General features: G+C 56.9%; 56 protein-coding genes and 2 pseudogenes (1 of these 58 cut by a window edge). 23 read left to right on the top strand and 35 right to left on the bottom strand.

The features are described from left to right. Positions 1–2,340, bottom strand: partial view of a type I restriction-modification enzyme R subunit C-terminal domain-containing protein gene (locus B9Z45_RS10035; RefSeq protein WP_108407088.1) — the 5' portion only. 492 nt of this gene lie to the left of the window's left edge; the window shows 2,340 of its 2,832 coding nt (coding positions 1–2,340); it begins with the start codon at positions 2,338–2,340; its stop codon lies beyond the left edge, outside the window. A gap of 113 nt (positions 2,341–2,453) precedes the next feature. After that, entirely contained in the window at positions 2,454–3,452 is a 999-nt protein-coding gene (locus B9Z45_RS10030; RefSeq protein ID WP_108407087.1) for a tripartite tricarboxylate transporter substrate binding protein, read from the bottom strand. 375 nt (positions 3,453–3,827) lie between these two features. On the opposite strand from B9Z45_RS10030, the gene B9Z45_RS10025 reads away from it, so the two are divergent. Beyond that, positions 3,828–5,696 carry a DEAD/DEAH box helicase gene (locus tag B9Z45_RS10025; protein ID WP_108407086.1) on the top strand — a complete coding sequence of 623 codons (1,869 nt, stop codon included), beginning with the start codon at positions 3,828–3,830 and terminating at the stop codon, positions 5,694–5,696. A 74-nt stretch (positions 5,697–5,770) separates the two neighbouring features. Here B9Z45_RS10025 and B9Z45_RS10020 read toward each other — a convergent pair whose 3' ends face one another. Further along, a complete protein-coding gene (locus B9Z45_RS10020; RefSeq protein WP_108407085.1) occupies positions 5,771–6,154 on the bottom strand; it encodes a hypothetical protein in 384 nt (127 codons plus the stop codon). Between the two features lie 136 nt (positions 6,155–6,290). Here B9Z45_RS10020 and B9Z45_RS10015 point away from each other — a divergent pair, with 136 nt between their 5' ends. After that, positions 6,291–7,280, top strand: coding sequence for a 2-hydroxyacid dehydrogenase (locus B9Z45_RS10015; RefSeq protein ID WP_108407084.1), 990 nt, complete (start codon positions 6,291–6,293; stop codon positions 7,278–7,280). A 24-nt stretch (positions 7,281–7,304) separates the two neighbouring features. Here the strand turns inward: B9Z45_RS10015 and B9Z45_RS10010 are convergent, their stop codons facing one another. After that, positions 7,305–8,360, bottom strand: coding sequence for a LacI family DNA-binding transcriptional regulator (locus B9Z45_RS10010; protein WP_233252158.1), 1,056 nt, complete (start codon positions 8,358–8,360; stop codon positions 7,305–7,307). Between the two features lie 191 nt (positions 8,361–8,551). On the opposite strand from B9Z45_RS10010, the gene B9Z45_RS10005 reads away from it, so the two are divergent. The 10 genes from B9Z45_RS10005 to gndA are packed head-to-tail and all read left to right on the top strand — an operon-like array spanning position 8,552 to position 17,356. Then, complete coding sequence (locus B9Z45_RS10005; protein WP_108407083.1) at positions 8,552–9,514, top strand: 2-hydroxyacid dehydrogenase; 963 nt, start codon at positions 8,552–8,554, stop codon at positions 9,512–9,514. Positions 9,515–9,528: 14 nt separating this feature from the next. Further along, complete coding sequence (locus tag B9Z45_RS10000) at positions 9,529–10,074, top strand: gluconokinase (protein ID WP_108407082.1); 546 nt, start codon at positions 9,529–9,531, stop codon at positions 10,072–10,074. Between the two features lie 18 nt (positions 10,075–10,092). Continuing rightward, positions 10,093–10,431 carry a hypothetical protein gene (locus B9Z45_RS09995; RefSeq protein ID WP_108407081.1) on the top strand — a complete coding sequence of 113 codons (339 nt, stop codon included), beginning with the start codon at positions 10,093–10,095 and terminating at the stop codon, positions 10,429–10,431. Positions 10,432–10,470: 39 nt separating this feature from the next. After that, positions 10,471–11,445 carry a TRAP transporter substrate-binding protein gene (locus B9Z45_RS09990; RefSeq protein WP_108407080.1) on the top strand — a complete coding sequence of 325 codons (975 nt, stop codon included), beginning with the start codon at positions 10,471–10,473 and terminating at the stop codon, positions 11,443–11,445. A gap of 54 nt (positions 11,446–11,499) precedes the next feature. Then, positions 11,500–12,039 carry a TRAP transporter small permease gene (locus B9Z45_RS09985; RefSeq protein ID WP_108407079.1) on the top strand — a complete coding sequence of 180 codons (540 nt, stop codon included), beginning with the start codon at positions 11,500–11,502 and terminating at the stop codon, positions 12,037–12,039. After that, the gene (locus B9Z45_RS09980; RefSeq protein WP_108407078.1) at positions 12,036–13,319 is read left to right on the top strand and encodes a TRAP transporter large permease; all 1,284 of its coding nucleotides are present in this window, start codon (positions 12,036–12,038) and stop codon (positions 13,317–13,319) included. The genes B9Z45_RS09985 and B9Z45_RS09980 overlap by 4 nt, the downstream gene beginning before the upstream one ends. Continuing rightward, positions 13,316–14,083, top strand: a complete 768-nt coding sequence (locus B9Z45_RS09975; RefSeq protein ID WP_199221881.1) for an SDR family oxidoreductase — start codon at positions 13,316–13,318, stop codon at positions 14,081–14,083. Before B9Z45_RS09980 ends, B9Z45_RS09975 begins: the two co-directional genes overlap by 4 nt. 24 nt (positions 14,084–14,107) lie before the next feature. Continuing rightward, positions 14,108–15,148 carry an L-idonate 5-dehydrogenase gene (locus B9Z45_RS09970; RefSeq protein WP_108407076.1) on the top strand — a complete coding sequence of 347 codons (1,041 nt, stop codon included), beginning with the start codon at positions 14,108–14,110 and terminating at the stop codon, positions 15,146–15,148. 39 nt (positions 15,149–15,187) lie between these two features. Next, positions 15,188–15,937, top strand: coding sequence for an SDR family oxidoreductase (locus tag B9Z45_RS09965; protein WP_108407075.1), 750 nt, complete (start codon positions 15,188–15,190; stop codon positions 15,935–15,937). A 9-nt stretch (positions 15,938–15,946) separates the two neighbouring features. Beyond that, the gene (gene gndA, locus B9Z45_RS09960; protein WP_108407074.1) at positions 15,947–17,356 is read left to right on the top strand and encodes an NADP-dependent phosphogluconate dehydrogenase; all 1,410 of its coding nucleotides are present in this window, start codon (positions 15,947–15,949) and stop codon (positions 17,354–17,356) included. Positions 17,357–17,442: 86 nt separating this feature from the next. Here the strand turns inward: gndA and B9Z45_RS09955 are convergent, their stop codons facing one another. The 5 genes from B9Z45_RS09955 to B9Z45_RS09935 all read right to left on the bottom strand — a co-directional run bounded on the left by B9Z45_RS09955 (position 17,443) and on the right by B9Z45_RS09935 (position 22,418). After that, positions 17,443–18,636 (bottom strand): mandelate racemase/muconate lactonizing enzyme family protein, encoded by a 1,194-nt coding sequence (locus B9Z45_RS09955; protein WP_108407073.1) that lies wholly within the window; start codon positions 18,634–18,636, stop codon positions 17,443–17,445. A 66-nt stretch (positions 18,637–18,702) separates the two neighbouring features. Then, a complete protein-coding gene (locus tag B9Z45_RS09950) occupies positions 18,703–19,710 on the bottom strand; it encodes a TRAP transporter substrate-binding protein (RefSeq protein WP_108407072.1) in 1,008 nt (335 codons plus the stop codon). A 38-nt stretch (positions 19,711–19,748) separates the two neighbouring features. Next, on the bottom strand, positions 19,749–21,047 hold the full coding sequence (locus B9Z45_RS09945) for a TRAP transporter large permease subunit (RefSeq protein ID WP_108407071.1): 1,299 nt from the start codon (positions 21,045–21,047) through the stop codon (positions 19,749–19,751). Further along, positions 21,044–21,625: a TRAP transporter small permease gene (locus B9Z45_RS09940; RefSeq protein WP_108407070.1), complete on the bottom strand. Its 582-nt coding sequence runs from the start codon at positions 21,623–21,625 to the stop codon at positions 21,044–21,046. The genes B9Z45_RS09945 and B9Z45_RS09940 overlap by 4 nt, the downstream gene beginning before the upstream one ends. Next, positions 21,609–22,418: a FadR/GntR family transcriptional regulator gene (locus B9Z45_RS09935; RefSeq protein ID WP_108407069.1), complete on the bottom strand. Its 810-nt coding sequence runs from the start codon at positions 22,416–22,418 to the stop codon at positions 21,609–21,611. The genes B9Z45_RS09940 and B9Z45_RS09935 overlap by 17 nt, the downstream gene beginning before the upstream one ends. Positions 22,419–22,612: 194 nt before the next feature. On the opposite strand from B9Z45_RS09935, the gene B9Z45_RS09930 reads away from it, so the two are divergent. Together B9Z45_RS09930 and denD are read left to right on the top strand one after the other, a co-directional pair. Beyond that, positions 22,613–24,349 (top strand): IlvD/Edd family dehydratase, encoded by a 1,737-nt coding sequence (locus B9Z45_RS09930; RefSeq protein WP_108407068.1) that lies wholly within the window; start codon positions 22,613–22,615, stop codon positions 24,347–24,349. A 15-nt stretch (positions 24,350–24,364) separates the two neighbouring features. Next, on the top strand, positions 24,365–25,369 hold the full coding sequence (gene denD, locus B9Z45_RS09925) for a D-erythronate dehydrogenase (RefSeq protein WP_108407067.1): 1,005 nt from the start codon (positions 24,365–24,367) through the stop codon (positions 25,367–25,369). Positions 25,370–25,422: 53 nt separating this feature from the next. Here the strand turns inward: denD and B9Z45_RS09920 are convergent, their stop codons facing one another. After that, positions 25,423–26,703: an amino acid deaminase gene (locus B9Z45_RS09920; RefSeq protein WP_108407066.1), complete on the bottom strand. Its 1,281-nt coding sequence runs from the start codon at positions 26,701–26,703 to the stop codon at positions 25,423–25,425. A gap of 92 nt (positions 26,704–26,795) precedes the next feature. Here B9Z45_RS09920 and B9Z45_RS09915 point away from each other — a divergent pair, with 92 nt between their 5' ends. The 4 genes from B9Z45_RS09915 to B9Z45_RS09900 all read left to right on the top strand — a co-directional run bounded on the left by B9Z45_RS09915 (position 26,796) and on the right by B9Z45_RS09900 (position 30,374). Then, positions 26,796–27,770, top strand: a complete 975-nt coding sequence (locus B9Z45_RS09915; protein ID WP_108407065.1) for a sugar kinase — start codon at positions 26,796–26,798, stop codon at positions 27,768–27,770. Beyond that, a complete protein-coding gene (locus tag B9Z45_RS09910) occupies positions 27,767–28,672 on the top strand; it encodes a 2-dehydro-3-deoxygalactonokinase (protein WP_108407064.1) in 906 nt (301 codons plus the stop codon). Before B9Z45_RS09915 ends, B9Z45_RS09910 begins: the two co-directional genes overlap by 4 nt. An 8-nt stretch (positions 28,673–28,680) precedes the next feature. Further along, entirely contained in the window at positions 28,681–29,340 is a 660-nt protein-coding gene (locus tag B9Z45_RS09905) for a 2-dehydro-3-deoxy-6-phosphogalactonate aldolase (RefSeq protein WP_108407063.1), read from the top strand. A 344-nt stretch (positions 29,341–29,684) separates the two neighbouring features. Next, positions 29,685–30,374 (top strand): helix-turn-helix domain-containing protein, encoded by a 690-nt coding sequence (locus tag B9Z45_RS09900; RefSeq protein WP_233252157.1) that lies wholly within the window; start codon positions 29,685–29,687, stop codon positions 30,372–30,374. Between the two features lie 34 nt (positions 30,375–30,408). On the opposite strand, the gene B9Z45_RS09895 is transcribed toward B9Z45_RS09900, so the two are convergent. The 23 genes and pseudogenes from B9Z45_RS09895 to B9Z45_RS09785 all read right to left on the bottom strand — a co-directional run bounded on the left by B9Z45_RS09895 (position 30,409) and on the right by B9Z45_RS09785 (position 51,490). After that, the gene (locus B9Z45_RS09895) at positions 30,409–31,590 is read right to left on the bottom strand and encodes an amidase (RefSeq protein WP_158270403.1); all 1,182 of its coding nucleotides are present in this window, start codon (positions 31,588–31,590) and stop codon (positions 30,409–30,411) included. A 38-nt stretch (positions 31,591–31,628) separates the two neighbouring features. Next, entirely contained in the window at positions 31,629–32,762 is a 1,134-nt protein-coding gene (locus tag B9Z45_RS09890) for an amidohydrolase family protein (protein WP_158270402.1), read from the bottom strand. A gap of 144 nt (positions 32,763–32,906) precedes the next feature. Next, complete coding sequence (locus tag B9Z45_RS17395) at positions 32,907–33,359, bottom strand: molybdopterin cofactor-binding domain-containing protein (RefSeq protein WP_233252163.1); 453 nt, start codon at positions 33,357–33,359, stop codon at positions 32,907–32,909. Between the two features lie 102 nt (positions 33,360–33,461). After that, positions 33,462–34,997, bottom strand: a pseudogene (locus B9Z45_RS09880) (molybdopterin cofactor-binding domain-containing protein); the annotation flags it as partial. Between the two features lie 58 nt (positions 34,998–35,055). Further along, positions 35,056–35,547, bottom strand: coding sequence for a (2Fe-2S)-binding protein (locus tag B9Z45_RS09875; RefSeq protein ID WP_158270400.1), 492 nt, complete (start codon positions 35,545–35,547; stop codon positions 35,056–35,058). Then, positions 35,541–36,461 (bottom strand): NAD(P)-dependent oxidoreductase, encoded by a 921-nt coding sequence (locus B9Z45_RS09870; RefSeq protein ID WP_108407056.1) that lies wholly within the window; start codon positions 36,459–36,461, stop codon positions 35,541–35,543. Before B9Z45_RS09870 ends, B9Z45_RS09875 begins: the two co-directional genes overlap by 7 nt. Positions 36,462–36,508: 47 nt before the next feature. After that, positions 36,509–37,918, bottom strand: coding sequence for an amidase (locus B9Z45_RS09865; RefSeq protein ID WP_108407055.1), 1,410 nt, complete (start codon positions 37,916–37,918; stop codon positions 36,509–36,511). Between the two features lie 18 nt (positions 37,919–37,936). Then, the gene (locus tag B9Z45_RS09860; protein WP_108407054.1) at positions 37,937–38,641 is read right to left on the bottom strand and encodes an ABC transporter ATP-binding protein; all 705 of its coding nucleotides are present in this window, start codon (positions 38,639–38,641) and stop codon (positions 37,937–37,939) included. Next, positions 38,634–39,389, bottom strand: a complete 756-nt coding sequence (locus B9Z45_RS09855; RefSeq protein WP_158270399.1) for an ABC transporter ATP-binding protein — start codon at positions 39,387–39,389, stop codon at positions 38,634–38,636. The genes B9Z45_RS09860 and B9Z45_RS09855 overlap by 8 nt, the downstream gene beginning before the upstream one ends. A gap of 84 nt (positions 39,390–39,473) precedes the next feature. Further along, the gene (locus B9Z45_RS09850; protein ID WP_108407052.1) at positions 39,474–40,730 is read right to left on the bottom strand and encodes an ABC transporter substrate-binding protein; all 1,257 of its coding nucleotides are present in this window, start codon (positions 40,728–40,730) and stop codon (positions 39,474–39,476) included. A gap of 77 nt (positions 40,731–40,807) precedes the next feature. Beyond that, the gene (locus tag B9Z45_RS09845; RefSeq protein WP_108407051.1) at positions 40,808–41,740 is read right to left on the bottom strand and encodes a branched-chain amino acid ABC transporter permease; all 933 of its coding nucleotides are present in this window, start codon (positions 41,738–41,740) and stop codon (positions 40,808–40,810) included. Beyond that, a complete protein-coding gene (locus B9Z45_RS09840) occupies positions 41,741–42,592 on the bottom strand; it encodes a branched-chain amino acid ABC transporter permease (protein WP_108407050.1) in 852 nt (283 codons plus the stop codon). A gap of 109 nt (positions 42,593–42,701) precedes the next feature. Then, positions 42,702–43,577 (bottom strand): polysaccharide deacetylase family protein, encoded by an 876-nt coding sequence (locus B9Z45_RS09835; RefSeq protein ID WP_108407049.1) that lies wholly within the window; start codon positions 43,575–43,577, stop codon positions 42,702–42,704. Positions 43,578–43,581: 4 nt separating this feature from the next. Next, entirely contained in the window at positions 43,582–44,277 is a 696-nt protein-coding gene (locus tag B9Z45_RS09830; RefSeq protein WP_108407048.1) for a fumarylacetoacetate hydrolase family protein, read from the bottom strand. Further along, positions 44,277–45,161, bottom strand: a complete 885-nt coding sequence (locus tag B9Z45_RS09825; RefSeq protein ID WP_108407047.1) for a polysaccharide deacetylase family protein — start codon at positions 45,159–45,161, stop codon at positions 44,277–44,279. Before B9Z45_RS09825 ends, B9Z45_RS09830 begins: the two co-directional genes overlap by 1 nt. A 12-nt stretch (positions 45,162–45,173) precedes the next feature. After that, positions 45,174–45,644, bottom strand: a complete 471-nt coding sequence (locus tag B9Z45_RS09820) for an OsmC family protein (protein WP_108407046.1) — start codon at positions 45,642–45,644, stop codon at positions 45,174–45,176. Beyond that, on the bottom strand, positions 45,638–46,327 hold the full coding sequence (locus B9Z45_RS09815) for an HpcH/HpaI aldolase/citrate lyase family protein (protein ID WP_108407045.1): 690 nt from the start codon (positions 46,325–46,327) through the stop codon (positions 45,638–45,640). Before B9Z45_RS09815 ends, B9Z45_RS09820 begins: the two co-directional genes overlap by 7 nt. Continuing rightward, positions 46,324–46,968, bottom strand: coding sequence for a cysteine hydrolase family protein (locus tag B9Z45_RS09810; RefSeq protein WP_108407044.1), 645 nt, complete (start codon positions 46,966–46,968; stop codon positions 46,324–46,326). Before B9Z45_RS09810 ends, B9Z45_RS09815 begins: the two co-directional genes overlap by 4 nt. Before the next feature lie 7 nt (positions 46,969–46,975). Continuing rightward, entirely contained in the window at positions 46,976–48,202 is a 1,227-nt protein-coding gene (locus B9Z45_RS09805) for a S9 family peptidase (RefSeq protein WP_108407043.1), read from the bottom strand. A gap of 357 nt (positions 48,203–48,559) precedes the next feature. Beyond that, on the bottom strand, positions 48,560–49,438 hold the full coding sequence (locus tag B9Z45_RS09800; protein WP_108407042.1) for a pirin family protein: 879 nt from the start codon (positions 49,436–49,438) through the stop codon (positions 48,560–48,562). A gap of 30 nt (positions 49,439–49,468) precedes the next feature. Next, positions 49,469–50,221 (bottom strand): tRNA-uridine aminocarboxypropyltransferase, encoded by a 753-nt coding sequence (locus B9Z45_RS09795; protein ID WP_233252156.1) that lies wholly within the window; start codon positions 50,219–50,221, stop codon positions 49,469–49,471. Between the two features lie 16 nt (positions 50,222–50,237). Beyond that, complete coding sequence (locus B9Z45_RS09790; protein WP_108407040.1) at positions 50,238–51,116, bottom strand: PA4780 family RIO1-like protein kinase; 879 nt, start codon at positions 51,114–51,116, stop codon at positions 50,238–50,240. Beyond that, the gene (locus tag B9Z45_RS09785; RefSeq protein ID WP_108407039.1) at positions 51,113–51,490 is read right to left on the bottom strand and encodes a VOC family protein; all 378 of its coding nucleotides are present in this window, start codon (positions 51,488–51,490) and stop codon (positions 51,113–51,115) included. Before B9Z45_RS09785 ends, B9Z45_RS09790 begins: the two co-directional genes overlap by 4 nt. A gap of 202 nt (positions 51,491–51,692) precedes the next feature. On the opposite strand from B9Z45_RS09785, the gene B9Z45_RS09780 reads away from it, so the two are divergent. Next, the gene (locus tag B9Z45_RS09780; RefSeq protein WP_108407038.1) at positions 51,693–52,487 is read left to right on the top strand and encodes an SDR family NAD(P)-dependent oxidoreductase; all 795 of its coding nucleotides are present in this window, start codon (positions 51,693–51,695) and stop codon (positions 52,485–52,487) included. A 66-nt stretch (positions 52,488–52,553) separates the two neighbouring features. After that, positions 52,554–52,964, top strand: coding sequence for a lactoylglutathione lyase (gene gloA, locus B9Z45_RS09775; RefSeq protein ID WP_108407037.1), 411 nt, complete (start codon positions 52,554–52,556; stop codon positions 52,962–52,964). On the opposite strand, the pseudogene B9Z45_RS09770 reads toward gloA, so the two are convergent. Next, a pseudogene (locus tag B9Z45_RS09770) lies at positions 52,949–53,130 on the bottom strand (keto-deoxy-phosphogluconate aldolase); the annotation flags it as partial. The gene gloA and the pseudogene B9Z45_RS09770 overlap by 16 nt on opposite strands. 29 nt (positions 53,131–53,159) lie before the next feature. After that, entirely contained in the window at positions 53,160–53,447 is a 288-nt protein-coding gene (locus B9Z45_RS09765) for a helix-turn-helix domain-containing protein (RefSeq protein ID WP_108407036.1), read from the bottom strand. Between the two features lie 140 nt (positions 53,448–53,587). Between B9Z45_RS09765 and B9Z45_RS09760 the strand changes: the two genes are divergently transcribed. From B9Z45_RS09760 to B9Z45_RS09750, 3 genes are all read left to right on the top strand, one after another. Next, positions 53,588–53,857 carry a hypothetical protein gene (locus B9Z45_RS09760; RefSeq protein ID WP_146180907.1) on the top strand — a complete coding sequence of 90 codons (270 nt, stop codon included), beginning with the start codon at positions 53,588–53,590 and terminating at the stop codon, positions 53,855–53,857. Between the two features lie 4 nt (positions 53,858–53,861). Beyond that, positions 53,862–55,970, top strand: a complete 2,109-nt coding sequence (locus B9Z45_RS09755) for a beta-ketoacyl synthase N-terminal-like domain-containing protein (protein WP_158270398.1) — start codon at positions 53,862–53,864, stop codon at positions 55,968–55,970. A 117-nt stretch (positions 55,971–56,087) separates the two neighbouring features. After that, positions 56,088–56,525, top strand: coding sequence for a CPBP family intramembrane glutamic endopeptidase (locus tag B9Z45_RS09750; RefSeq protein ID WP_108407033.1), 438 nt, complete (start codon positions 56,088–56,090; stop codon positions 56,523–56,525). Positions 56,526–56,704: the final 179 nt, after the last annotated feature.

Raw genomic sequence — 56,704 nt, 5'->3', positions numbered from 1 at the left:
AATTTGCAGCGCGGTAATTTCGTCCTTGTGCTGTGCAATGAAGGCTTCAAAGCTTTGCACCAGGCCTTTGGCGCGTTCGCTGGCGTCTTCGCTAAAGCCGGCGTGCAGCAGTTCGTCTTGGGTGACGATGTCCACCACTTGGTCGGCCTTTTGGCGCAGTTGCAAGATCAAGGCACGCAGCGCGGGGTTGGCAAAGGGTTTGGCGGCCTCCACCTTTTTGGCCTCAGCCTCAAAGGGCGATGTGTCGTCATCCACATTCAGCGCTTGCACAATGCCGCTGGCCAGGTCGCGCAGGCTTTTGCCGCCGCTTATCTCCACCACTTTGGCGTGGTCGGCCGGGCTCAGGTCTTTATCCAGCCGGGCCAACCTGGCGGCCACGCTGCTCAGCACTTCGTCTTCTACGTTGCCCAAGCTCACGGCTTGCAGCAGTTTGTCCAGGGGCACGGTTTTCTTCGTGTCCATGGGGCGGCTGTCGGTTTTGTCGCGCTCGCACACGCCCACGGCGTCAACGATGACAAAGTGGTCTTTCACTTTGGCGTCGGGCGTCACGGCTTGCAGGTCGGCGCTGTTGCACACGCGCACGCCACGGCCTTTCATTTGCTCAAAGAAGCTGCGGCTTTTGACGCTGCGCATGAACATGACAATTTCCACAGGCTTGATGTCGGTGCCGGTGGCGATCATGTCCACCGTCACGGCCACGCGCGGAAAGTAGCTGTTTCTAAAGGCGCTGATCAAGTCTTCGGGCTTGGTGCCACTGGTGTGGGTACTGCGGTAGGTGATCTTTTGCGCAAACTCGTTGCCTTTGCCAAATTCTTCACGCAGGATTTCCACAATCTTTTCAGCGTGGTTGTCGTCTTTGGCAAAGATCAGCGTCTTGGGCACTTCGGTGCGGCCGGGGAATATCTCGGTGGGCAACTTGTCGCGAAAGGTGGTGATGACTTTGCGAATTTGGTCCGGCGTTTGCACGCTGCGGTCGAGCTCGTTGGGGTCGTATTCAAAGTCTTCGTCCAGCTGCCAAGCGCTTTTGCGGCGGGTGGCTTTGTCCACGGTTTCCAGCCAAAAGCCTTTTTCCACCTTGGCACCGCGTTCGGTCACTTCGGTTTGGATGCGGTACACGTCGTAATTCACGTTCACCCCATCGGCCACGGCCTGGGTGTGGCCGTATTCCATCACCAGGTTTTGGTTGAAGAAGCCAAAGGTTTGTTTGTTAGGCGTGGCGGTCAGGCCCACCAAGTAGGCGTCGTAATACTCCAGCACTTGGCGCCACAGGTTGTAGATGCTGCGGTGCGCTTCGTCGGTGACCACAATGTCAAACAGCTCGATGGGAAAGGCCGGGTTGTAGCGCAGGGGCTCGGGGTCTTTGAACAGGCTCTCCAGCCCCTCGGTGCTTTCTTCGTCGGCCTCGGGCGGCAGCTCTTTGCCTTTGAGCAAACTGAACATGCGCTGGATGGTGCAAATGACCACGCGGGCGCTGGTGTCCACCTGGCTGCCTTGCAGGTGCTGCACGATGAACTCTTCACCAAACTTGTAGCTGTTGTAGGGACTGGCGTATTGGTCAAACTCTTTTTTGGTTTGACGGCCCAGGTTGCCACGGTCCACCAAAAACAGCACCCGCCGCGCACCACCAAACTTGATGAGACGGTAAATGAAGCTGATGGCGGTAAAGGTTTTGCCGCTGCCCGTGGCCATTTGGATCAGGGCTTTGGGTTTGTTGGCGGCCAAGCTTTTTTCGAGGTTTTGCACTGCAGTGATTTGCGCCGGCCACAGCTGGTAGTTGGCGCCGCCCTGGCCCCATTGGGTGACCAGCTGCGGCAGGTGCTGCATGCGGGCCAAAAAGGTACCGGTGGGTGTGTAGGCCGGTGGGCTTTCTTCGTTGGCAGGCCAGGTGCCCACGGCCACCAAGTTGGGCGAGGCAGGCGCTGCGCTGCTGAGCCACTGCGCCAACAGCTCGGGCCTGAAAAAAGCGAACACCCGGCGCGAGCGGGGTTGCGGGTCCAGCCCATTGGTGAATTGGGTTTCTACCCCGGTGGACTCAAACAAAAACGGCAAGGGCCTGCGCCAAGCGGGCAAGCTAGCGGGCAGGCCCTGGGCATAACGCTCTGACTGCGCCTCAACGCCTTTGAGGGTAACGCCTTCTTTTTTGGCCTCGATCACGCCGCAGGCCTTGCCGTTCACATACAGCAGGTAATCGGCAAAGCCGTGGCCAGTGTTGAGCGGAAACTCCCGAATGGCCACGCCCTGCGCCGCATGCAGGTTGACTTGGTCAACATTGCAAACGTGCCAACCTGCGGCTTGCAATAGCTGGTCAATCTGAACTCGGGCTTTGGTTTCGGGGGTCATTGCGCTGCGGGCATTTTTTTAGAACTTAGTCGTCCATTCTAGGGTTCAAATGGACGAAAGCCCCGGCAGTTCAATCAATGCCGGGGCTTTGAGTGGGTGCGCCCCCAGCAGGCTCAGTCCAGCTTGATCCCCAGATCCACCGCCAGTTTGATCCAGACGGGCACTTCAGTCTCCCAGTCCTTTCGCGTGGCCACCAGGTTTTTGGGCTTATTGGGGATGGCAAAGGTTTCGCGCAGCTTGGCGGCCTTGTCGGTGTTGGACCAGGCCACGGCTTCGTCGGCCAGCAGTTTCAGCACCGCTTCGGGCGTCCCGCCGGGCGCCATCAATGGCAGACCGCCTTCGAGGGTGACCAGTTTGGCCGTGTCGCCTTGCTCCATGAGGGTGGGCACATTGGGCAGCTTGGGCGAGCGGTAGCTGCCGGTCACGCCAATTGGCCGCACACCGCGAGAGGCCACGGCATTGAAGGCCAGGAAACTGCCCACCGCGATTTGCGACTGGCCCGAGGCCACATCGAGCCACATGGGGGCTTCGCCCCGGTAGTGCACCGACTGGATTTGGGTGCCATGGACGCGGTTGGTCTGGTCGGCCACCATGTGCGGGTAAGAGCCTGGCGCATAAGTGCCCATGGAGGTGGGGTTCTTTTTGGCCCATGCCACAAATTCGGCCATGTTGGTAGCCGGGATTTTCTCGTTGATGCCGACCACCAGCGGCCCCGATGGGAACACGGTGACGGGCGTCAAATCTTTGTCGAGGTTGTAGGGCAGCTTGGAATACAAAATACGGTTTTGCCAGAAAGTGCCCGAGGTGCTCATGACCAGCGTGTAGCCGTCTGCGGGCGATTTGGCGGCCGCGTCGATACCGATGATGGCCCCTGCCCCGGGTTTGTTCTCGATCACCACGGGCACGCCCAGTTTGCTGGACAAGTGTTCACCATAACTGCGTGCCAAGGCATCGGTCAGGCCCCCGGGCGGAAAGGCCACGATGATCCTGATGGGTTTGGCAGGCCACTTTGTCTGGGCCCAGGCTTGGCTCAAGGGGCTGCTGGCAGCCACAGTGGCGGCAGCCCAAGCGGTGGCTTGCAAAAAGGAACGGCGGTCTGGACGGTAGGTCATGTTGAAAGCTCAATAAAGAAGTGACACCCAGTCTAAGAGGGGCGTGCCCGGGTTTGAATTGGGGTTTGAACCCATGCCTTGGTTTGGCAGCGCGGAGGCTTTGTCAGGCTGTTTGCAACAAGCCCTGTTGCTGGTGGGAAAAGGCCGATCTTCTGGCCCATGATCCACAAAGCAAGACTTGTGAGACAATCCATCGCGTTGCAGCCTCCAGTTGCCGCAACATCAGCACTCCTGCTGGGGCCTGACCCAGGCAATGCTCAAAACAAGCGCCTGCGGTTTCCATGCCCACCCTGTAAGACATATCGGCCAACACTGGTAACTGCCACCCGCAGTTGAATGAGCCGATGCCTGCGCCGGACTTGGCGCTCTGAAAAAATGAACTTTGAAGAATTGAATCTGGCCCCGGCCCTCATGCAAGCTGTGCGCGAGCTCGGCTACGAAACCCCCACACCTATCCAGGCACAAGCCATTCCAGCCGTTCTGGCTGGAAAAGACTTGCTGGCGGGTGCACAAACAGGCACAGGCAAAACCGCTGCCTTCACCCTGCCGATGCTGCACAAGCTGAGCCTGAGTGAGCCCGGGAAAAACCGCTTCGGCGGCAAAGCCATCCGCGCTTTGGTTTTGACCCCCACCCGAGAACTGGCAGCCCAGGTCGAAGAGTCGGTGCGTGAGTACGGCAAATACCTGCAACTCGATTCCACCGTGATCTTTGGTGGTGTGGGCATGAACCCGCAAATCAGCAAAATCAAACGTGGCGTGGACATTCTGGTGGCCACCCCCGGTCGCTTGCTCGACCTGCAGGGTCAGGGCTTCCTCGACCTGTCCAGCGTCGAAATGCTGGTCCTTGACGAAGCTGATCGCATGCTGGACATGGGCTTCATCCACGATGTGAAGAAGGTGTTGGCCCTGGTGCCAAAAGACAAGCAAAGCTTGTTGTTCTCGGCCACCTTCAGCGATGAAATCCGCGAATTGGCCAGCAACCTGCTCAAGAACCCCCAGAGCATCCAGGTCACGCCCAGCAACACCACGGTGCAACGCATCACACAGGTGATCCACCCGGTCGGCCGCAACAAGAAAAAAGACGTGCTGCTGCACATCATCCAAAAGCACGACTGGAGCCAGGTGCTGGTCTTCACCCGTACCAAATTCGGCGCCAACAACGTGGCCGACTTCCTGACCAAAAACGGCGTCAAGGCCATGGCCTTGCACGGCAACAAGAGCCAGACTGCCCGTACACAGGCTTTGGCCGGTTTCAAACTGGGCGACATCCGCGCCCTGGTGGCCACAGACATTGCTGCGCGCGGCATCGATATCGAAGACTTGCCACACGTGGTGAACTTCGAAATTCCCAACGTCTCTGAAGACTATGTGCACCGCATTGGCCGTACCGGCCGAGCAGGCGCCAGCGGCGAAGCTGTGAGCCTGGTCTGTCTGGACGAAGAAGGCTTCATGATGGACATCGAACGCTTCACCAAGCAAGAAATTCCGGTGCAGTTGCTCGAAGGCTTTGGCCCCGACTCAGGTGAAATTGCAGAGCCCATCGCCATGGGTCGCCAAACCCTTTGGGGTGGCGCAGGCAAGCCACCAGGCCGCGATGTGATGGCTGCAGCGGCCAAGGCCGCGCGCCAGGACATGATGCAACGCATCCGCGACAACAAGGTCGCAGTGGGTGGTGGCGCAGGCGGTCAAGGCCCGCGTCAGCCGCGTGGCGAGGGCCAAGGCCCTGCCCGCCCATCGCGCAATGGCCCTGCGCCGTCGCGCCGCAATGGCCCGGCAGGTCCGCGTTTTGAAGGCCAGGGCGATGGACGCCGCGAAGGCGGTCGCGAAGGCGGCGGTCGCGGTCAAGAACAACGGGGCGACCCGCGTTTTGACAACCGTGGTGATGGGCAAGGTCGTCCAGCTCCCCGCCACAACGGCCCGCGCCCCGAAGGACGTGGCCAAAATCAGGCACGCGGAGGTCAGGGCGGCGGTCAAGACAGCCGCCACGGTGATGGCGACGAGTTGCCACGCCACATTGATCCCTTGAAAACCACCCAATTTGCACGCCTGGATTTGCCCAACCGCAATCCAGTTCGCTCCAGCGGCCAACCCGACCCCACTCGTACCAGCATCGACAGTCTGGCCAGTGGCAACCGCCGCCGTGGTGGCGGTGGTGGCGGTGGTGGCGGTGGTGGCGGCGGTGGTGGCGGTGGTGGAAACCGCGGCTATGGTGGCGGTGGCGGTGGCCGAGGTTTCGGTCGCTGAACAGCACTTGCCCGTGAATAGCAAAAGAGCCCGCACATGCGGGCTCTTTTTTTAACCGCTGCCCGCCCTGCCGTTCAGTCGCGCACGAACAAGGTCACCAGCGGATCTGAGCCCAGCTGACGGCTCCAGTGGCCATGGAGCGTGGCATCGAACGTCGCACCCTCGGGCAAGGTGTCGGCCGAATAGAAAAACTCACCTGGCCCAAAAATGCGTGAACTGCCGTCTTGCAGAAAAATCTCCATTTGACCGCCCAGTACAAAAAGCCATTGCGGATGACCCGAGCAGTGAAAGTTGCTGCGAAAGCCCACCGGGCTTTGTCGCAACTGGCAAGCCGATGCAGCCATCAGCGCCGACAACTGGCTCTGGGGCGTTCCTTCGTTGAGGGCGACAGAGTCATCGCGAAAACGGGCGCGGCCATCGGTGTCGGTGAAGAGTACGACTTTTTTAAGCTGGGTCATGGCCTTGAATCTCGCAACAAATATGAAGGCCTGATTGTCGCTGAGCAGTCACCAAACTCAGAGAACTGAAAATTGCTTCTGGCATAGTGGCGCGCAGTGCAAGTGCGCAGACACACCACAACGGACCTGAGACAACATGAACGCCTCTCCTTTGAAAATTGTTTTTCACGGCCAGAACGCGGCCAACTTCCGCACAGGCTTTGAGCAGCTCATCGACCCTGTGCACCAGATCCTCGACCTCTCTGACGCCCTGGAGCAAGCCCATGAAAGGTCGCATTACGAAAGCGCCGACGTGGTGATCGGCATCAAACTGAGCGACGGCATGCCGCGGCCCATGAATGCTCGGCTATTCCATGCCCCTGCTGCAGGCACAGATGCCATCCACACCGCGCTGCTGCCTTCGCAGTGCGCACTGGCCAACTGCTTTGGCCATGAAAATGCCATCGCAGAATACGTGATCGCAGCCTTGCTCATGCGCCATTTGCCTTTCGCGCGCGCCGACCAAGATCTGCGCCAGCAACGCTGGACTTTATCGGCGGGTCGCCAGGGCGCCTTGCGCACCGAACTGGGCACACAAACCCTGGGGCTGCTGGGTTTTGGACACATTGCCCAGACCGTGGCCCACCGTGCCAAAGCTTTTGGCATGCGGGTGCATGTGGCCAACCGCAGCCCGGTCCGCCACCCCATGGTTGACCAAAGCTGGACGCTGGATGCCCTGCAGGACTTCATGGGCTCGGCCGATGCGGTGGTGGTCAGCCTGCCCCTGACCGACAACACACAGGGCCTGGTCAACGCCCAGGCGCTGGCAACCATGCGCCCCGATGCCGTATTGATGAACGTGGGCCGCGGCGCAGTGATCGATGAAAAGGCGCTTTATGACGCGCTGGCATCACGCCGGATTGGCGGTGCCGTGATCGACACCTGGTACCAGTACCCCACGCTCACACAAGCCGAATGCGCGCCCTCCCAATACGACTTTGCCGCTCTGGACAATGTGCTCATGACCCCTCACATGTCGGGCTGGACAGCGGGCACGGTGCGGCGCAGGCAAGAGACACTGGCCGAGAACATTGGACGCCTCAGCCGGGGTGAAAAGCTGATCAATGTGCTGCACGGGCAAGCCTAAGGCTGGTGCCGACAACCTGTTCACTCAGGTGCTTTGGCGATGCAAAATTTCAAAGCCGAGATCGATCTGCGCGGATGGGGGTGCCTCGCCCCGCATCAGCATCAGCAACATTTGTGCAGCGGCTTCGCCAATCTGGGCGCGGGGCGTGCGCACCGTGGTCAACGTAGGCAACATCTGGTCGCTGCCAGTCAGGTCGTTGAAACCAGCAATGGCCACCTGCGACGGTACGGCAATGCCCATGCGCAAAGCGGTCATCAAAGCCCCTTGCGCCAAATCGTCATTGCAAAAAAAGATGGCATCGACGGACGGGCGCTGCTGCATGATTTGCTCAAACATCACGCCACCCAAAGCCAGCGATGATGGCGCGGGGTTAAGAAACTCCAGCGTGGGCTCGTAAACGCCTGCGGCCTGCAAAGCACTGCGCCAACCGTTCAGGCGCTGCATCACACGCGGGTCCAGTTGCGCCGCAGCAAATGCGATGCGCTTGCGCCCTGTCGACAACACATGTCGGGTCAGCGCTGCACCCGCCTCAGCTTGTTGAAACCCTACGCAATACGGTTGATCGGCCATGGTGCTGCCGGGCAAATCCATCAGGTGCACGCAGGGCACCTGGATGCTCTCCATGAGCTTGCGTGTGACCGGGTTGTGGTCCAGGCCCGTGACCAGCAAGCCCGCTGGACGGTGCAGCAATTGCTCGCGCAACAATTGCTCTTCTTCGCTGGCGTCGTAGTGGGTCACGCCCATGAGGGTTTGAAAGCCTGCTGCGCGCAGTGTTTTTTGAGCCGCATCCAGCAAGTCCACAAACAAGGCGTTGGACAACAGTGGAATCAAGATGGCCACGTGGTTGCTGCGTTGCGAGGCCAAGGCGCGGGCGGCCGGGTCGGGCACATAGCCAAGCCTGCTGGAGACCGCTTGCACGCGCTCAATCAGGGCTGGGTCCACCGCCCTTTCCCCGCGCAGTGCACGCGAAACGGTGCTGGGACTGACCCCTGCAGCGCGTGCCACATCGCTCAAGGTGATGCGGCCTGTCGCGCGATGGCTTTTGACGCTTTTGTGAAGGGGCAAAACAGTGTAAGGCAAGGGTTAATCCGGAGAAGAATTCAATTCAGCTGTCGATAGGATAGCGCTATCCAAAAATTTTCCAGCAAGATTTTGCAGATTTATGGAAAACCCTGATCTGTGGGCCATTCTCTTGAATATTTGTTAAAACTTTTTTTTGAATTCATTGGACAGCGCTGTCCCATGACTATTTTCCGAATGGAGCAATTGAAGTGTCGAAACCCGATGTACTGGCTGTCGCCAAACTCCACCCCTTCTACCAAAAAGCATTGGAGTCTATTTACACCGTGCACGATCGCACCCATGTGACCGACCCCGCTGCTTTTGCTGCGCTGGCCCCTCGGATCGTGGGGGTTGCGGGCACGGGCGAAGCCAGCGTGCCTCGCAGCTTGTTGTCGCAATTGCCTCAAGCCAAAGTGGTGTCCGTGTTTGGCGTGGGCTACGACGGCGTGGATGTGCCTGCCGCCATCGAACATGGCATTCCAGTGACCCACACACCCGATGTGCTGACCGATGACGTGGCCGATCTGGCCATGGGCCTGGTGCTCTCGGTCGGTCGGACCATCCCGCAAGCTGACAAATTTGTTCGCGCAGGCCAATGGCCCAATGGACCGATCGCATTGGCTCGCAAGGTATCAGGCGCCCGCATGGGCATCGTGGGCATGGGCCGCATTGGCAAAGCGATCGCAAAACGTGCCAGTGGATTCGGCATGTCGATTGCCTACACCGCACGCACCGAAAAACCGGATTCGGGCTACCGTTTCTTTGCATCGGCTGCCGCACTTGCAGCACAGGTCGATTTCCTGGTGGTCATCACGCCCGGCGGCGCAGGCACCCACCATCTGATCAACGCAGAGGTTCTCCAGGCTTTGGGTCCCCGCGGCTTTTTGATCAACGTAGCGCGTGGCAGCGTGGTCGACGAGCAAGCCCTGATACAGGCCTTGCAAAACGGCACCATCGCGGGTGCAGGCCTCGATGTGTTTGCCAACGAGCCACAGGTTCCTGAAGCGCTCTGGTCCATGGGCAATGTGGTGCTGACGCCGCACATGGCCAGCGCCACCACCGAAACCCGTCAGGCCATGGCCGATCTGGCTTTTGCCAACATGCAAGCCGGCATTTCGGGCCAGCCCTTGCGCACACCCGTGCCAGAGTGCATGGCCATGCTGTCCAAGTAAGCCTTAAACGCAACATGTCCACATCAACATTGCGGCTCATCGTCATGGGCGTGTCCGGTTGCGGGAAATCAACCATGGCAAATGCTTTGAGCGAACGCCTGGGCCTCGAAATGGTCGATGGCGATGACCTGCATCTGCCTGAAAGCGTGGCCAAGATGCGTGCTGGTGTGGCCTTGCAAGACGCCGACCGCTGGCCCTGGCTGGACCGGATCGGGGCTTACCTGGCCCAAGCGCAAGAGCAAGGTCGCGTGGTCGCTTGCTCGGCACTCAAACGGGCGTACCGCGACCGCATTCGCCAACAAGCGGGCGAGGTGCGTTTTTTATTTTTGAAGGGCGATTTTGAATTGATCGAACAACGCCTGAGCCAGCGTGTGGGCCACTACATGCAACCCGGCTTGCTCACCAGTCAATTTGAAGCGCTGGAAATACCCCAGCACGATGAAACCGATGTCATCTGCCTGCCCATCATCGAACCAGTGGCAGACTTGGTGAACCAGGCACTTTTCGATCTGCAGGCACACCCACTTCCTGCACGCCCTCGCGATCCCGCAACACTCTGATTTTTTGAAAGCCCCCTCATGTTTATCCGATGTGCATTTTTTCAAGGCCAAGTCAAACCCGGCATGGAAGACGCGTTCAACCGCTATATCCGCGAACAACTCGTCCCCCTTTGGACACGCTTTCCGGGCGCACAGGAAGTGCGCGTATTGCGTCAGGTCGAAAGCGACGTGGCCGATCCGCATTTCGGCATGGTGCTTTCCGTGCGCTACCCCACCCGCGAATCCATCGAGATTGCACTGGCCTCGGAAGTTCGCATGAAAAGCCGCGAAGTGTCCAAGGATTTGATCGCCATGTTCGATGGCACTGTGTTTCACACCGTCTTCAGCGCGGACGAATACGCGCTGCCCACCAATTGAGTTTTTAGACCCACCATTTTTAACCCAGGAGACAACACCATGAAACTTTCCCGCATCCTTCTCGCCTGCCTCGTGGCCGCCGTCGGCTCCAGCGCTTACGCCGCCAAGTTCAACCTGAAAATGGGCCATGCCGTCAACACCACCGACGGCCAACACGCTGCTGCCCTGAAGCTGGCCGAACTGGTCAAGCAACGCACCAATGGGGATGTGGAAATCACCATCTTTCCCGCCAACCAGTTGGGCAATGACGCCGCCATGATCAACGGCACACGCGGCGGCACGATTGACATCGTTTCCAGCGGCGCCTCCAACTTCAACGGCATTGTGCCGAACACGGCCGCCATGGAATTGCCCTTCGTGTTCCGTGATGCCCAACACGCCTACAAGGTGCTCGATGGTGCCGTGGGAACTGGCGTGCTCAACGAATTGGCCCCGCACGGCTTGACGGGCCTTGCCTACTGGGAAAACGGCTGGCGCTCGTTCACCAACAACAAACGTCCCGTCAACAAGCCCGAAGATTTGAAGGGCCTGAAGATCCGCTCCACACCCAACCCTTACCACATCCAGGCCTTCAAGCTGCTGGGCATGAACCCCTCGCCCATGCCAATTGCCGAGCTTTACACCGCACTCGAAACCGGCACCTTTGACGCGCAAGAGCACCCCATCAACGTGACCTGGTCGTCGAAGTTTTACGAAGTGCAAAAGCACATGACCATCAGCAACCACGTTTACTCGCCCCTGGTCGTGGCCATGAACAAGGCCAAGTTCGACAGCCTGCCGGCCAACTTCCAGAAAGTGATCGTCGACTCGGCCCGTGAAGCCGCGACTTACCAACGCAACCTGAACGCCTCCAACGCAAGCAAGGTGGTGGCTGACCTGAAGAAGTCGGGCATGCAGGTGATCGAGAAAGTGGACATGGCCCCATTCCAGAAAATCGTCTCTGCCGAGATCGCCAAGACCTTTGGCGAAAAAAGCGGCACCGCTTTGCTGAAAGCCATTGAAGACACCAAGTAATGGTTTGAGTGATACAACGCCCCCCTGTGAAGGGGGGCATTCTTTCAACTGAAAATGAACAAAATCAACGACCTGTTTTTCCGACTGGCTGAATTCACGCTGGTCATCATGTTGTCGGCCATGGTCATCATGGTGTTCGGCAATGTGGTTTTGCGCTACGGTTTTAACGACGGCATCATCAGTTCGGAAGAGTTGTCACGATTTTTATTCATCTGGATCACATTCCTGGGTGCGATCGTCACCATGCGTGAAAACGGGCATTTGGGCCTGGACTCCCTGGTCAGAAAACTCAGTTTGTCCGGCAAAAAAGTGGCTTTCGCCCTCTCCAATGTGCTCATGCTGGGCTGCTGCACCCTGATGTTTTACGGCACTCTCAAGCAGCATGGCATCAACGCCACTACCCGCTCAGCCGTCACCGAGATCCCCATGAGCTGGGTTTACGGTGTCGGCTACATCACCAGCGTGGCCATGGGCTTGATGATCATCGGCAAACTGATCAAGCTGTCCAAAGGCGAATTCAAAGAGACCGATCTGATTCAGGTGCAAGACTCCGAAGAAGTCATCACAGTGCACACCTCAAAAGACATCAAATGACCGTTCTTGTTTTCATTGTTTCCCTGCTTGCGGCCATGGCGTTGGGCATGCCACTGGCCTTTTCGCTGCTGGTGTCGGGTGTGGCATTGATGCTTCACCTTGATAACTTCGACACGCAAATCGTCTCGCAGAACCTGATCAACGGCGCCGACAACTTTCCGCTGATGGCCGTGCCTTTTTTCATGCTGGCTGGCGAGCTGATGAACGCAGGCGGCATGAGCCGGCGCATCGTCAACTCGGCCATGGTCTGGGTCGGACACTTTCGTGGCGGCCTGGGTTATGTCGCCGTATTTGCCGCCATCGTGATGGCCAGTTTGTCGGGCTCGGCCGTGGCCGATACTGCGGCCTTGGCGGCCGTGATGATGCCCATGATGCGCGATGCAGGTTATCGCATGGACCGGTCTGCCGGCCTGATTGCTGCGGGGGGCATCATTGCGCCTGTGATCCCGCCCTCGATTGGCTTCATCCTGTTTGGCGTGATCGGCGGCGTATCGATCTCCAAGCTCTTCATGGCGGGCATCTTTCCGGGGCTCATGATGGGTTTTGCCCTGATCGTGACCTGGTGGATCGTGGCCCGAAAAGACAATGTCGTGGTCGCTGCCAAAGTCCCTTTCAAAGAACGTATCTCGGTGACCCTCAACGCATTTTGGTCTTATCTGTTGGCCATTGTGATCATAGGCGGCATGAAAATGGGCGTCTTCACACCCACCGAAGCGGCGGTGGTGGCAGTGGTGTATTCCTTGCTTGTGGGCCTGTTCATCTACCGAGAGATCAAAGTCAAGGACTTGTACCGCATCATCCTGTCGGCGGCCAAAACCTCTTCAGTGGTGATGTTTTTGGTGGCGGCCGCCTTGGTATCGGCCTGGCTGATCACGGTGGCCAACATCCCGGCCCAAATTGTTGAAATTTTGCGGCCGTTCATCGACAACAAAACCCTGTTGATGGTCATGCTGATGCTGCTGGTGATGATTGTGGGGACGGCGCTCGACTTTGCACCGACGGTTCTGATCCTCACGCCGGTGCTCATGCCCTTGGTGCGCGAAGCCGGCATCGATCCGGTGTACTTTGGCGTGCTGTTCATCATGAACAACGCCATTGGCTTGCTGACGCCGCCCGTGGGCACGGTGCTCAATGTGGTGTGCGGCGTGGGGCGAATCCCCATGCACGATGTGATCCGTGGTGTTATGCCGTTCTTGTTTTCACAGATTTTGGTCATGGGATCTTTGATTGCTTTTCCTGAATTGGTGATGACCCCACTCAAATGGATGTTGGCGCGATGACAGTTCTGAACTCTTTTCACCTTGAAGGCCGTCGCGCCCTGATCACCGGCTCATCGGCAGGCATTGGCCTGGCACTGGCCGAGGCGCTGGCGCAAGCCGGGGCCCATGTCATCTTGAATGGCCGTACCGCCAGCAAGGTCACGGCTGCGCAGCAAGCCCTGCAGGCGCAAGGACTGTCAGCCAGCAGCGCGGTATTTGACGTGACCGATGCCGACAGCGTGCGTGCGGCCGTGGACCAGATCGAGGCCGTTGGGCCTATCGATATCCTGATCAACAACGCCGGCATGCAAATTCGGGGGCCGCTGCACGAATACCAGGATGCCGACTGGCACACCATCATGAAGACCAACCTGGACAGCGTTTACTACGTGGGCCAGGCGGTTGCCAAAAAAATGATCCCGCGTGGTCGCGGCAAGATCATCAACATCTGCTCAGTGCAAAGCGAACTGGGCCGCCCCGGCATCGCCCCTTACACCGCCACCAAGGGTGCCGTGAAAATGCTCACCAAGGGCATGGCGATTGACTGGGGCCAGTTTGGCATCAACGTCAACGGCATTGGGCCGGGCTACTTCAAGACCGAACTGAACCAGAAGCTGGTGGACGACCCGGCTTTCAGCAGCTGGCTGGTGGGCCGCACGCCCAGCCGCCGCTGGGGCGATGTCGAGGACCTGGGTGGCGCGGCCGTTTTTCTGGTCAGCGATGCTTCGCGATTTGTGAATGGTCACATCCTATATGTAGACGGTGGCGTGACCGCCACCCTTTGAACACCTTTTTTTGAAAGCCTCCGCATGAAATCCGTTGTCTGCCACTCCGCCAAAGACCTGCGCATTGAGCACACCGAACTGCCCGTGATGGGCGAAAACCAACTGCGTGTCAATGTGGCCTACGGCGGCATTTGCGGCTCTGACTTGCACTATTACCAGCACGGCGGGTTTGGCACGGTGCGCATCAAGCAACCGATTGCCTTGGGCCACGAAATTTCAGGCACTGTGGATGGCTTGGGTGCCGGCGTCACAGGTATCACAAAAGGTCAACGCATCGCCATCTCGCCTTCGCGCCCTTGTGGCCACTGCCGCTTTTGCCAGGCGGGTCAGCACAACCATTGCCTAAACATGCGGTTTTACGGCAGCGCCATGCCCTTTCCGCACATCCAGGGCGCGTTCAGCGAACAACTGATCATCGAGGGCTACCAGGCGCACCCCATTGCAGACCACCTGAGCCTGTCAGAAGCCGCCCTGGCAGAACCCCTTTCGGTGGGACTGCATGCCATCCAACGCGCAGGCAGCGTGCTGGGCAAACAGGTGCTGGTGACGGGCTGTGGCCCCATCGGGTCCTTGCTCATTGGCGCTTTAAGGCGGGCGGGCGCAGCGCGCATCGTGGCGGCCGACATTGCCGACCTGCCCCTCAAGTGCGCCAAGGAAATGGGTGCAGACGAGCTCATCAACCTGAAAACCCAGGCCGATGCTCTGGACAAATACAAAGCCGACAAGGGTCAGTTTGATGCCGTTTTTGAGGCCTCTGGCAGCGAGGCTGCACTGCGCGTCGGCCTGGACACCATCGTGCCACGGGGTGTGCTCATCACGGTGGGCATGGGCGGTGACATCAGCCTGCCGATGACGCAACTGGTGGCCAAAGAAGTCGACTTGCGTGGCACCTTCCGCTTCCATGCCGAATTTGCCACTGCCGTTCGCTTTTTGAACGAAGGTCTGGTCAACGGCAAACCGGTCATCACCGGCGTGCTGCCTGTGGACCGCGCCATCGAAGCCTTCGACCTGGCGGCTGACAAGAGCCAGTCACTCAAGGTACAGATTGCTTTTCAATCCGCCTGAAAATAAGGCGCTTCCAAGTCTTTAAAGAAAGTCATCACCATGAGTCAAATTGCCCTCGTCACTGGCGCCAGTTCCGGCATTGGCAAAGCTTGCGCCCAGGCCTTGCTCAAAGAAGGCTGGCAAGTCGTGCTGGTCGGTCGCCGGGCCGATGCACTGGCCACGGCTGTGGCCGAAGCCGGCCCCCATGCCGCCAATGCCCACGCCATCCCGACCGATTTATCCAAAGAAGCCGAAGTCAAAGCCCTGTTTGAGCAGATCCGCACACGCTTTGGTCGACTGGATCTGGTGTTCAACAATGCCGGCATTTCCCTGCCCTACACTTTGCCGGGCGACCTGTCCGGCGACGAATGGCGCCGTGCGGTGGACATCAACCTGAACGGTGCGTTTTACACGCTCTCCCATGCCTTCAAACTGATGCAGGACCAAAGTCCCCAAGGTGGCCGCATCATCAACAACGGCTCCATTTCGGCGCATGTCCCGCGTCCAGGCTCGATCGCCTACACCGCCACCAAGCACGCCATCTCGGGTCTGACCCGCGCCGCTTCGCTGGACGGTCGCCCGTACAACATCGCCGTGGGCCAAATCGACATTGGCAACGTGGCCTCCGACATGACCCTGAAAATGGCCCAAGGCGTGCACCAGGCCGATCTGAGCATCAAGGCAGAGCCGCGCATGGACATGTCGGCTGTGGTCGAAACTTTCATGACCATGGCCCGCCTGCCCCTTTCAGCGAACATCCTGTTCACCACGGTGATGGCCACCAACATGCCTTTTGTGGGCCGAGGTTGAGCCCAGCACATGCAAGCGATGGACATTGGCCTGGTGGGCCTGGGCGTGATGGGCGAAAACCTGGCGCTCAACCTGGAGCGCAACGGTTTTTCGGTCTCCGGATTTGACCTCAGCGCGAGCAAACGTGAAAGCTTTGCCCAGCGCACCCAGGGGCTGAACGCACAGGCGGCCGCCTCGCTCGCCGATCTGGTGGGCAGCTTGCAGCAGCCCCGCTGCGTATGGATCATGGTGCCCGCCGGGGCCGCCGTCGATGCGGTGTTGTCAGAATTGAGCCCTTTGCTGAACGCGGGTGATGTGGTCATGGACGGGGGCAACACCCTCTACACCGACACCCAGCGCCGCATGCAGGCCCTCGATGACTCGGGCATTCACTACGTGGTTGCGGGCGTGAGCGGCGGTGAAGAAGGCGCTTTGCGCGGCCCCGCCTTGATGCCAGGTGGTGCGGCTGCGGCTTGGCCACTTCTACAACCCATGCTGCAAGCCATTGCCGCCAAAACCGACGATGGCCAGCCTTGCTGCGAATGGATGGGCCCAGGCGGCTCTGGCCACTTCGTGAAGATGGTGCACAACGGCATCGAATACGCCGACATGCAAACCATTTGCGAAGCCTATTGGTTGATGCACAACTTGCTGGGCATGAGCCCAGCCGACATGAGCAAAGTGTTCCGCGAATGGAACCAGGGCGAATTGGCCAGTTACCTGATCGGCATCACGGCCGACATCCTGGCACACACCGACCCCGAAACGGGCGGCGCACTGGTGGACCTGATCTTGGACACGGCGGAGCAAAAAGGCACAGGCAAATGGGCCAGCCAGATTGCGCTCGATCTGGGCGTTACGGCCCCCACCATTGCCAACGCCGTTTTTGCACGCACCGTGAGTGGCCTGCACGCCGAACGTGCCAAAGCCTCGCGGGTTTTGCCCGGCCCTGCACCACGCACAGCAGGCCCACGCGATACTGTGCTCAGCCAAATCAAGAATGCACTGCTGGCCTCCAAAATTTGCGCCTACGCCCAAGGCTTCAGCCTGCTCAAGGCCGCCGACCGCGAACACCAATGGCAACTGCCCATGGGAACGGTCGCCTCAGTCTGGCGGGCAGGCTGCATCATCCGCGCACGCTTGCTGGAAGACATTCGCGCCAGCTTTGAGCGCTCGCCGGACCTCGATAACCTGTTGATGGACAGCCATTTTTCCGTTGTGATGAGCCGTTGCCACCAAGACCTGCGCGAAGTGGTGGCCATGGGCGCTTTGCACGGCGTGGCCGTGCCTTCGTTCATGAGCTCACTGAGTTACTACGACGCCTACCGCTCAGCCCGTTTGCCTGCCAACTTGCTGCAGGCCCAGCGCGATTATTTTGGCGCACACACTTACCAACGCGTTGACCGTCCGGGTAAATTTCACACGCGCTGGATAGACTGACACCCCGCCTGTTCAAGCACAAAAGGGGGGCGCTCAGGCCAAGCTTTGCGCCCTCCCCAGCGCCAGCTGCGCTGCCCGTGCATGAATCAACGGCTGATGCGCACCACTGCGTCAGCGCGCTTGTGCAAATCGGGCAACAACTCCAAGCCCAAACCGGGTTTGTCATTCAGGCTGATCATGCCGTTTTTAACCTGCGGCAATTCGGTCACCAGTTCTTTGTACCAGCCGCTGTAAAAGGCACGCACGCTTTCTTGAATGAGCGCGTTGGGTGCGTGCAAAGACAAATGGGTGGACGCGGCCCACACCACCGGCCCTGTGCAATCGTGCGGTGCCACAGGCAGTTGCCAGGCATCGGCCATGGCCGCGATCTTGCGCGCCTCGGTCAAACCGCCGCACCAACTCAAGTCCAGCATGGCCACACCGGCCACACCGGTTTGCAGGTAATCCTTGAACCCCCATTTGTAGCTCAAGGTTTCGCTGGCACAAATCAGCGCCTTGCAGTCCACCGCGTACTGCTTGAGCAAATCCAGGCTGTCCATGCGAATGGCGTCTTCGTGCCAGAAGGTGTCAAATTCCTTCAAAGCACGGGAAATCTTTTGCGCCATGGGCAAGCGCCACAGGCTGTGGAACTCGACCATGATGTCCATCTTGTCGCCCACCGCTTGGCGAATTTTTCGGAAAGGCTCGAGCGCCGTGTTCAAGTCTTGCGGGCTGATGTATTGGCCATGGGACTTTTCAGCGGCCACATCAAATGGCCAAATTTTCATGCCGGTAATGCCCTCGCTGAGCAGCGATTCGGCCACCTCATCAGCACGGTGCAAAAACCCCTGCAAGTCTTCATACGGTCCAGTATGGCCGCCCAGCCCCCAATTGGCACTGGTCTGGTTCACATTGCTGCGGATGTACTGGTAACCGGCACAGGTGTTGTAAACGCGAATCTCATCGCGGCTTTTGCCGCCCAGTGCCGTGCACACAGGCATGTTGGCTGCCTTTCCGAAAATATCCCACAAGGCAATATCGACGGCCGAATTACCACGGGTTTCAACCCCCGAACCCCGCCAGCCCAGATAGCCCGTGATGTCGCGTTGCCGTGACTCAATGGCCAAGGGGTCTTGGCCCAAAAGTTTGGGCGCAGCCCACTCATGCAAATAGGCTTCCACCGCTTGCGCGCCCATGAAGGTTTCACCCAGACCTACCAAACCTTCATCGGTGTGCAAGCGCACCCAGATGATGTTGGGAAATTCGTCCAGACGGATGGTTTCAAGTTGGGTGATTTTCATGTTGGCAAGGATTTCAGGCGTTAAAAAAGCCCCACAGCTTTGGACTGTGGGGCTGACAGCGATGGCTCAACCGCCGCGAGACTTTTTCAACTCGTCCTGCACCACCTTGATGGCGTCAGCACCAATCGAGTCCTTGTGCTTGTCATACACCGAAGCCACTTTGGCACGGATGCGGTTTTGCTCGGCTGCACTCACTTCGTTGACCTGCATGCCTTTGGATTTGAGGCTGATCAAGGATTTTTCGTTCAAGGCACGGTTGGCAGCCCGTTGAACTTTTTGACCTTCCAAGGCCGCTTCACGCAACACGGCTTGCTCTTGGGGGTTCAGTTGGTCCCACAGTTTCTTGCTGTACAAAATCAAGAAGGGCGTATAGGCGTGGCGCGTCACGCTCAGGTACTTTTGCACTTCGTTGAACTTGGAAGTTTCAATGGTCACAAAAGGATTTTCCTGACCGTCAATGGTCTTGGTTTCCAATGCGGTAAATACCTCGCCAAAGGCCATAGGCACGGCGTTGGTGCCCAGTGTCTTGAAAGTGTCCAGGAAAATATTGTTCTGCATCACGCGAACTTTGACGCCATCAAAGTCCTCCAGCTTGGTCACAGGCCGCTTGCTGTTGGTGAGGTTGCGAAACCCGTTTTCCCAGTAAGCGAGATTGACCAGGCCTGCCGCTTCCAGCTTGGCATTGAAGTATTTGCCCGCAGCGCCGTCAAGCACAGCATCGGCCTCTTTTTCGTTGGCAAACAAGAAAGGCAGGTCAAACACACCCAACTCTTTGATGATGCCCACCAGTGGTGAGCTGGAGGTGCAAACCATCTCCTGGGTGCCTGCTCGCAAGGCCTGGGTGGCCGGCAAGTCACCGCCTGCAGCACCGCCCCAGAAGGCGGTGATCTTCATCTTGCCACCGGTCTTGGCAGCCAAGACTTCTTGCATTTTCTTGACGCCCACACCCACCGGGTGGTCTTCGTTTACACCATTGGTGAACTTGATGTTACGGTCAGCAAACTGCGCCATAGCGCTGGATGCCACCATGAAAGTGCCCGCAATCAGGGCCACCAAATTTCTGCGTTTCAACATGACTGTCTCCTTTAAAAAAAACACACAGGGTTACGAAATCATCTCAGCATCCATTTCATCGGCTCGATGACGATGGACGGAAAAGCGATCAACAAGGCCAGCACGCTCAACTGCGCCCACAAAAAAGGCAAGACCCCCTTGAAAGCGGTGTCCATGTTGATCTTGGCCACACCACACACCACGTTGAGCACCGTGCCCACAGGTGGTGTGATCAAGCCGATGGCGTTGTTCATGATGAACAAGACACCAAAATAAACCGGGTCAATGCCTGCCTTGATGACCAAGGGCATCAACACCGGCGTAAGGATCAGCACCGTGGGTGTGAAGTCCAGCGCCGTACCCACCACAATGACCAAAAGCATCAACACCACCATGAGCAAGGTCTTGTTGCCCATGAGGGGCTCCATCATGCGGGCCACCTCGGCCGGTATGTTGGCCACCGTGATCAGCCAGGCACTGACCATCGCGGCGGCCACCAAAAACATGATCACGGAGGTGGTTTTTCCAGCCGCAAGAATCAGCCCGTACAGTTTGCTCCATTGCAATTCGCGGTACACAAACACGCCCACAATAAAACTGTAAACCGCAGCCACCACCGCAGCTTCGGTGGGGGTGAAGACGCCAAATTTCATACCGCCAATGATGAACACCGGCAAGCCCAAGGCAAGAATTCCTTCTCGGGTGGCTGTGATCTTTTCTGAGAGTGGCATGCGCGGTGCAGGTTGAACGTTCTCGCGCTTGGCCAACCACCACCAAGTCAGGCCGATGGCAACACCCATCAAAATACCCGGCACGATGCCTGCCAGAAACAACTTGGTGATGGATACGTTGGCCGCCACACCAAAAATAATGAAGCCAATGGAGGGTGGAATCACCGGCGCGATGATGCCCCCCGAAGCGATCAGGCCGGCCGAGCGGCCCACGTTGTAGCCGGCCCGCTTCATCATGGGGATCAGCAAAGCAGCCAAAGCCGCCGTGTCGGCCACCGCAGAGCCTGACAGCGAAGCCATGATGACGGCCGCCATGACGGCCACATAACCCAAGCCTCCACGAAAATGTCCGACCCACGCCATGGCCAAATTCACGATGCGGCGGCTCAAACCGCCTGCATTCATGAACTCGCCCGCCAACAAGAAAAAAGGTACCGCCAACAGTGGGAAATTATCGGCACCATCGACAAAGCGCTGCGCCAAAATCTGGCTGTCAAACGCGTGGATCATGCCATTGCTGGCCATGTAGGCCATCAAGCTCAAACCACACACCAACAAGGCGTAGGCAATGGGCATGCCCAGGGCCATGGCACCCAGCAAACTGAATACAAAAACGGCGATGGTCATGCGCGGCCCCGCACTTCTGGGGTGATGACGCCGGGTGTGACACCTTTTGAATGCAAGTCGTCGAGCACCACCGTGTCCTCAGACTCCACCACCATGACCAAATCCTCCTCTTTCAAGCGACCCGTCAGCAGCAAACGCAATTGGTTGAGGTTCATCACGGCCATGACGCTGGCTGTCACGTAACCGATGCCGTAAATCCAGATCATGGAAATGCCCACCACCGGTGAGATGTTGGTCACTTGCAATTCATGCATTTGCCAGGTGCCCCAAAAAAACAGCACATTGCACCCAAGCATCAGGATTTCACTCATGAAAAAACACACCTGTTTGCCACCCAGCGACAGGCGTCTGACCACGGTATCTACCCCCAGGTGGCCCTTTTCACGCATGGCCACCATGGCGCCGATGTAGGTCAGCCAGATGAAGCAGTAACGCGACATTTCATCCGAGATCGATATGCCCGAGTTGAATCCATAACGCAGGACCACGTTGCCGAACACCATGATCACCATGGCCACCAGGCAAGCCACCACCAGGAACTCCAGCAGTTTGAAAAAATAATCAATGGTTCTTTGCAAGCGATGCTCCCGTTTTCTGAATGCCCAATTTGGGGATGGCTCTTGCCTTGGGTTTTGTTTTGATCTGTGTCGCACTGCCTGAGACCACTGGTAATTTCCGGCGTGATGACAGCACTTGGTCAATGTCTTCACTGGCCCCCTCGATCAGCACCATGATGGCGCGCTCGGCCTTGGCAGGCTCGCGGGCAATGACCGCATTGAGCACAGCCCGGTGTAATGGCAGTGAATTTTTGGTGCCGTCCTTGATGCGGGTCGAAATTTCAAAGCTGGTGCGCAGCAAGGCATTGAGCGCCTTGCTCATTTGAATCAACATGCGGTTGTGCGAGGCTTGCAGCAAACCCTGGTGAAAACGCATGTCATGGCTGACGTAGTCGCCGCCCTTTTCCACGGCATTTTTCATGCCGTCGTAAGCCTCTTCAATCAGCGCAATGTCCTCGGGCGTGGCCCGTTCAGCGGCCAGGCGCACAGCTGCAGGCTCCACCACACGGCGCAACTCCTGCAGGTCTTTGAGGAACTCAGGCGTCAAACCGCACTGCGCCTGCCAGGCCACCACATCGGGGTCAAACCAGTTCCAGTGGGCATCGGGCAACACACGTGTACCCACTTTGGGACCCGTGAACAGCAAGCCTTTGGCCACGAGGGACTTGATGGCCTCACGCACCACGGTTCTGCTCACCCCCAGTTCATCGCACAACAGTGGCTCTGGCGGCAAGCTGGCGCCCACCGCATAGCGGCCAGACAAGATGGCGATGCCCAGCAAGTCGAGGGTGTGTCCGTGAAAATTCTTGATCATGTGAAAAACTTGGATTCTTCTTTATCATATGATGATTGAAGCTCTGCAACCGACCATGGTAAACCCTAGGACGGGTCCTGTTGGCGTCTAGGGTTTGCCCGAATGTCGCTGGCTTTACAAGGCATGCTTGTTTTTCTATCGTCATACGATAGTATTTTTCGATTCGACTTTATTCACCAACCCGGACCGGCACCATGAGCGACACCCCCCGCAAAAAACCCGAAGAATTGCGCAGCCAACAATGGTTTGGCCGACAAGACCGCGATGGCTTTGCCTACCGCAGCTGGGTCAAAGGCAAGGGTGTGCCGCACGACCAATTTGACGGGCGCCCTGTCATTGGCATTTGCAACACCTTCAGCGAACTCACCCCTTGCAACTCACACTTTCGCACCCTGGCCGAACAGGTCAAGATCGGCGTGTATGAAGCCGGTGGTTTCCCGCTTGAATTCCCGGTGATGTCCTTGGGTGAAACGCTGCTGCGGCCCACCGCGATGCTGTACCGCAATCTGGCCAGCATGGATGTCGAAGAAAGCATCCGCGGCAACCCGATCGATGGCGTCGTGCTGCTGATGGGCTGCGATAAGACCACACCCAGTTTGCTGATGGGGGCATCGAGTGCGGGCCTGCCCAGCATTGGTGTATCGGGTGGCCCCATGTTGAATGGCAAATGGCGTGGTCAAGAGCTGGGCTCAGGCACCGGCGTATGGAGCATGAGCGAGCAAGTGCGCGCAGGCACACTGAAATTACAAGACTTTTTTGAAGCCGAAAGCTGCATGCACCGCAGCCACGGCCACTGCATGACCATGGGCACCGCCAGCACCATGGCCAGCATGGTCGAAGCGCTGGGCATCGGCCTACCCGGCAACGCCGCCTACCCCGCCGTGGATGGCCGCCGCAACGTGCTGGCACGCGAAGCCGGTCGCCGCATTGTCGAGATGGTGCACACTGACCAGACCATCACCAAGGTGCTGACCCGCGAGGCCTTTGAAAACGCCATTCGAACACTGGCCGCCATTGGTGGTTCAACCAACGCGGTGATCCACCTGATCGCTATTGCTGGCCGTCTGGGGCTGAAGCTCACCATCGACGACTTTGAACGCCTGGGCAGCGACCTGCCTTGTCTGCTCAATCTGCAACCCTCGGGTGAGTTCCTGATGGAAGACTTCTGCTACGCCGGAGGCCTGCCTGTCGTGATGAAAGAAATCGAGCACCTGCTGCACAAGGACATCATCACCGTCACTGGCAAGAGCGTGGCTGAAAACATTGCCAAGGCCGAAAACTACGACCCGCGTGTCATCAAGAAATTTGATGCGCCTTTTAAGGAAAAAGCCGGCATTGCAATCTTGCGTGGCAACCTGGCCCCCCGTGGCGCGGTCATCAAGCCGAGCGCCGCCACACCCTCATTGATGGTTCACACCGGTCGGGCCGTGGTCTTTGAAGACAGCCATGATTTCCACAAGCGCATCGATGACGAAGCTCTGGACGTGGACGAAAACTGCATCCTGGTCCTGAAAAACTGCGGCCCCAAGGGCTACCCCGGTATGGCCGAAGTAGGCAACATGCCGCTGCCCCCCAAAGTGCTGCGCAAAGGCATCACCGACATGGTGCGCATCAGCGATGCGCGCATGAGCGGCACCGCCTACGGCACGGTGGTGCTGCACACCACCCCAGAAGCGGCAGCAGGTGGACCGCTGGCCGTGGTGCAAAACGGTGACATGATCGAATTGAATGTGCCCGAGCGGAAACTGCAACTGCTGATCAGCGACGAAGAGTTGTCCAGGCGCTTGGCCCTGTGGCAAAAGCCTGAGCCCGCCATGACATCGGGCTACTGGAAACTCTACATCGACCACGTTTTGCAAGCTGACGAAGGCGCTGACATGGACTTTCTTGTCGGCCAGCGCGGCGCAGCCGTGCCCAAAGACAACCACTGAAACAAGGAGACATTCATGCGCATTTTGATCACCGGCGGTGCAGGGTTTTTGGGCGCACGCCTGGCCCGCGAAATTTTGAAGCGAGGCCACCTGAATGGGCAAAGCATCACGGAGCTGGTCATTGCCGACCTGTTTCCTGCGCCCACTGATTTGCAAGCTGACCCTCGCGTCAAAAGCCATGCAGGCCCGATGCTGGAGCAAGGTGACTTGTTCAAAAGTGGTTTCGATGGCGTGTTCCATCTAGCCTCTGCTGTGTCTGGCGAATGCGAACTTGACTTCGATCTGGGCATGCGTTCCAACCTGGACAGCACACGCTTGCTGCTGGACAGTCTTCGCGCTTCGGGCAAAGTGCCACGCTTGGTGTTTGCCAGCTCGGTGGCGGTGTTTGGCCCCGATGCTGCCAACCCCATGCCCGACAAGGTGACAGACACCACCCTGCCCTCACCACAGACCTCTTACGGCACGCACAAGCTGATGCTGGAGTACCTGGTGGCGGATTGCACCCGCAAGGGCTTCATCGATGGCCGCGCGGCGCGCCTGATGACCGTGGCCGTTCGCCCCGGCAAACCGAACGGTGCAGCCTCCTCGTTTTTCAGCGGCATCATCCGCGAGCCCCTGGCGGGCACCCCCACCACCTGTCCGGTAGACCCCGATGTGTCGCACCCGGTTTCATCGCCTGGCAACACCATTCACGGCCTCATCACTGTGTTCGAGGCCAGTCGAGAGGCCTTGGGCGGACGCATGGCGCTGAACCTGCCAGGCTTGAACGTGAAGGTCAGTGACATGCTGGCCGCACTCGAAAAAGTGGCCGGCCCTGCCGTACGGGCTCGGGTGAAGTTCGAGCGCGACGAACGGATCGCGGCCATTGTGGCCAATTGGGCCAAAGGCTCAACCTCCGACCGCGCCAATGCCCTTGGCTTGAAAGCCGATGCCAGCTTTGAGGCCATCATTGAACAGTACATCGAGGACTGCAAAACCAGACCCGGTTACCCGGCCGAGGCCCTGAACGGGCTGAAATGAGTTGACTGAACACGCCACCTCATGGCCCGGCTGAGGTGGCCTGTTTCCGCGCATTAAAAATGTGTGCTGATCGCCCCGCTGATGCGGCCATCCTCTTCGATCAGCGCCATCCAGCGCCATTTGTCAAACGTGGTGCAGGGGTGAGAAATGCCCAGAGCCACCCGGTCTCCGACCTGCGGCCAAACCCCATCGGGTGCAAACACCATGTGGGCATGCTGATCGCTGAGCGTCTTCACCTGCCAGCTGTCAGGCGTGGCCTTGAGGGCATCGGTGCCGCTTTGACCCTTGGCCGCCCAACGCACGGGCATGGGCATGCACTGGTCATACGACAGATCACGCCGCCCAGCGCTCAAGATGGCCAAACCCGGCTCAGGCACCGACTGCACCATGGCCCAGACTTCCAGTGCGGGCTGCAGCGAGGCACTCAAGCCTTCGCGCGTCTCCACCAGCTTGAGGTAGCGGGCATAGTTCCAGTGGTCGTGCGTCACATAACAACCCGAGCGCAACACCCCTTGCACTGGGCGGCTTTTGACCTGCAATTTCAACATCGGAATCACCAAATCAAAAACAGCCGAGCCACCCGCAGACAGCAACACCTCTTGATTGCCCCACAGGTTTTGATCATCCAGTTGCTGCACCAGGGTCTGAACGCTGCGCACCAAGGCGCTCACGGCTTCGATGTCGTGTGCACTGTCGCATCGGCCCAAACCGCCTTCGTAGCACTCCACACCCCCCAGGCAAACCACCTCCGAATGGGCCATGGCCTGGGCCAAGGTGAGGGCCTGTTCGTGCGTTCGGCAGCCCGTGCGGTAAGCGGCGATGCCCAGCTCCAGCAACACATCCCAGCAGCGCTTGTTCTGGCGACGCAAGCCCCAGTCGGCCAGGCGCGCCAACTGCGCCAGCGAATCCACCAAGAACCACACCCGGGCCTGTGGGTATTGCCGCAGCAACCCGTCCAGCCCATCAAGGTCGGCATCAGACACCAGCTGGTTGGCGATGATGGCGCGCTGCGCTCCCGCGGCCAGGCCCACGCGCAACTGGTGCACATTGGCAAAGGTCAGCCCCCAGGCACCCGCCTGCAACTGCATGCGAAAAAGCTCAGGCGACATGGTGGTTTTGCCATGTGGGGCCAATGCCACGCCCTTGCGCTGCACGAAGTCCTGCATCCAGGCCAGGTTGTGCGTGAGCGCAGATCGGCGCAATGTGGCCACCGGGTAAGACAATGTGTCGTCCAGCAGATTCCAGCCACGCTCACCCAATTCAGTCAGGCTGCAGGGCTTGCCTGCCAGGGGGAAACCTTTGCATGCTGCGTCCAGTACGAATTCGTTTTCCATGTCCCTGTGCCCCCTTCATTCCTGATGCATGATCTGATTCATTCGGCTGCCATTCTCCCACTGCACACTGAGAAAACCTTTATTTTTTTGCCATGACATCCCCACTGAAAACACTGGACATCGTCGCCCTGGGTGAAGCCATGGTCGAGTTCAACCAGACCTCAAACTTGCCACCTGACGAAGCGCCGCTTTACCTGCAAGGTTTTGGAGGTGATACCAGTAACGCGGCCATTGCAGGCGCTCGCGCCGGGGCGCGAGTGGCCTACCTCAGTCGCCTTGGCACAGACCGCTGGGGTGACCGCCTGATGGATTTATGGCAACGAGAAAGCGTGAGCACCCGCAGCGTGCTGCGCGATGGGCAGGCGCCGACCGGCATGTATTTTGTCAGCCACGACGCGCAAGGTCACCACTTCAGCTATGCACGCGCCGGATCGGCCGCGAGCCGCATGCAAGCGCAAGACCTGACGCAGCACTGGGCTGAGGCTGTAGCAAGCAGCCACTGGCTGCACCTGTCAGGCATCAGTCTGGCGATTTCGGCATCGGCTTGCGACACCGCATTCGCCACCATGCAATATGCCCGCAGCACGGGCACGCGCGTGGCACTCGATTCCAATTTGCGTTTGTCACTGTGGCCATTGGCCCGCGCACAGGCCTGCATCCGCCACGCCGTCAGCCTGTGCGATTTGTTTTTGCCCAGCCTAGAGGACATGACTGCACTCACAGGCCTCACCCAAGCGCAAGACATCATCGGCTGGAGCCACGCCCAAGGTGCAGCTCAAGTGGTGCTCAAGCTGGGCGCTGAAGGCGCGCTGGCGAGCGATGGCCAAAGCCTTCGCCAAGTGCCAGGCCACATGGTCAAAGCCATCGATGCCACCGGTGCTGGCGATTGTTTTGCAGGCAACTTGCTGGCGCGTCTGGCTGCTGGCGACGACCTGTGGGGCGCCACCGCCTATGCCAACGCTGCAGCCTCCTTGTCGGTCCAAGGCTTTGGCGCTGTGGCCCCTTTGCCTTACCTTGATGCGGTGATGAACGTCCTGAAACCCACGGCAAAGGTCACACCAGCATGAGAGCCTTGATCACCATCGACTGGGGCACCTCTTCTTTGCGCGGCGCACGGCTTGACGCCGCTGGCCAGGTGCTTGAGTCACGCGAGTTCCCACGCGGCATCATGAGTGTGCAGCCGGGTCAGTTTGAAGCTGTGTTCAACGAACTCTTTGGCGACTGGATGCAAGCGCCCGGTGCGTTGTGCCTCATCTCGGGCATGGCAGGGAGCCGCCAGGGCTGGCAAGAAGCGCCTTATTGCCCTTGTCCCGCAGGCTTTGCCGAGTTGGGCCAGCACCTGCTGTGGCTGCAAGCTGACCGGATCGCCCTGGTGCCAGGACTGAGCTGCATGGCCGATGGCCCCTTGGGCATTCCCGACGTGATGCGCGGCGAAGAAGTACAAATTTTTGGCGCGTTGCAACTGGCCAGGCGCGACAGCGCCACGCTGGTGCTGCCCGGAACACACAGCAAATGGGTGCAAGTGCAGGCGGGCCGCGTCACGCAATTTCAGACTTTCATGACCGGTGAAGTCTTTGCCCTGATGAGCCAACACTCTATTTTGGGTAAGACCCTGGATGCACACGGCGCCTTCGATGAAGCGGTCTTTTTACAAGGCATTGACCAAAGCCAACAAGCTGGCAGCGTGCTGCACCACCTGTTTGCGGTGCGCACACTGGGCTTGTTTGAACGCTTGCCCGCCGTGGCTTTGTCCAGTTATTTGTCGGGTCTGCTGATTGGTGAAGAACTGCGCACGCAAGCCTTGTCAACCGACTGCACCCCATTGATCCTGATCGGCAGCGAGGCACTCACCCTGCGCTACGCCCTGGCCCTGCAACACCTGAACATCGACTGCCAAAGCCAGGGGGCCGAGGCCACCTGGGCTGGACTGTTCGCACTGGCTTCCTTTTACCTTGCCGCTTCTCAGTGATCCACCCCATGAACACTTTTCCACCCGCCCTCATCACGTCACAAACACCGGCTGAAACCCTGGCGCAGGCCATGGCCCAGTTGCCGCTCATCGCCATCCTGCGCGGCCTCACACCGGCCGAAGCGCCCGGCATAGGTCAGGCACTGATCAGCAGTGGCTTTGCCATCATCGAAGTCCCCTTGAACTCACCCGAGCCCTTGCAAAGCATCTCCCTGTTGAGCCAACAGTTTCCACAAGCCCTGATGGGTGCGGGTACGGTGCTCAACGCACAGCAAGTGAAAGACGTACACGCTGCAGGTGGTCGACTGATCGTCTCACCCAACTTCAATCCAGTCGTGGTGGCGCAAGCTTTGGCGCTGGGCATGGTGGTGCTGCCTGGTGTGTGCAGCCCCAGCGAAGCCTTTGCGGCACTGGCCGCAGGGGCACACGGACTCAAACTGTTCCCCGCCGAGATGATTTCTCCGGCCACGGTCAAAGCCCTGCGGGCCGTCTTGCCCCCACAAGCAGCCCTGATGCCCGTGGGCGGCATCACGCCCGACAACATGGCCGCCTACCGCGCTGCTGGTGCCAACGGATTTGGCTTGGGCTCGGCACTGTATGCACCAGGCCGCAACGCCGATCAAGTCAGAGAAAAAGCCATGGCGTTTGCCAAGACCTTTTGCCATTGAGCCAGCGCACGAAGTTCAGAGGCGAAGGCGACCGAACAAGAGTTGCACGTTGGACCGCAGCGCCCAGGACGGCTTGGAGGCTTGTCACCATTCGATCGGCAACCAGCCCCTTTATCGATAGAAACACCGATTAACCCCAGCTCAGAGTTGTGGTCAAATCACAGTTATTGAATAAATAAATATGAACCCCTAAGCGCCGCCCCCTTTTACACAAGCAACCCGCTGTAAATTAACCCCTGCCCGCTTTCGGATTTTGTATTTTTAAATCTTGCACCTGGTCACCATTTATGCCATCCGACTCACAAAAAAGCATACCCAAAACCCATCAAAAACCGGAAAAAGAATTGGCAACACGTGTCAAGAAAAGCACCACACGGCCAAGCTTGAAGGCCCCGCCTCTCGCCCTCTCCAAGACCGCACAGCCCCGGCAACGAAAAGCACAAGCCGCGTCCAAATCAGACGTTGAGAGGGAAGAGCCCTCTTTGTATGGCCCAGACATCGGACGCCGCATTCGCAACTTGCGGCACATCAAGGGCTTGACGCTCAAAGATTTGGCAGTCCGCACCTTTTGCTCTGAAAGCATGCTTTCCAAAGTCGAAAACGGCAAGGCGCAGGTGTCCCTGACCTTGCTTCACCGCATTGTTCACAGCCTTGACATCACCATCACCGCCTTGTTCAGCGAATCCCGGGCAGATCAAGGTGTCGTGACCCGGGCCAAGGAGAGATCCACATTTCGCATTGATGCCAAAGGCTCCCGGCTGGAGCGACTGGTACCCCCCAACCTGGGCCATTTGCTGGAAGGAAATTTGCACATCCTGGAACCGGGTGGTGGCAGCGACGGCATCCTCATGCACGAAGGTGAAGAGGTTGGGTATGTGCTGAGTGGCGCGCTGGCGTTGACCGTCAGCGGCGTGCAATATTTGCTGTATGCCGGTGACTCGTTTGTCTACCGGTCCGAAGAGCCTCACAGCTATCTCAATCCCGGCGAAGTCACCACCCGGGTTTTGTGGGTGAGCACGCCCCCCACTTTCTGAGCGTCCTGCCAGTTGCGATCCACTGGACACCGGATCAAGCCAGCATGTTCCGAATGCGTTGTGCCATGGCCAACAACTGGCGGTCACTGTGACGGCTTCCCATCAATGACAAGCCCAGGGCTTTGCCATCCAGCACCGCAAGCGGCATCGTGACCTGCGGCAAACCCGCCATGGAGGCTATGCAGAGCAGACTCATGGCGTTGGTGCGGTCTTCATCGCTGCTGGCGTGGCCTTTTTGGGGGGCCAGGTAGGACACCGTGGGCATGCAGATCACGGCATCGTCCAAATAGGCATGAACGACTTCGGCATGCTTGAGCATGCTGGCTCGGGCATGCTTTGCCTCTTCATCCTGAATGGTCGAGGCCCACTCAAAACGTTCTTTGATGCCAGGCCCCAAGCGGGGTTTGTGGCTTCGAATCCAGGCACCATGAGATGCCCAGGCCTCGTGGCCTTGTACACAGCGGAACGCATCTTGCCAAGCTTGCAACCGGTCTTGCGAAAGACTGGCATGCGTCACCCCCTGAAAAGAAGGCACGATCCGATCAATCAGCACTTGCAAGGCCGAACGGAAACCAGGCTGGACACGCAGCCAGAGGTCCTCGGGCAAAGCCAGCTTTAGCCGATCGGGCGGGGCAAGTTTCTGATCAGCCGGCAAGACCACCGAACCCACTTGCACCAAGTGGTCAGCATTTTTAGACATCCATCCCGGCACATCAAAACTGGGCGCCAGCGGCACAACGCCTTGGCTGGACAGTGCGCCATGGCTAGGCCGAAACCCCCAAAGACCACAAAAACTGGCGGGCAAGCGCACCGAACCCGCGGTGTCTGTTCCGACTGCAAAATCACACAAACCTGCAGCTGCCGATACCGCAGCCCCAGAACTCGATCCACCCGGAATGCAGTCCGGGTTGTGGGGGTTAACTGGGGTGCCGTAATGGATGTTTTCACCGACCAGACTGTAAGCAAACTCTTCGGTGATGGTTTTTCCAACGATGCAAGCACCGGCATCCAGCAGCGTCTGAACCAGTGGTGCGTGACGGTCGGGCACCGCGTGGGATGTCAACCAATCGGGATTGCCTGCGCCTGTGGGGTGACCCGCCACATCAAACAGGTCTTTCACGGACATGGTCAAACCACTCAGCGGACCCTTGACTTGGCCTTCTAACTGGAATATTTCACCTGGAACAAAGGCATTCCAATTTTCGATAGTTTTCAAGCTGTCTCCAATACCCGAATGGGTTGTTTTTTCATCGCTCAACTTTTGATGCGAAATAGTTTCAAGGCATTTCCACCCTTGATCAAATCGCGGTCTGAATCGCTGATGTGACCCACATCCTGAATCAATTTGACCGGATTGTCTTCACCCATGTCGAATGGGTAATCGGTTCCGAGCAAAACATGTTTGGCACCCCAGCGGTCCACCAAATTGCCCAAAATACGGGCATCGTGGGTGATGGTGTCGAAGTAGATTTTCTCCAGGTAACTGGAAGGCTTTTTCGTGATGACTGTCCTGGCATCTGCCCGGGCTCGCCAGGCGTGGTCCATCCGGGCCCAATAACTCGCAATATAGCCACCGCCATGCGAGGCCAAAATTTTCAGCTTGGGGTATCGCGCCAGCACGCCGTCAAAAATGAGATGCCCAAGTGCCAGACTCGTCTCCAGCGGATTGCCCATCACATTGTTGAAGTAATGTTCCACAAAGCGCTCGCCTTGCGAGAACCCCATGGGGTGCAAAAACACCACAATGCCCATGTCCTGGGCTTTGGAAAAAAACTTCTCCAGCTTCAGGTCAGGGTCGGTCAAATTTTTACCGTTGACATTGGTGCATATCTCAACACCCCGAAAACCCAACACATTGACGGCGTATTCCATTTCCTGAATGGCGAGGTCAACGTCTTGCAGGGGGACCGTGCCCATGCCCACAAACCGATCTGGTTGCTGGGCCACCACGCGCGCAATGCTTTCGTTGACATCACGGGAAATCCGAGCACCGAGTTCAGGCTCGGTAAAGTAAAAATACTGCCCCGGCGCAGGTGAGATCACCTGAACATCAATGCCCATTTTGTCCATGTCCTTGAGCCGAACAGCCACTTGGCTGAATTTGGCGCCCCGCTCCTGGATCTGCTTCATGTTGACTTGGCGCGACAGTTCAGTCGCGTAAACAGCGGTGGCATCGTGCTTGAAAGGATGCAAATGCGCGTACTTCGCACCCACCTCAGGACTCAGGTAGTGGCAGTGCACATCCACCACCTTGGCGGATGCAGCTCGCTTGACTGACAGGCTTTTGGAGGCTTGTGCTACCGTCTTTCGACTGGCCGTAAGCGCTTTGCCTGCTGCCTTCACAGGCGCAAAAAGCCCAGGTGCTGCGCCAGCACCCGCCGAGTGCATGTGTGCAGAATTTTGACAAGATGATGAGCAGGTGTAGAACATGTTTAAACCAGACATTAAAAGAAATCAGCAACAGCTTTTGCTTCACTGCTGCACGCTCAAGAAACACTCAATCCGTTGCAATCGTTGTAAGACATCGGCCATCTATTGCGCATCCCATACCAACTGTGTTACACGCTCAATGGTCAAGGGCAAGTGCCTTGCCCGGATGCCAATGGCCCTGAAAAGCGCATTTGCAACAGCCGCGGGAACGGGGCCGGCAGCCACTTCACCACTGCCCAGACTTTGACAATCCGGTCGGTGCATCACATGGACTTCAATGGCGGGTATTTCGCTGAAGGGGATGATCGGATAGTCCTCCCATGTGCGCGAAGTGATGCCGTCATGGTCCCACTTGACTTGCTCCTTGAGTGTCCAACTCAGGGACTGCACGATGCCCCCTTCGATTTGATTGATCAAGCCATCTGGGTTGACCACCAGCCCAACATCGACCACTGCCCAGACTTTTTCAACGGTCACATTTTGATCGACCCGAATCAAGGCGGCGACCGCACAATAGCCTGCTGAATTTTTGTAACGTCCAAAGCCCAAACCCATGCCATGAACACCATCGGGTTCTCCTTGTTGATGCCAACCGGACACAGCAGCAAGCTTTTCCAAAACAGCCACTGCGCGGGAATCACTCAGGTGTCTCAGGCGAAAATCCAGCGCATCCACCTCGAGCTTTTCCGCCATTTCATCCATGAAAGATTCAATTGCAAAAAGATTGACAAACGAACCTAAACTGCGCAACGCCGAAGTGCGAAAATTCGCATCGGGTATGAAACAGTAATCCACTTGCTGATGGGCAAAGTCATACAAGGCAATGGCATTGCGGTGTCCACCACCGGCAGGCAAAGGCAGATCGGCAGGAACAGGCTTTTCAGGCCCCTCCTACATCTGCCAAGCCCCCAGCAGATTCACCCCTGCGCCTCCCCCGGGGCGGTTCAGATGCGAGTGGCTCCAGACTGACAGATGCCACTTGGAAATCCGTCCTGCCGAATCCACACCGGCCTGAATGTCCACCAGGCTGGGGGCACCCAGCGGGGACGCTGTCATTTCGTCCTCTCGCATCCATTGAACGCGTATCGGGAAACCCAATTTGAATGCAATGAATGCGGCATCAAACGCCACATCGTCTGCACCGTTGTGGCCGTAACAACCTGCACCGTGCGCGTGAAAAACCTGAACCGCATCGAGGTCCAGGCGAAGCGCCTTGGAAAGGTCAGCACGAAGGGGGAAAACCCCTTGCGTATGAGACCAGACACTCATGCGGCCATCCACAAAATGGGCCAAGGCACACGACGGACCGATCGACGCATGCGCGATATAGGGCCTTGAAAAACGCGCCTGATGCACCATGATCGGCGCCTTGCTGGTGCCATGTTCGTGAACCGTTTTCGACTCGCCCGCCAAGCCCAGCATGAGCGCCTCAATGTCTGAGGCGGGTGGGAGGGGGTGCTTCAGCGAAAAATGCACCAACCCACGGGCTTTGTTCAAAGACCCGACCAAGCTCGCTTCATCAGGCCCGACAACCGCCAAAAAATCGCGCGAATGCACCACATGGCTGATGCCGGGCAACTCCGAAATGGCCTTTGCATCCACATACTCAATGGTCGATTCACCCACTGGACCTCGAATCATTCTGGCGTGCAACATGCCGGTCAAAGTGACATCGTGAATGAAGCCGGTGCGTGACAGCTTGTGGATGAAATCAGGTCGCTGAACGCTTTGCCCAACCCATTTTCGGGGGGGATTTGTATTGGATGCTCTGATCGGTTGCGCCAAATCCACCCGGTCCGACAAAGACCAATAACTGCAAGTCTGCTGTGTCCGGGCACTTGAAAAAACACCTCTTGCCAGCTCAATGTGCTCTGCTGCCACTGCAAGCTCCTTGACCGCTTGCGCCATGAAAAGGTCGCGGGCAAACAAACAGGCCATGCGCACCGCGCTTCCGCCCTGATCGATGCTCTGACTTCCCGCCGTTTGTCCTTCGTCAGGACCCCAAAGCGTGTTGCCACCTTCAAATTGCAGCTGATCAGGGTCTATGCCCAAGGCATCACAGGCTATTTGTTGAAGCGCAATTTCGACACCCTGACCCAGCTCGACTTTGCCCGAATGCAGCGTGATCGGATCCGTTGCACTAAAAAACAACCATTGCACAAGTTGAGGATTTTTTTCAATGCCTGGCGGCATCAAGGGCGAGGACATCTCAGGCTTTCCAAAAATGCAGGTTCATCATCACGGCAACCATTCAAGCATCGACAGGCACTTGAGAATTCAACATGGCCAATCTTTGCTTGGCAAGATCAACCGCCTTAATGATCCGGGAGTGGGCTCCGCAGCGACACAAATGACGGTCCAGTGCAGCCAGGACTCGGTCTTGATCTGGCTGGAGGGTCTGCTGGAACATCACGATCACCGAAACCAGAATGCCATTGATGCAATAGCCACATTGCGCAGCCTGAACATCGATGAAAGATTGGCGAACCACTGCGCCCACTTGGCTGGCGACCAAGTGCTCAACCGTTTCCACCGTCTGGTTGGCAACCGACCCCAAGGGGGTGTCGCAAGATGCCACCGCACGTCCATTCAACGAAACATGGCACGCACCGCAGTGGCCACTGCCGCAACCAAAGCGCGTTCCCTTGCTTTGAAGCTGATGACGCAAGGCGTATAAAAGCGGTGATTGCTGGTCGGCTTCGACGGATCGCCGTTCACCGTTGAAATGAATGGGGGTCAGCATTTGGATTCCACAAGACCATCCGAACATGATGCGGACTTTCCGGCAGCTGGCTGGGGCAACATCGACCTGAGCAGCAAATGAATCACCGAACTGTCCAGGTCACCATGACCATCTTGGTAAGCCATGTTGTAAAGCGCTCTGGCTTGGTCAAAAACCGGTGATGGTGCACCTGCCGCTGACACGAAATCAGAAATGATACCCATGTCTTTTTGCCAAAGGTGCATTGACATCATGGGTGAATAATCGGCCGCCACCATCCGGGGGCCTCGCACTTGCCACATTCTGGACTGTCCTGCACTGTCACCAATGGCGGCAAGAACAAGGTCCAGGTTCAGTCCTGCTTTTTCTGCCAGCACCAAGGCCTCGGCAGCTGCTGCGTTGTGTATGGCCACCAAGTAATTGGCAATGAGTTTCAATTTCATGCCGTTGCCAAACGCACCCAAATAAAACTGTTTCCTTGAAAATCCCTCAAGAATGGCCGTGACTTTTTTATAAGCTGCCAACTGACCACTTCCATAAACCACCAAGTCTTTGGTCTGCGCCTGTGACCCCGTCCCGGACAAAGGACAGTCCAGCAATACGATTCGGGCGGGGCTGAGAATTCGCCGAGCCGTCATTTTGTCTTTGATGGGCAAGGTGCTCGTTTCAACCCACGTTATGCGCTTGTGCGCGGACGCAGCCAGCGAATGGGACACAGACAGCAAAGCCTCGGTCGAGGGCAGCGAACTGATCAAAACATCGGCGTTTTCAGCCACTTCCTGGACGGATTGCCCCACTGTGGCCTTGGCTTTCTTGAGCAGTTTTCGCCTTGAAGGATCGATGTCGTAGCCGCACACCCCAAAACCGGCCCGCTGCAGGTTTTGGGCCATGGCCAAACCCATCACGCCTAATCCGATCATGCCTACGGTGGTCATCTATGGGTTCAATGAAGTGGCTGTCAACAAGGCACTTGGTTTCAGGCTCACAATGCCGGCCTCTTTTGGTGCCAAGTTGTCTGGCGCTGAAATGCATCAGCCATCTTGAGCAACTTGCCCTCATCAAATTCTCTGCCCACCAGTTGAAAAGCCACGGGCAAGGCATTCACAAAACCTGAGGGCACACTCAAAGAAGGCAGTCCCAAAAAGTTGATGCCCCGATTGCAATGCGTGATGGCCGATATCTTCTTGGCGATCTCGCTCCAGTCCCCCTTGGTGGTTTCTGCGATGCTGGGAACGGGTACCGGTATGGTCGGCAGCAACGCACAATCAGCGTCTGCCATGGACATGTTGACCCACTGCAAAGCCAACACATTTTTGGCGGTGATGGCTTCGTAATAGTCAATGCCGCTGAAATCAAAACCAGGCTTGAAACGCGCAAGGACTTGCTCTGCGTAATCTTGCGGCCGCTCCCGGATCCAGTCTTTGTGCAACGAAGCAGCTTCGACCGTCAGGACGATCGACATCATCCGGTTGATCAAGGCCATGTCGGGCGGCTCTGTCCTGATGATGGATGCGCCCAGGTCTTCAAAAACCCGACAAGCCTCAGCGATGCAATCTGCAACGCCGGCATCCAAATGCTCCAGGTAATACCCACCAGGGACCGCTATTTTCAGGCCCTTCACATGGCCATCGAGCATCGCTTCGTAATCCGGCACGGCTTGCTGACTGGTGGTACTGTCCAGCGAATCGAACCCTGCAATGACCTTCAGCAAGCGGGCGCAATCGCGAGCGCTTCTGGCCAAGGGGCCGACACAATCGAGTGATCTGGACAAAGGCATCACACCATAACCACTGACTCTGGACCACGTTGGCTTGAGGCCTGTGACGCCACACATGGCAGAAGGGTGGCGAATGGAGCCTCCCGTATCGGTGCCCAATGAGGCGCAGGTCAACATGGCCGCAACCGCTGCACCAGAGCCACTTGAAGAGCCGCCAGGGCAGTAATCCGTGTTCCAGGGGTTGCGTACATGGCCGTAGTGCGCATTGAAACCGGTGGGGCTCATGGCGAATTCAGCCATGTGCAAAAGCCCCATGTCTATAGCGCCAGCCTCGTCCAAACGTGTCAAAGCCGTGGCAGTCACGCTGGGGATGAAATCCCGTGTGATGATGGATCCGTCATTTGTTTTTCTGCCACGCCGATAAAACAGTTCCTTGTGGGCCATCGGCACGCCATGCAAAACACCCAATGCCCCCCCTTTTGCACGCTCAACATCGGCCCTGCGCGCAGACGCCATGGCCGCATCCGACTGAAGAGAGGCCACACAATTGAGCTCGGGGCCCCATTGCTGGAGGCGATCGAGCGCCATGCGGGTCAATTGCTCCGAGCTGACCTCTTGCCGCGCGATCGCGTCTGCCGCTTCGCACAAACCCAGATTCGCGAGTTGGTCTGCCATGGATTTTGCCGATGGTGGTTAACGAACACCCAAAAACCGCTGCATGGTGTCACGGTCATTCATGAGCTCGTCGGCCAGGCAGTGGTGAACAATTTCACCGGTTTCCATCAAGTACACCTCGTGGGCCACCGAGAGTGCGCTGTAAAGATTTTGCTCAACCAACAAAATGCCCAGACCGGTTTTACCCAGTTCCACCACAATTTCTTCCAGGTGCTGAACCATCACGGGCGCCAAACCTTCGGTAGGCTCATCCATCAACAGCATTTCGGGGTCTGTCATCAGTGCCCTGGCAACGGCCAGCATTTGACGCTCACCACCCGACAACTGTGTGCCCAGATTGTTCTTTCGCTCTTCCAGACGCGGGAACAATTCATAAATTCTTTTCACCGTCCATAGGCTGCTTTGACTTTTGGAGGCAAATACCGTCAGGTGTTCCGTGACGCTGAGTGAGGCAAAAAGGCGTCGCCCCTGGGGGACAAACCCAATGCGCTTGCCCGCAATGACGTGTGGACTGAGACCCACCAGTTCCTGACCGTCGTACTGGATACTGCCTTTGCTGATGCGAGGCGGGTTCAAACCCATGATGGAGCGAATCAGCGTGGTCTTGCCCATGCCGTTTCGTCCCAGCAAAGCCACAACCTTGCCTTTGGGTACTTTCATGTTGACACCCCGCAGGATGTGGGCGTCACCGTAGTAACTGTGCAGATCTTTGATTTCAAGCATGGCGCGGCTTTCCCAAATAAACCTCTTGGACCTTTTCATCGACACGGATCTCGTCAGGCGTTCCCCCAGTGAGCACTTGCCCGAAATGCAGGCAAGTGACGTAGTCGACCAAGCCCAGGGCCAGGTCCATGTCGTGTTCAATCAAAATCAAAGTGAGATCCCTTGGCAGTGCGTTGATGACATCGGCCATCTTGACGCGTTCAGCTGGTGACAAACCGGCCGCCGGCTCATCGAGCAAGAGCAACTTGGGTTTTTGAACCAAGGCCATGGCCATTTCCAGTTGCCGCTGTTCACCGTACGACATGGTTTTGACTTCGGTGTTGCGCTGAGCGGTCAACTGCGAATTTTCAAGCGCCAATTCGATGGCTTCTTTTTCTGCAGGATGGGGTTGGCCGCTGCCAAACAACGCGAATTTTCGGCTCGAGAGTCCACAAACTGCCAAGCGGATGTTTTCCTGCACAGACAACTGTGGAAACAGATTGGTGATTTGAAAAGTACGCGAAATGCCCAGACTCGCGCGCTTGTTGGTTGTGAAGCGGGTCATGTCAACGCCGTCAAACTCAACCTTGCCGCTTGAAATGGGAACCACACCTGCAATGGCGTTGAACAATGTGGTTTTTCCGGCCCCATTGGGACCAATGATGGCTCGCCTTTGGCCTGCAGGCACCGACAAGGTCACACTGTCTACAGCCCGCAAAGCACCAAAGGTGACGCTTACGTTTTGAAGAGAAAGAATGGAATTCGTCACAAAAATATCCCTAGATGACCAGTGTGTCTGATGGGTGGTTCAAACACACTGGTTGGCGTACTTCAAGGCTTGTTGATCCAGTGATCAGGATTTCTTGATACCCTGAAACTCACGGCTGTATGGCGGCTGCTTCATGTAAACCTCAGGATCGTATTTGCCAAATTGCGAAACGCTTGGGTAAACCTCAATCGGCACGTTCCAGAATTTGCCATCAGGCCTGGCTTTTGTTTCACGAATGAAGACGTCATAGACGGGGTTGCCATACCGGTCCAACTTGACCGGCCGACCCAAGGGTGAGTTGGTCAACTCGGTCGACTTGACTGCATTGAGAAGTGCCGTCTTGTCCTCTACCCTGCCATTGATTTTCTTGATCGCTTCGGCAATCCACATGGCACCCGAATAAAGCGAAAAACCGTAAATCGAGGGCAGTTTTTCGTAGGCGGCGGTGTACTCGGCGACAAACTTCTTGGTGGCGGCGTTGTCAGCGCCCTCGGCAAAGTGAGCGGAAGAAATGATGCCACCCGCCTCAGCACCCAGGGTACGAATCACGGATTGGTCCGTCAGGTTCATGGCGCCGTACATGGGCAACTTGCCCTGCAGACCAAAGTTCTGAAATTGCTTGATGAAACGGTTGGCGTCAGCACCTGTCTCCATGACGAAGACCGCATCAGCCCCTGCATTTTTGATTTGAGCCAGGTATGGGCTGAAGTCGGCGGTGTTGATGGGGTGCCAGAACTGCTGCACCACTTGACCACCCAATTCAGTGAAGGTTTGGCAGAAACCACCGCACTGCTCATGGCCAAAGGTGTAGTCTTGGGAAATCGTCACGATCTTGCGGACTTTTTTCACGTTGTACGCATATTCAGCCAATGGCCGAGGCATTTGGCTGGCGGAATAACCAGCGACACGGACGATGTTCGGCACCGCTTTGCGCTGCGTCAATTCATCTGCCGCCACGACGGGAATAAAATAGGATGTGCCGCTGGAACGTGCGTACTCAGAAATCGCCAAACCGGTGTTGGCCAACACGCTGCCCATCAAAAAATGGACATTGCGCTGCTCTACCAACCTGCGGGATTTTTGCAAAGCCATATCCGGGTTGGAGCCATCGTCTTCAATCACGATTTCAACCTGGCGACCCGCCAGCGTCAAACCGTTTTGCTTCCAATACAACTCGAAGCCCTCCACCAGTTCTTTGCCTCCGGCAGCCAGCACACCCGTCAAGGGTGACAGCAATCCGATGCGGATAGGCCCGGTCTGGGCCTGCACAGTATTGACCCACGGAGCTGCGCCAGCGGCAGCAGTCAAGCCTAGGGATTGGATGAAATTTCTACGTTTCATGATGCACTCCTGATTAATGAACGAACAATTGAAAAAAACAACTCGGCTCTCTTACCTCTTGCACTGACTTATTGCGATTACTTCTTCTGACGGGACTTGATGAAATTGCGGGCCGCCCCAAGGATGCCGGTCGGCGCAAAGATCATGGTGAAAATGAACATGAAGCCCAGCACCATCAACCAGCGTTCGGTGTACAAACTGACAAAATTTTCCAAGGAAATGACCAAAATGGCACCGATGATGGCGCCAAACAAGGTGCCTACGCCGCCCACGATGGCCATCAACAAGCCTTCCACCGACTGTGCCAAAGCCACGGTTGAAGGGCTGACAAAACTGTTGAAGAATGCGTACAAGGCGCCCGCAATGCCAGCGAAGAAGCCTGACACCACAAAGCCGATGAACAAGTGCAAGGGCACGTTGTAGCCCAGTGTTCGCATGCGCGACTCGCTGTCCCGAATCCCTTTCAAGGTGAGACCGAAGGGTGAATTGACAAACTTCCACATGCCGAAGGTCACCACCGCAAAGCAGGCTGCAACAAAGTAATACAGATTCTGTTTGTTGAGCAACCACGCAGGTGCAACGCTGCCCCTGATGCCGTTTTCTCCACCGGTGACAGAGGTCCAGCGCAGGCAAACACCCCAGACGATCATGCCCAGTGCCAGGGTGAGCAAGATGAAATAAACCCCTGAGGTTCTGATCGCCAAAGCAGCAAAGATCATGGAAATGACCATGGCAGCCAGCACCCCCAGCAATGCACCGACCCAAACCGAGCCGCCCACCACGGTGACGTAGTGCAAAACCACGTAGGTGGCCACGCCAAAGATGGCGCCGTGACACAAAGAGGTTCGCCCCGTGAAGCCTGCCATGATGTCAACCGACATGGCCAGCATGGCAAAAATCAAAATTTCGGTCGCAATGCTGGTTTTGTAACCAGGGAGCAGCGTGGGTATGAGCGACAAGGCAACCAAGCCCAAAGTCGCATACAACATTTGCTTTTTAGTGAACAACATTCAAGCCACCTTTCCGAAAAGACCCAGTGGTCTGAAGGCCAACAAAATCGCCATGGGTCCGAAAATCACGAAGTAAGCCAACTCAGGGAACCAGACCTGACCGAATGTGGACAGCATGCCCACCAACAAACTGCCCACAGCGGCGCCAATCAAGCTGCCACGCCCGCCAATAATGACCACGGCCAGGCTATAGACCAGAATCTCGGAGTCGGCTGTTGGATACAGCGTCAGAAAAGCGCCACCCATCACCCCGACCAAACCCGCCAAAGCCGATCCCAGCATGAAGGTATAAATGAACACACGGCGAATGTCCACGCCCATGGCGGAGACCGTTTCGGCATCGTCCACCCCGGCCCGGATCAATGCCCCCAAACGTGTTTTGGTGATCAGCAAACCGAGTGCGATGAAAATCACAATGCCCACCAACAGCACAAACAATCGGTAGATCGGATACGTGATCTCCCCGAATTCAGCGGGACCATCCAGGAAAGCAGGCACCTGAATGCTGAAGGTATCTCCCCCCCAAAGCACCAGTGCCAGGTCGTTGAGCACAAAGGCCACACCCAGCGTGAGCAGCACCTGCCTGAGTTCGACGCCACGCACAAACCTGAGCAGGCCAAAGTCGATGAACAAGCCGATCAGGGCAACGCCAGCGGCCGCCCCGATGGCCCCCAAAAAGAAATTGCCTGTGAGGTTGGCCACCGCCAAACCCAAATACCCTCCAAAAAGGTACAGGGCGCCATGGGCCAGGTTGACAATGCGCATCAGGCCAAAGATCAGCGTGAACCCGCTGGCCACAACGAACAGCAAGGCTGCAAAAGTTGCGCCATTGAGGAGTTGAAATATCGTCATCGACACGGTAGATTCATCCTTTTAGAGAGGGACTTTCGCCACTTTAAACACACCACTGATCGTGCGCGAGCCGGCTTCGGACATTGAGAGCCCAAGGCCTGACACGAACTCAAAACTGCGACGCCTGCGATCCATACCAGTCAAGAATTTGTTCCCCAGTCCAGAACAAAACGTCCTTGCGTGCACGAATTTCAGTCAACAACTGCTTGTAATATTTGAGCCGATGGGGCGCTCCCATGATGTAGGGATGCACCACCAACGCCATGACCCTGGCCGAGTCGGCCGAGTCTTCGTAAATCTGCTCGAATTGATCGATGCCGCGTCGGTAGTATTCCGAAGCCGTGTGGTGCTGAATCAGCATCATCGCCACGTCATTGCATTCTTGCGTGTAGGGCACATTGATGATGGGCTTATGCCGTGTTTTCAGATAGACAGGCTGGTCATCCAGCACCCAGTCGCACACGTATTCATAACCGTTTTCAGACAGCAAGTCAGGGGTGTGCCAGGTTTCGGTCAAGCCGGGACCCAGCCAGCCACGTGGCCGCTTGTTGGTAAAGGCCTGGATCGCATCGGTTGTCCTGGCGATGTCTTCCTGCTCGTTTTCTACCTTTTGCATGTTGCGCTGGGTGTAACCATGCCCCATGAACTCCCAACCCCGATCAAGGGCTGCTTGAGAAATCGGTTCATAGGCCTTGATCGCCGATCCGTTGATCGCCAACACAGCCTTGATATCGAGTTCGTCCAGGACTTTCAACATCCGCCAAAAACCCACCCGATTGCCATACTCATGCCAAGCCCAGTTGGGAATATCCGGCATGGGCGAGCCACCTGCAGGCGGCGTCAACACGGTTCGAGGCATCGTTTGCTCAATGTCCCATTCTTCAATGTTCACGATGTTCCAGACCACCATGCGGGCACCACCCGGCAGCTTCAATGGCTTGCGGGCATTGATCGGTGAGTACGTGATCCTGTCCAGTGGCTTCATGCGGTTACCTCCTGTCACCGATGGTGATTTCAAGATCGCTCAAGCCATCCACACGGCCCAGCAAGCGGTCGCCCGGAAAAACCGGTGCAACGCCAGCGGGTGTGCCGGTATAGATCAGATCGCCCTCACCCAGGTCGTACAAGTGGGAGAGGTTGCTGACGATCTCGGGCACGGTCCAGATCATCTTTTCAATCACGGAGTCCTGCTTGGCTTGTCCATTGACCGAGACAAAGATGCGCCCTTGGTGAATGTGCCCGACCTCGGACACGGGGTGCAGATCGCCACACGGCGCAGATGCATCGAAACTCTTGCCGATCTCCCAAGGCAAGCCCTTTTTGCCGGACTCGCGCTGACGATCTCGCCGGGTCATGTCAAAGCCCACCGCATAACCAAAAATATGGTCCAGCGCTTGCTCCTTGCTGACCGCACGCCCTGCTTTGCCGATGGCCACCACCAACTCGACTTCAAACTGGAAGTCATCGGTCGCAGGTGGATAGGGCAGTGACTGGCCACTCAGTACCAGCGAATCCCTGGGTTTTTGAAAGAAGAAAGGCGGGTCGCGCTCATCCGACTCCTTCATTTCCCGAATGTGCTCGAGGTAATTACGACCGACGCAATAAATCCTTCTGACAGGAAAGGTCGCGTCGGTTCCGGCCACCGGAACGGCCACCACAGCAGGCGCTTGGATGACGTAAGTCATTATTTGGCCGTCTTTCTGGCTTCTTGGTACCAATCCAGAATTTGCTCACCGTTCCAGTGCATCACACCCGTGTGTTTGGCCATGTGCTTGCAAACGTCCTCAAGGTACTTGATGCGAAATGGCTGCCCTGAAATGTAGGGGTGAATGGCAATGGCCATCACGCGAGGGCGGTCCGAGCCTTCCTGGTACAAGCGATCAAAGGTATCGATGCACTTTTGCGTCCAGTAAGACGCCTCATGGTGCTGAACGGCCATCATGGGAATGTCGTTGTTTTCAACCGTGTAGGGAATAGTGACCAAAGGCCCATGCTCGGTTTTGATCTCGGTCGGTTCTTCGTCGTAAACCCAGTCACCAATGTATTTGATACCCGCTGCTGCAAGGTGGTCTGGGGTTTCATTGGTCTGCGTCAAGCCTGGGCCAAGCCAGCCCACAGGCCGCTTACCAGTGAATTTTTCAATCACATCCAGTGAGCGTTTGATCATGGCAGGCTGGTCTGGCTCAAGGTGAATCGGACCTTGCTGGTAGCTGTGACCCATGAACTCCCAGCCCGAATCCAGACAGGCCTGGGCTACCCGGGGGTAATCTTCACAAACACGCGCATTGATGGACAAGGTGGGTTTGATGCCGAGTTTTTCGTACATCTCATGGAAGCGCCAAAAACCCACCCGCATGCCGTATTCGTGCCAACTCCAATTGGCGACATCAGGCAACAAAACGGCCCCGGTCGGCGCCGGAATCACCTGACGGGCCATGGGCTTGCTGATGTCCCAAACCTCCAGATTGACAATGGTCCAGACAATGATCTTGCCGCCGTTGGGCAACTTCATAACAGGACGGTCAACAATGGCGCTGTAGGGCACCCGCTCTCTAGGAATCATGGTCATGCAGTCACTCCTTTATTTCTGGACGTAGTTAATTTCCCAGCTCTCAACAATCTGACTGCCGGCTTGCTTCAATATCACGGACATTGGGCATCGGGCGTTCAAGTCTTCACGCAATCTGGCCATGTCTTGTTCGGTGCCTGAAGTGGTGGCCTTGACCATCAACTCGATGGTGGGAAAAGGCACCGGCACATCGGCGACCCGATCAATGCCGCGGTGATCCAAATGGCCAAGCACATCAATTTTGTCGATCTTCAAATCGATCTTCATTTCCATCGCGATGCGCCGTGCAATCACGTTGGTGCACCCGATCAAAGCACCCAGCAGGGTCTCCAAAGGGGTCGGTCCCACATCGGTGCCGTGCCGGTAAGGCGGCTCATCGATCACAAAGGAATGCCCTCGCACGCGAACCTCGGTCAGGCTGGCGGTAGGCGCGTAACCTTCAAGCGCCACCTTGATCAATTTGTGCTCTTTCACATTCAACACGCTATTTCCTTTTTGAGAAGATCAAGGCTGGGTCTGATGAGGGACTCCAAACTGTGAAAGTTGAAAATAGCCCCCTTCTTTTGCCAAGCCTTGACATTGGCCAGCGTCACGGGCAAACCGAAGCGCTCACCTTGGGCCACTATTTTTTCGGCGATTTCATCGAGTGCTTGTTGAACCTGGGGCACGGTGATGTCGCCGCCAAATCCCATGCTGTGGGACAAATCGTTAGGACCTATGAGGAACACATCAAAGCCTTTGACGGCCAAAATTTGGTCGATGTTTTTCATACCCGCCTCAGATTCAATCTGAGGAATGATGATGATGTCTTTGGCCCTGGCGCCACAGGCGTAGCGCACTGTCTCCAAGATTGACTGGGCCTCTTGGGCAGTCTCCACCCTTGGGATAACCAGGCCATCGATGCCACGATCCAGGTAGCTCACCCAATCTTCCACGTTACGGGTTTTGCTTCGCACCACCGCGGCAGCGCCGTAGCGCTGGGCGGCACGGGCCATGGGCCCTACCGATTCAATGCCAATACCGGCGCGTTCACAATCGATGAACAAAATATCAATGCCCAATCGGGACACCAAATCGGCCACATCGAAGCCACCGGCGAAGGTGTTGATGGCCAACACAGGCTCGTTTGCCTGGATTTTGTTTTTGGCATTTGAACGGGCTGTCATGGTGCCTTTTTCAAGTCCGACAAGGACATGACTTCAGAGCTGGTCATCACAAACCCCAAGGCTGTTCGGATGCACAGCAAGGCTGCATCGTGCAAAGCAGGGTCGTCCATGGTGTCCACACAATCGCTGGGCACAATCACGGCGTAATCTCTTGAGCAGGCGGCCGACACCGTCGACAACACACAGCTGTTGGTGTTGACGCCCGTGATGATCAAGGTGTTGATGCCATGCGCCCTCAACGTAAAGTCAAGGTCGGTGCCAATGAAACAGTCATAACGCTTTTTGGTGTTGACGATCCAATCCTTCGCGGGATCGATCACCTGGGGCATCACCGTACAACCGGGTGAGCCCTGAATGTTGTGACGTTCGACATTTTTCCGTGTGGCGTTGGGGTCGTCGGCACGCGTTCTCCAGAACGGGTTGGAACGGATTTCTGGCACGTCGCGGTACGTGGTCACCAAGTGGATGACAGGCCAATCTTGCGCCCGACACCAGCCAAAAAGACGCGAGGCGTTGCCCAGTACCCGATCGGCTTGGGCTTGCGTCTTGACGGGCATGGTGGCCACAGAAAGGTCCATGTGCCCCCGATGCAAATCGATCGCGATGACCGCTGCCTTGACTTTGTCCACACCGAAGTTCATGACCACCTCAAATCAAAGGGTTGTGCGAAGTACTCAACAGCTTTTTCTGGTTGATACCGAATCGGTCAGCCAGCCAATCTGCCAGGATTTCCTGGCCAATGGTCGGGTTGTCATGCTGACAGTGCTCGGCACCGGTCTCTTCCTCGGACAACAGTCTTAGCGTGACATCCACACCTTTGGCTTTGCCATAGTCGTAAACTTTTTGGGCTTGGGACACGGTCAGCACGTCATGGCCACCGTGCATCACCAAAAATGGGCATTTCATGTTTTCGAGGTGCCCGTCCAGCGTGAATTCTCTGGCTTTTTCCATCGATTCCTTCATGGTCGGCTTGCCGAACACCCACTTGATGTGCTCGGCCAGACCGTGGTCTTCCGAGGCATTGCCCCACAGGTCGGTGATTGCCCAGATAGCGCCGTGCGCGATGCAGGCCGCCAATCGGGGCTCGTAGCAACCAGCGCGGGCTGCGTAATAACCGCCCAAGCTTGAGCCTGCCAGCGCGATGCGTTTGGCATCCACATCGTCACGCTTTTCCAGCCAGTCAATGCACTTGCCAATAGGCACTTCGGTGTCCACCCTGTTGACCACTTTGTGACGGCGCAACGTGCCTCCCTGTCCTGGGCCATCAATCATCAAGACCGAGATGCCACGCTGAAGCGCGCCATGGGCCTGCATGAACCACATTTCGTCTTTGATCGAATCAAGGCCACCCATGCAAATCAGGACAGGCTGGCGCTTTTCAGGGAACGGCGCACGCACAAAGTAGGCGCAAATGTTGACGCCGTTTTCATAGGGAATTTCGACTGCTTCGCCAGCAGGGTTCAGGTGGGAAATGAATTTCTTGCTGCAAGCTTCCATTTTCTCGAAGGTTGCCAAGCGGCGGGGGTCTTCGGGCTTGAGGAAAAACTCGGCTTGACGGTAGTTGTTGGCTGCACGCAAGTAGCAATTCATGGCGGTTTTGATGTGCCCAACACCCTCTTCTTCACAACCCCTGTCCCAGTTGCGATTGCCAACATGCATCCATTCTTTGTGCCAACTCTCCAGGTCGCCTGGAATCATGCGGCTTGCAGCCTGAAATGCTTCGCTGACCGAGCCGCCACCTTCTTGGGTCTCACCCAATCCACGGCGAAACTGATAGGCAAGCCAAGGATGGTCAGGCCAATGGTGCCAACCGTAGGGCTCGTAATGAGGCAGGCGGTTTTCGGTGATTTTTTCGATCAGGTTGTCTTCTGCCATTCGGAAAGCTCCAGCTGATTAATTCCAGACACATTCACCATTTTCAAGTGACTTGAATGATGATACGCGTTCCAAAAAATCTGTCCATATTTTTTTGCAAGTAATTACCCGGCGAATTAAAGTAATCAATTCAGGCGCCCTGCTGCTGTCACTGCAAAGGCATTTTTGCTCTCACTGAACCTGCAAAAAAGTGCCTGGTCATGGCCAAGGATCAGACAACCGGTCGAGGGCAACCACGGCCTGCTTCAGGGCTACCGCCTCTTGAAAAATCCATCCGTTGTGACTTGGAGGCTGCGTTGGCTTTCAATGCCGACAAGCCCACTTTGAATCCGACTGCGCACCTGTTCGCAGATGCAATCAGGCCACCTCGCCCAAACGTCCATCGCGAAAATCCGACAAGGCCTGGTAGATCTCTTCCTTGGTGTTCATGACAAACGGGCCGTATTGCACGATGGGCTCTTTGAGCGGTTGGCCCGCCACCAAAATCAACTGGGCATCGGCACTGGCTTCAATCACTACACCATCGGCCTGGGATGCGTTGACCAAAATCGCCATGCGTTGCGCAGGCACGGCCTGTCCTGCGATGCTGACTTGGCCTCGGTAAACATAAACAAAAGCGTTGTGCCCAGCAGGCAGCGCTTGCTCAAAGCGTGAGCCCATGGGCATGTGCACATCGAGGTAAATCGGCTGGGTTATTTCGCGGGTCACCGCACCCTGTACCCCATGGCTCGAACCGGCAATCACCGTCACGGCAACGCCTTCTGGTGTCTTGAATTGCGGCAATTGCTCATTTTGAAAATCGCGGTACCAGGGGGTGTTCATCTTCTCCGAGCTGTGCAAATTCAGCCAGAGCTGAAAGCCCTCCATCACGCCCTCATCTTGCTGCGGGATTTCAGAATGGATCACGCCCTTGCCAGCCGTCATCCATTGCACCCCCCCGTTTTGCAGCAGGCCTTCATTGCCTGCGCTGTCACGGTGCAGCATTCGCCCGGCGATCATGTAAGTCACGGTTTCAAAGCCCCTGTGCGGGTGGTCCGGAAAACCGGCGATGTAGTCGTCGGGCTGGTCGCTGCCAAAGGCATCCAGCATCAAAAACGGGTCCAGCCGGTGCTGCAGGTCTTGCGTGAGAATGCGGCTGAGCTTGACGCCCGCGCCGTCCGATGTGGCCTGGCCGGTGACCAGGCGTTCGATGGTCCGGGAGACGGCAACAGGGTGGGGGGTGGCAAGGCTGGACAAGGAATTCTCCTTTGAAATTTGGGGTAAAGCTTACACCTCCATCAAACCCCGCAAGCGCTCATGCGCCTGCCCTTGCCAATCCGGTGGCAACTGGTGCTTGGCTTGCAAGTAGTGGTGGGTGTAGACCTCCAGGTAAGCCTGCAAGGTTTCGGCGACATGGGATTCGCCAGCCAGTTCGAAGCACAGCGAGGCGACTTCACTGGTGCAAAAGTGGTCACCGCGCCGTGATCGGCGCAGTTGGTAGAGCGACACCTGCTGAGGATTCAGACTGAGCACCGGCAAGGTGTTCAGGTACGGGCTTTTGCGAAACATCTTGCGGGCTTCGGGCCAAGTGGCATCGAGCAATATGAACAGCGGTCGCTGGCCTGTTGGCGTGGCTTGAATCTCGTGCACGACCCTTTCTGGCAACACAAATTCACCTGGAAAAACCACGTAAGGTTGCCATTGCGGATCGGTCAGCAGCGCCAGCAATGCCGGGTCCACCTCAGTGCGAGCCCAGCCAAAAGCAAAGGTGTCTGGCACCACGTCGGCAATCAGCCAGCCGGTGTTGCTGGGCTTGAGCGGTTCAATGTCAGCCATCAACAAACACACACCAGCCCGTGTGGGCAACACGCTGCGCGCACCGCACATGCAATGGCTGGGCACCAAGCGGCAGCCGGCGCAGCGCTCGCCTTTGATGCCTCCGCGCGCCAGAAAGGGTTTGGCGCTGCGGGCGAGTCTGGCGCTGCGCAAACGTGAAACGGCGTGCGGCTCTAGCGCCAAAGTGGCAACGGGCCGGGGCACGGGTTGTGACACCGCCTCAAGCCGCTGTGGACATGCGCAATCTGCGGGCAGCATCTTCGGCCCGCGCATCGTCGATTTCGCGCAGCACGGCGTGCATGTCCACATCGGCATGGGTGCGGTCAAAGCGACCCGTGAGTGGGGTCTCGTTGCCCAGCAAACCGCTTTGGTAAAGGCTCCAGATTTCTGGTCCGTATTCGGTTTTCAAAAGGGTGGGCGCAAACTGCCCAAAAAAATCACGCAGGTTGCCCACATCCCTCATCAGCATGCGCTGCGCATGGTTGTTGCCTGCGGCATCCACAGCTTGTGGCAGGTCAATGATGACGGGTTCGTCCACACCAGGGGCACCCTCTTCACCCGGAATGTGTGCCAGCAGGATGTTGAACTCCGACAAATCCCCGTGCACCACACCCGCGCACAACATGCGCACCACCTCGGCAATCAGGGTGGCGTGGTGCTGCAAGGCTTGCTCGGGCGTGAAGGCCACATCGTTCAGGCGCGGAGCTGCGTCGCCATGCATGTCGGTCACCAACTCCATGAGCAGCACACCGTCAAAAAAGTTGTACGGCCGGGGCACTCGCACGCCTGCAGCGGCCAGGCGGTACAAGGCATCCACCTCGGCGCTTTGCCAGGCGGCCTCTTGCTCTTGCCGCCCAAACTTGCTGCCCTTGGCCATAGCCCGGGCCGAACGCGAGTTCTTGACCTTGCGGTTTTCGGTGTAGTCCACCGCTTGCCGAAAGCTGCGGTGCGTGGCTTCCTTGTAGATCTTGGCGCAACGGGTTTCTTCTCCGCAGCGGACCACAAACACCATCGCCTCTTTGCCACTCATGAGTTGGCGCACCACGGTGTCGATCAGGCCCTCTTCAATGAGGGCTTGCAATCTGGGTGGCGCCTTCATCCAGGGCGGTGCAAGGCACAGAGTTTGTTGCCATCCGGATCGCGCAAATAGGCCAGGTAAATCTTGCCAGCAGGGGTTTCACGAAAGCCAGGCGCGTCCTCGCAGGTCGTACCCCCGTTGGCAACACCCGCTGCATGGAAAGCATTGCCCTGCTCAGCAGACTTGACCGAAAAACCAATCGTGCTGCCGTTGCCGTGGGTCGCAGGCTCGCCGTTGATGGGCGTGGTGATGGCAAAGGTGCCCGTTGGGCTGCGGTAGAAATACCGGTTTTTGTTGGCCACGCCGGGGCCAAGGTCCAGCGCACCCAGCAAGGCGTCGTAAAACTTTTTGGAAACTTCCAGGTCACTCACACCCAGCATCACATGACTGAACATTGCGTTCTCCTTTGAAACCCGACATCGGGCGAATCGAATCGGGTCCATGTTACTAGATGGACAACGGCCGGGACGTGGTCGGCCCACCCTTCTGAGGGTCTCATGGGTTACCCAAGGGACAGCTGGTGACTGCGTGCACATCGGCCTTGTGGCAGCATCGGCATGAGAATTCAAACCCGACTTGTCCAGAAGGCTTTTCACCATGTCCATTTCCAACACCCTTTCTTTCGGCCTGCAGGGCCGGGTGGTCATCGTCACCGGGGCCGCCAACGGCATTGGCGAGGCCTGTGCCAGGCGTTTTGCCGCCGAGCAAGCCCATGTGGTGCTGGCCGATGTGAACAGCGAGCGTGGCAGCGCCGTGGCTGCCGAATTGCGCGCCCAAGGCCAAAGTGCCGACTTCATGGCCTGCGATGTGTCGCTGAAAGCCGATGTCGATGCCCTGGTGGCCCATGCGCTGCAAGCCTTTGGGCGCATTGATGTGCTGGTCAACAATGCGGGCATCTTCAAGGCCGCCGATTTTCTGGATGTGACCGAGGAAGACTTCGACGCAGTGATCAGGGTCAACATCAAAGGCTCATTTTTGATGGGCCAGGCCGCAGCCCGCGCCATGAAAAGCACCGGGGGCGGTTCAATCGTGAACATGAGTTCGGTCAACGCGGTGATGGCCATTCCCAACATCGCCAGCTACAACGTGAGCAAGGGGGGCATCAACCAGCTCACCCGGGCCATGTCCCTGGCATTGGCCGACTTCGGCATCCGTGTGAACGCGGTCGCACCCGGCACCATCGCCACCGAACTGGCCCGCAAGGCGGTGCTGACCAGCGAAGCGGCTGAAAAGAAGATCATGATGCGCACCCCCATGAAACGCCTGGGCGAGCCCGACGAAGTGGCCAAGGTGGTGGCTTTTCTGGCCAGTGATGCGGCCAGCTACATCACGGGCGAGATCGTCACCGTCGATGGCGGGCGCATGGCGCTCAATTACACCGTCCCGGTGTGAGTGCAAGCCACGCATCGCCCTTAAAAATGATTGACACGAAACATTGAACTGAAACGGAACCCGAACATGAGACTTCTTCACACCATGCTGCGCGTTGGCAACCTGCAACGTTCGATCGATTTTTACACCCAGGTCATGGGCATGAAACTGTTGCGTACTTCTGAAAACCCCGAGTACAAATACTCGCTGGCCTTTGTGGGCTATGGCAACAACCCCGAGCATGCCGAGCTGGAGCTGACCTTCAACTGGGGCATAGAAAGCTACGAGATGGGCACCGCCTACGGCCACATTGCGCTGGGCGTGCCCGACGCTTATGCGGCGTGCGAAAAAATCAAGGCTTCAGGCGGCAAAGTCACGCGCGAGGCAGGCCCTGTCAAAGGCGGCACCACCGTGATCGCATTCGTGACCGACCCCGATGGCTACAAGGTCGAGTTGATTCAGCGGCCCGAGTACGCTGCTGGTCAGGGCTTGCGCTGAATTTGGCAGGCCTCGCGTGCCAGCGCTTCGATGCGCGCCCAGTCGCCCTGGGCCAGTGCATCGGCGGGCACCAGCCACGAGCCGCCCACGCAGGCCACGTTGGACAGGCTGAAAAATCAGCCGCATTGCTTGGCGTCACACCCCCGGTAGGGCAAAACTTCACATCAAATCTTAAAAAACTGATAACACCTGACCTCACTCAGCGGCGGAGTGCTTGCTGTCAGCGCGTGAAGCCTGCTCTATTTCAAAACGGCATTGCGTGTCAGACATCAGCGTAGCCGAAGACACTTTCAAGGCTTCAGCCAAAGCAAAAACAACCGACAAAGACGGTTGATTGCGACAGGACTCCAACCTCGCAATGAATGTGCGATCAACCCCAGCACGCCAAGCCAACTCCTCTTGTGACCAGCCCATAGTAGCCCGCCGCGACTTGATCGCCGCAGCAAATGCGTTGATCAGTAAGGGATCGCGGGCTGCCGTCATGGCAGCAACTCTCGGGTAAACACCGAGTATGTGCACCGGCATATATGCTACATAATTGCAACAAACCAAAATATATAAGTACTATGGAACTCATAAAAGACAACGTCAGAAATCAAATAGCCTCATTGCTTCAGGAGCACATGGACATTGATCCTGTCTTGGCTTTGCAAGACACCCTGTTCACAGAATTGCACAAAGATTTCGACTCTTTGTCGCTGTTGGAATTGCAGCTCTTACTCGAAAAGGAATTCGAAATGGAGTTCGATGGCTTAGACCGTACAGCCAAAATGCCAACCAACGTAAGCGAAATGGCAGATGCGTTGATACGTGAGCATGTGCTTTATCTGCAGCGTCAGGCCAAGAAGCAAATCGCGAAACCAGACAAGTCTTCTGAATCCGCCGCAGGTTGACAACATGCATAGAGTGGTCATTACCGGCATGGGATCGCTTTCCGCCCTAGGCACGACAGCGCAGTCGTGCTTTGACAACTTAATTGCAGGGCACAGTGGCATACGCCCGCACCCCACGCACGCACTTCCTGTGCCCGTAGGTTATGTTGACTTTGATGCCGGTGCCCACTTCAGCAAGATGCAGTTGTTGGGGCTTGATCGAGTCAGTCAATTGGCCATCGTGGCGGCAGAGCAAGCCATGCAGCAAGCCCAAGCCGCAGAGCCTGCGCTGGACCGTCTGCAAATGGGTGTTTTTTGGGGCACAGGTGGCGGTGGTTGCGAATCAACAGAACACGCTTATGCCAAATTTTTTGATGCAGGCGGTGAACAAAAAAAGCTGCTGACCGTTCCTGCCGCCATGATCCACGCCGCTGCGGCACAGGTGGCCATGCGTTTTGGCATTGGGGGCGAGTGTCAGACCTACTCCACAGCTTGTTCATCGGCCGCCGTAGCCATTGGAGAAGCTTTTTGTCGCGTTCAATATGGGCATTGGCCCATGGCCTTGGCCGGAGGCGCAGAAGCGCCGTTGTTGCCCGGCGTCATGAACAGTTGGATGGCCATGCGCGTGCTCTGCACTGACCCGCAAGATGCACCTGGCACAGGGTGCCGTCCCTTCAGCGCAGACCGCTGTGGTTTTGCCATGGCCGAAGGTGCAGCTGCCTTTGTTTTGGAAGACTTGGAACATGCCCAAGCCCGCGGAGCCACCATCCTGGCTGAAATGCTCGGCTATGGCGTGAGCAACGATGCGGCCCACATCACCAAACCTGACTCCCAAGGCCAAGCCCGAGCCATGCAATCGGCCCTAAAGTCGGCCAAACTTGCCCCGCACGACATCGGTTACATCAACGCCCACGGCACAGCCACCCATGCAGGGGACATGGCAGAGGTGCAATCTATCGAGCAGGTCTTTGGCTCTGGTGCTGGAGGCATTCCCGTCAGTGCCACCAAATCTGCCCATGGGCATGCAATGGGTGCAAGTGGCGCATTGGAATGGGCGGTCACCATCGCTGCCCTGCGCAGACAAGTGCTGCCCCCCCACCACCCATTTCACACACGCAGACGCGGGTGTTTGCATGGACTTTATTCCCCACACCGCGCGACTGGCACCAGCCCTTCGATGCGCCATGTCCAATTCATTTGCCTTTGGTGGCAACAATGCCGTGCTGATTGCGCGGAGGTGGGAGTGAGCATGAACGCAAGTAATGAAAATGTTTGGCGTTTGCCGATGCACGACGAATTGGTTTTCGATTGGTCCTATGAAGCACAGGCATCTTCCGTACAAAACCTATACGCCAAAAGCAAGCATGCGCAGTGGGATGCCGCAGAGCGCATCAACTGGCAACAAGACCTGGACCCAGAAAACCCTTTTGGCTACGACGATAGATTGATGCCATTGTCTGGCACAGAGGCCTGGGCCAAAGCATCTAGCAAAGAACGTGCAAACGTACGTCACCAGTACCAAGCCTACATGGTCAACCAGTTTTTGCATGGTGAGCAAGCTGCCCTGCTCGCCGCAGCACGCTTGGTGCAAGTCTTGCCCGATGTCATGGGCAAACAGATGGCCGCACAACAAGTGGCCGACGAAGCCCGCCACATCGAAGTCTTTGAACGCCTGATTCGGGAAAAGATCCAAATTCGTTATCCCGCAGATGCTGGGCTCAAGGCGCTGATTGAAGAGGGCCTGCGCGACAGCCGTTGGGATTTTGTGGTGCTGACCACCCAGGTTTTGATCGAGGGCATGGCCTTGGTTTCATTGCAACAACTCAGAGATTTCAGCAAACACCCGCTGATTTCGACCATCGGCAATTACGTGATGGCCGATGAGGCCCGGCACGTGGCCTACGGTCAGCATTTGCTCAAAGATCACCTTTCCCAGTTGAGCACATACGAAAAGAATGAGCGCCATGATTTTCTGCTCGAAGGTATTGAAAAATGCAAAGCTGGAATCATGATACCTGAAGTGGATGGGTTTTATTTTTCGAATGAAGAAAAACAGTCTTGCATGTTTTTTCAAGAAAAAGTTGCAAGTAAATTTAAGTCGCGATGCTTGGATTTGGTATCGATTAATAATTAGAAATAAATTAATAATTTTCAGCAGTAATTTTCAAACTAAATTAAATTTTTATGACAAATTATACAAGAACCGTATCGGCAAATTAACTGAATTTTTGGTCCATCAAAATACTCAAAAATGAAATACTCAAATTTATTTCGCCCATCAACTCTGGCAGCTATTTATTTATTGGCGGCAGGCTTTTCGGCAAATGAAATACAGCACCTAATAAATCCAATTAAATATGATTTGGAAATTGGCAAAATACAAATATTTAGCGCGCTCTTGATCGCACCACCAATTGAAACATTTGTCCTAAGTTTTGCAATAAATTTATTAAATAAAAAATCTAACAATGTAATCACATCAATTGCAATTGGCATTGTATTTGGCTTAGTACACGGATTCAATGACGCACAAAAAATATTGCCTACCACCCTAATTTTCACAGGCCTATCCTTAATTTACTTAAAAACAAAATATGAATATGGAATAAAAATAGCCATATACCAGAATATCTATATACATTTTCTTATTAATTTATTTATTATAATTGCCATTAAATTGGGCACCTAACAGGCTGCTGAAATACTCCCATGTTTAGCAGGCTGCTGAAATACTCCCATGTTTAGGTCCACGCCGAGCCCCTGAGAAACGTTAATTGTTGAGCAACTACACGGACACATGATGCGCGGCGCTGACACCTTCACCGAGAGCCTTTTCACGATGCGTCATTTGGACGATTTCGTACCAGC

Origin of the sequence: Limnohabitans sp. 2KL-17, assembly GCF_003063415.1 — a bacterium.
GTDB lineage: Bacteria > Pseudomonadota > Gammaproteobacteria > Burkholderiales > Burkholderiaceae_C > Limnohabitans_A.
This window is presented reverse-complemented; position numbering and strand designations above follow the sequence as displayed.

What these genes read in the sequence shown, in the direction of transcription:
- B9Z45_RS10030 (WP_108407087.1), bottom strand. Translation starts at nt 3,452, where the DNA reads ATGACCTACCGTCCAGACCGCCGTTCCTTTTTGCAAGCCACCGCTTGG.
- B9Z45_RS10025 (WP_108407086.1), top strand. Translation starts at nt 3,828, where the DNA reads ATGAACTTTGAAGAATTGAATCTGGCCCCGGCCCTCATGCAAGCTGTG.
- B9Z45_RS10020 (WP_108407085.1), bottom strand. Translation starts at nt 6,154, where the DNA reads ATGACCCAGCTTAAAAAAGTCGTACTCTTCACCGACACCGATGGCCGC.
- B9Z45_RS10015 (WP_108407084.1), top strand. Translation starts at nt 6,291, where the DNA reads ATGAACGCCTCTCCTTTGAAAATTGTTTTTCACGGCCAGAACGCGGCC.
- B9Z45_RS10000 (WP_108407082.1), top strand. Translation starts at nt 9,529, where the DNA reads ATGTCCACATCAACATTGCGGCTCATCGTCATGGGCGTGTCCGGTTGC.
- B9Z45_RS09995 (WP_108407081.1), top strand. Translation starts at nt 10,093, where the DNA reads ATGTTTATCCGATGTGCATTTTTTCAAGGCCAAGTCAAACCCGGCATG.
- B9Z45_RS09990 (WP_108407080.1), top strand. Translation starts at nt 10,471, where the DNA reads ATGAAACTTTCCCGCATCCTTCTCGCCTGCCTCGTGGCCGCCGTCGGC.
- B9Z45_RS09985 (WP_108407079.1), top strand. Translation starts at nt 11,500, where the DNA reads ATGAACAAAATCAACGACCTGTTTTTCCGACTGGCTGAATTCACGCTG.
- B9Z45_RS09980 (WP_108407078.1), top strand. Translation starts at nt 12,036, where the DNA reads ATGACCGTTCTTGTTTTCATTGTTTCCCTGCTTGCGGCCATGGCGTTG.
- B9Z45_RS09975 (WP_199221881.1), top strand. Translation starts at nt 13,316, where the DNA reads ATGACAGTTCTGAACTCTTTTCACCTTGAAGGCCGTCGCGCCCTGATC.
- B9Z45_RS09970 (WP_108407076.1), top strand. Translation starts at nt 14,108, where the DNA reads ATGAAATCCGTTGTCTGCCACTCCGCCAAAGACCTGCGCATTGAGCAC.
- B9Z45_RS09965 (WP_108407075.1), top strand. Translation starts at nt 15,188, where the DNA reads ATGAGTCAAATTGCCCTCGTCACTGGCGCCAGTTCCGGCATTGGCAAA.
- gndA (WP_108407074.1), top strand. Translation starts at nt 15,947, where the DNA reads ATGCAAGCGATGGACATTGGCCTGGTGGGCCTGGGCGTGATGGGCGAA.
- B9Z45_RS09955 (WP_108407073.1), bottom strand. Translation starts at nt 18,636, where the DNA reads ATGAAAATCACCCAACTTGAAACCATCCGTCTGGACGAATTTCCCAAC.
- B9Z45_RS09950 (WP_108407072.1), bottom strand. Translation starts at nt 19,710, where the DNA reads ATGTTGAAACGCAGAAATTTGGTGGCCCTGATTGCGGGCACTTTCATG.
- B9Z45_RS09945 (WP_108407071.1), bottom strand. Translation starts at nt 21,047, where the DNA reads ATGACCATCGCCGTTTTTGTATTCAGTTTGCTGGGTGCCATGGCCCTG.
- B9Z45_RS09935 (WP_108407069.1), bottom strand. Translation starts at nt 22,418, where the DNA reads ATGATCAAGAATTTTCACGGACACACCCTCGACTTGCTGGGCATCGCC.
- B9Z45_RS09930 (WP_108407068.1), top strand. Translation starts at nt 22,613, where the DNA reads ATGAGCGACACCCCCCGCAAAAAACCCGAAGAATTGCGCAGCCAACAA.
- denD (WP_108407067.1), top strand. Translation starts at nt 24,365, where the DNA reads ATGCGCATTTTGATCACCGGCGGTGCAGGGTTTTTGGGCGCACGCCTG.
- B9Z45_RS09920 (WP_108407066.1), bottom strand. Translation starts at nt 26,703, where the DNA reads ATGGAAAACGAATTCGTACTGGACGCAGCATGCAAAGGTTTCCCCCTG.
- B9Z45_RS09915 (WP_108407065.1), top strand. Translation starts at nt 26,796, where the DNA reads ATGACATCCCCACTGAAAACACTGGACATCGTCGCCCTGGGTGAAGCC.
- B9Z45_RS09910 (WP_108407064.1), top strand. Translation starts at nt 27,767, where the DNA reads ATGAGAGCCTTGATCACCATCGACTGGGGCACCTCTTCTTTGCGCGGC.
- B9Z45_RS09905 (WP_108407063.1), top strand. Translation starts at nt 28,681, where the DNA reads ATGAACACTTTTCCACCCGCCCTCATCACGTCACAAACACCGGCTGAA.
- B9Z45_RS09890 (WP_158270402.1), bottom strand. Translation starts at nt 32,762, where the DNA reads ATGCACTCGGCGGGTGCTGGCGCAGCACCTGGGCTTTTTGCGCCTGTG.
- B9Z45_RS17395 (WP_233252163.1), bottom strand. Translation starts at nt 33,359, where the DNA reads ATGGGTTTGGGCTTTGGACGTTACAAAAATTCAGCAGGCTATTGTGCG.
- B9Z45_RS09875 (WP_158270400.1), bottom strand. Translation starts at nt 35,547, where the DNA reads ATGCTGACCCCCATTCATTTCAACGGTGAACGGCGATCCGTCGAAGCC.
- B9Z45_RS09870 (WP_108407056.1), bottom strand. Translation starts at nt 36,461, where the DNA reads ATGACCACCGTAGGCATGATCGGATTAGGCGTGATGGGTTTGGCCATG.
- B9Z45_RS09865 (WP_108407055.1), bottom strand. Translation starts at nt 37,918, where the DNA reads ATGGCAGACCAACTCGCGAATCTGGGTTTGTGCGAAGCGGCAGACGCG.
- B9Z45_RS09860 (WP_108407054.1), bottom strand. Translation starts at nt 38,641, where the DNA reads ATGCTTGAAATCAAAGATCTGCACAGTTACTACGGTGACGCCCACATC.
- B9Z45_RS09850 (WP_108407052.1), bottom strand. Translation starts at nt 40,730, where the DNA reads ATGAAACGTAGAAATTTCATCCAATCCCTAGGCTTGACTGCTGCCGCT.
- B9Z45_RS09845 (WP_108407051.1), bottom strand. Translation starts at nt 41,740, where the DNA reads ATGTTGTTCACTAAAAAGCAAATGTTGTATGCGACTTTGGGCTTGGTT.
- B9Z45_RS09840 (WP_108407050.1), bottom strand. Translation starts at nt 42,592, where the DNA reads ATGACGATATTTCAACTCCTCAATGGCGCAACTTTTGCAGCCTTGCTG.
- B9Z45_RS09835 (WP_108407049.1), bottom strand. Translation starts at nt 43,577, where the DNA reads ATGAAGCCACTGGACAGGATCACGTACTCACCGATCAATGCCCGCAAG.
- B9Z45_RS09830 (WP_108407048.1), bottom strand. Translation starts at nt 44,277, where the DNA reads ATGACTTACGTCATCCAAGCGCCTGCTGTGGTGGCCGTTCCGGTGGCC.
- B9Z45_RS09825 (WP_108407047.1), bottom strand. Translation starts at nt 45,161, where the DNA reads ATGACCATGATTCCTAGAGAGCGGGTGCCCTACAGCGCCATTGTTGAC.
- B9Z45_RS09815 (WP_108407045.1), bottom strand. Translation starts at nt 46,327, where the DNA reads ATGACAGCCCGTTCAAATGCCAAAAACAAAATCCAGGCAAACGAGCCT.
- B9Z45_RS09810 (WP_108407044.1), bottom strand. Translation starts at nt 46,968, where the DNA reads ATGAACTTCGGTGTGGACAAAGTCAAGGCAGCGGTCATCGCGATCGAT.
- B9Z45_RS09805 (WP_108407043.1), bottom strand. Translation starts at nt 48,202, where the DNA reads ATGGCAGAAGACAACCTGATCGAAAAAATCACCGAAAACCGCCTGCCT.
- B9Z45_RS09790 (WP_108407040.1), bottom strand. Translation starts at nt 51,116, where the DNA reads ATGAAGGCGCCACCCAGATTGCAAGCCCTCATTGAAGAGGGCCTGATC.
- B9Z45_RS09785 (WP_108407039.1), bottom strand. Translation starts at nt 51,490, where the DNA reads ATGTTCAGTCATGTGATGCTGGGTGTGAGTGACCTGGAAGTTTCCAAA.
- B9Z45_RS09780 (WP_108407038.1), top strand. Translation starts at nt 51,693, where the DNA reads ATGTCCATTTCCAACACCCTTTCTTTCGGCCTGCAGGGCCGGGTGGTC.
- gloA (WP_108407037.1), top strand. Translation starts at nt 52,554, where the DNA reads ATGAGACTTCTTCACACCATGCTGCGCGTTGGCAACCTGCAACGTTCG.
- B9Z45_RS09765 (WP_108407036.1), bottom strand. Translation starts at nt 53,447, where the DNA reads ATGACGGCAGCCCGCGATCCCTTACTGATCAACGCATTTGCTGCGGCG.
- B9Z45_RS09760 (WP_146180907.1), top strand. Translation starts at nt 53,588, where the DNA reads ATGGACATTGATCCTGTCTTGGCTTTGCAAGACACCCTGTTCACAGAA.
- B9Z45_RS09755 (WP_158270398.1), top strand. Translation starts at nt 53,862, where the DNA reads ATGCATAGAGTGGTCATTACCGGCATGGGATCGCTTTCCGCCCTAGGC.
- B9Z45_RS09750 (WP_108407033.1), top strand. Translation starts at nt 56,088, where the DNA reads ATGAAATACTCAAATTTATTTCGCCCATCAACTCTGGCAGCTATTTAT.